The sequence below is a fragment of the Nonomuraea sp. NPDC052116 genome (assembly GCF_040680035.1).
GTDB classification, from domain to species: domain Bacteria; phylum Actinomycetota; class Actinomycetes; order Streptosporangiales; family Streptosporangiaceae; genus Nonomuraea; species Nonomuraea angiospora_A.
Map to the genome: position 1 here is coordinate 1 of NZ_JBFAWA010000058.1, position 57,671 is coordinate 57,671.

Genomic DNA, 57,671 nt, shown 5'->3' on the forward strand with positions numbered 1-57,671 from the left:
GGCATGGCGGGTTCTTGTATGACGCGGCGGAGTTCGATTCGGGATTTTTCGGGATTTCGCCGCGTGAGGCGTTGGCGATGGATCCGCAGCAGCGGTTGCTGCTCGAAACGTCGTGGGAGGCGGTTGAGCGGGCGGGGATCGATCCGACGGGGTTGCGGGGCAGTCGGACGGGTGTGTTCGCGGGTGTGATGTATCACGACTACGGGCTGGGGACTCCGGCGAACACCAGTGGCGGGAGTCTGGTGTCGGGCAGGGTCTCCTACACGTTGGGGCTGGAGGGCCCGGCGGTGACTGTGGACACCGCCTGCTCGTCGTCGTTGGTGGCGTTGCATTGGGCTGCTCAGGCGTTGCGGTCCGGTGAGTGTGATCTGGCGCTGGCCGGTGGTGTGACGGTGATGTCGACGCCGGGGATGTTCATCGAGTTTTCGCGGCAGCGGGGGCTGGCGGCGGATGGGCGGTGCAAGGCGTTCTCGGCCTCGGCGGACGGCACGGGCTGGGGTGAGGGTGTCGGTGTGCTGCTGGTGGAGCGCCTGTCGGACGCTCAGCGCAACGGTCACCAGGTGCTGGCGGTCCTCAAGGGCTCGGCGATCAATCAAGACGGTGCGAGCAACGGGATCACAGCGCCGAACGGTCCTTCCCAGCAGCGGGTGATCCGCCAGGCGCTGGCGAACGCCGGGTTGTCGGCCGCTGATGTGGATGTGGTCGAGGCGCACGGGACTGGTACGACGCTGGGGGACCCGATCGAAGCGCAGGCTTTGATCGCGACGTATGGCCAGGAGCGGGACCAGCCGCTCTGGCTGGGATCGCTGAAGTCCAACTTCGGTCACACGCAGGCCGCCTCCGGTGTGGGTGGCGTGATCAAGATGGTCATGGCCATGCAGAACGGCTTCATGCCCCGGACCTTGCACGTGGACGAGCCGTCGCCGCACGTGGACTGGTCGGCCGGTGCCGTTGAGCTGCTGACCAACGCGCAGCCGTGGGAGCAGAACGGGCATGCCCGTCGTGCGGCGGTCTCCTCGTTCGGGATCAGCGGCACCAATGCTCATGTGATCATCGAGCAGGGGCCGGGCGTGGAGGAGCAGCCGGAGCCTGTTGACGAGCCGCGGGTGGTTCCGTGGCTGGTGTCGGCCAAGGACCCGCAGGCGCTTCAAGCTCAGGCGTCTCGACTGGCGTCGTGGCTGGAGGAGCGGCCGGAGCTGAAGACGGCCGATGCGGCTTGGTCGTTGGCCACGGGGCGGGCGGTTCTGGAGCAGCGTGCGGTGGTGGTGGGCGCTGACCGTGACGAGCTGCTGGCGGGGTTGCGGGCGGTGGCTGAGGGTTCCTCGGAGGTGGCGGCTGGCGGTCGGCTGGCGTTGCTGTTCGCCGGTCAGGGCAGTCAGCGGGTCGGGATGGGCCGCGAGCTCGCAGAGGCGTTCCCGGTGTTCGCTGAGACGCTGGAGGAGATCAACCAACTGCTGCCAGTCCGCGAGGTCATGTTCAACGACCCAGACGGGGTGTTGAACGAGACCGGCATGACCCAGCCCGCGTTGTTCGCCTTCGAGGTCGCGCTGTATCGGCTGCTGGAGTCCTTCGGTATCCGCGCCGATGTATTGGTCGGGCACTCGATCGGGGAGATCGCCGCCGCTCACGTGGCCGGGGTGTTCTCGCTGGCCGATGCATGCGCCCTGGTGGCGGCCCGGGCCCGGCTGATGCAGGCCCTGCCGACCGGCGGGGCGATGCTCGCGATCGCGGCGCCCGAGGCGGAGGTTCTGCCCCTGCTGGAGGGCCAGGTCGGGATCGCGGCGGTCAATGGCCCGGCAGCGGTGGTGATCTCCGGCGACACCGAGGCGATCGCGGAGATCGAGGGCCGGGTGAGCGTTCGGACGCGCAGGTTGCGGGTCTCGCACGCTTTCCACTCGCCATTGATGGAGCCGATGCTGGCCGACTTCGAGCAGGCCATCGCCGGTCTGACCTACCACGAACCCACTCTTGCGATCGTTTCCAACCTCACCGGCCGCCTGGCCGAGCCGGGGCAGCTGACCACCCCGACCTATTGGGTGGAGCACGTGCGCCAGGCCGTGCGGTTCGCCGACGGAGTAGCGGCTGCGGAGGCCGGTTGTTTCCTGGAGGTCGGCCCGGACGGGGTGTTGACCGGGCTGGCTCAGCAGAGTATCGCCGATGGGGTGTTCATCCCCGCCACGCGGAAGGACCGCGACGAGGCCCGCGCGCTGGTGGAGGCGCTTGGCCGGTTGCACACCCACGGCATCGCCGTGGACTGGACGGCGGTGCTGACCCCGGCCAGGCACGTAGACCTGCCCACCTACGCCTTCCAGCGGGAGCGGTACTGGGTCAACGCGCAGGTCGAGGCCCGTGAGATGAGTTCCGTCGGGCTGGCGGACGTGGACCATCCGCTGCTGGGCGCCATGACCGAGGTAGCCGCCGGAGAGTCCGTGGTCTTCAGCGGCCGGTTGTCGGTGGACACCCAGCCCTGGCTGGCCGATCACATGGTCAACGACACGATCCTGCTCCCCGGCACGGCGTTCCTGGAGCTGGCGCTGCACGCCGGGAACGAAGTGGGCTGCTCGCGCCTGCAGGAGCTCACTCTTCAGGCGCCGCTGCTGCTGCCTGCGGACGCCAGTTGTCAGCTGCAGGTCGTGGTGGGCGCGAGCGACGAGTCCGGGACGAGGCCGGTCTCGATCCACTCCCGTGCCGAGACCGACGCCGCGGGCGCGTGGACGGGGCATGCCGAAGGCGCGCTGGCCGCGGCTCCGCCGGTGTCGGTGTCGGCGTCCAGGCTGGAGCAGTGGCCGCCGTCCGATGCCGTCGGGATCGACGTGGCAGACGCCTACGACATGCTGCTGGACCGCGGTTACGAGTACGGGCCGGTCTTCCAGGGGCTGCAGGCGGCCTGGCGGCGCGGCGAAGAGATATTCGCCGAGGTCGCGCTGCCGGAGCAGGCGTTCGCCGATGCGGGACGCTTCGGGATCCACCCGGCTCTGCTGGACGCCACGCTGCACGCGCAACTGGTCGCCGGGGACGGGCCGACGGTCCTCCCGTTCTCCTGGGCCGGAGTCGATCTGCACGCGGCCGGCGCGACCAGCGTACGGGTGCGGATCTCCCCCTTGCGCGACAACGCCATCGCTCTGACCATCGCCGATCCCACCGGGGCTCCGGTCCTGTCGGTGGAGTCGCTCGCCGTACGCCCGATCTCGGCTGACCAGCTCGCCGCGGCCAAGAGGAACAGCCTCGAGTCGCTGCACCACCTCGAGTGGAGCACGGTTCCGGCCGATCCCGCGGCGCAGGCGCCCATGTGGGCATTGCGTGAGGGACTCGCCGAAACCGGGACGGTTCCGGAGTGCGTGCTGGTGGCGGCCCCGGCCGGACGGGGAGCAGTACATGAGGTGCTGGGCCTGCTGCAGGAGTGGCTGGCCGACGAGCGGTTCACGTCGTCGCGGCTGGTGGTCGTCACGCGTGGCGCGGTGGCGGCGGGTCCGGCGGATGTGCCGGATCCGGCGCAGGCGGCGGTGTGGGGTCTGGTACGGGCCGCGCAGGCCGAGCAGCCGGGCCGGTTCGTGCTGCTCGATCTGGACGACGACACACCTGAGGACGTGATCGGCCGGGCGCTGGCCTGTGGTGAGGCCCAGGTGGCGGTGCGGGCCGGTGAGGTGCGGGCGCCGCGCCTGGCCCGGGCGGCGGTGCCCGAGGGCCTGAGGCCGGTGTTCGAGCCGGAGTCGACGGTGCTGGTCACCGGCGGTACGAGTGGTCTGGGCGCGCTGGTGGCCCGGCATCTGGTGACGGCGTACCAGGTGGGGCATCTGGCGCTGGTCAGCAGGCGGGGCGCGGACGCTCCGGGGGCCGCAGAGCTGGTGGCGGAGCTGTCCGCGCTGGGCGCCGAGGTGAGTGTGGCCGCCTGCGACGTGAGCGACCGTGACGCCGTTGCCGAGCTGATCGCCTCCATGCAGCGTCCGCTGGCCGGTGTCGTGCACGCGGCCGGTGTCCTGGACGACGGCGTGATCACTTCCCTGACGTCCGAACGGCTCGACACGGTCATGCGGCCCAAGTCCGACGCCGCCTGGCACCTGCACGAGCTGACCCGGGATCTGGATCTGTCGGCGTTCGTCCTGTTCTCCTCGATCGCCGGGGTGCTGGGTGGCCCTGGCCAGGGCAACTACGCGGCGGCGAACGCATACCTGGACGCCCTGGCGGAGCACCGCAGAGCCCAGGGGCTGCCCGCGATCTCGCTGGCCTGGGGCCTGTGGAACACGGGCGGCATGACCGAGGAGCTGACCGAGGCCGACCTGCGCCGCATGGAGCGCGTGGGACTGAAGCCGCTGTCGGAGGCAGAGGGCCTGACGCTCTTCGACGCCGCGCTGTGCTCCGACCGGCCGGTGCTGGTCGCGGCGCGGTTCGCGCAGGCCAGGAGCGCTCGCACCCAGCCGCGGCGGGCCGCCGCGGTCAACGGGCTCACCGACCGGCTGGCCGCCATGGAGCCGGCCGAACGCCACTCGGCACTGTCGAACCTGGTGCGCCAGGAGGTGGCGACCGTCCTGGGCCACGCCTCGGCCGACGCGGTACAGCCCGATCGGACGTTCCAGGATCTCGGCTTCGACTCCCTCACCGCGGTCGAGTTCCGCAACCGGCTCACCACGGTCACCGGGCTGCGCCTGCCGGCCACGCTGATCTTCGACTACCCGACCGCCGCCGCGGTCGCCGATTACGTGGACTCGCAGCTGACGGGGGACGCGTCCGCGGCGTCCGTCGCCGTGGCTCGGACGGTGATCGACGACGAGCCGATCGCGATCGTGGGAATGGCCTGCCGCTACCCGGGTGGCGTGGTGTCTCCGGAAGGTCTGTGGGAGCTCGTCTCCTCCGGCACGGACGCGATCGGGGAGTTCCCCACCGACCGTGGCTGGGACCTCGGCAGGGTGTACGACCCCGACCCGGAGAGCAAGGGCACCTCCTACGTACGCCACGGCGGGTTCTTGTACGAGGCCGCCGAGTTCGACCCCGGGTTCTTCGGGATCTCGCCGCGCGAGGCGTTGACCATGGATCCGCAGCAGCGGCTGCTGCTGGAGACCTCGTGGGAGGCGCTTGAGCGCGCCGGTGTCAGCCCTGTCGGGCTGCGCGGCAGCCGGACCGGGGTGTTCGCCGGTGTGATGTATCACGACTACGGGTTGGGCACTCCGGCGTCGACCAGTGGCGGCAGCCTGGTGTCCGGGCGGGTGTCGTACACGTTCGGGTTCGAGGGCCCGGCCGTGACCGTGGACACCGCCTGCTCGTCGTCGCTGGTGGCGCTGCACCTGGCGGCGCAGGCGCTGCGGTCCGGTGAGTGCGACCTCGCGCTGGCCGGTGGTGTGACGGTGATGTCGACGCCGGGCACGTTCATCGAGTTCTCCCGCCAGCGTGGCCTGGCCACGGACGGCCGGTGCAAGTCCTTCGCCGCCGCGGCGGACGGTACCGGTTGGGGCGAGGGCGCCGGCGTGCTGCTGGTGGAGCGCTTGTCGGACGCCCGCCGCAACGGTCACCAGGTGCTGGCCGTCCTCAAGGGCTCGGCGATCAACCAGGACGGTGCGAGCAACGGGATCACGGCTCCGAACGGTCCTTCCCAGCAGCGGGTGATCCGTCAGGCGCTGGCGAACGCTGGTCTGTCGGCCGGGGACGTGGACGTGGTCGAGGCGCACGGCACGGGCACCAAGCTCGGCGACCCGATCGAGGCCCAGGCGCTCCTCGCCACCTACGGCCAGGAGCGGGACCAGCCGCTGTGGCTCGGTTCGCTGAAGTCGAACTTCGGTCACACGCAGGCCGCGGCCGGTGTCGCCGGGGTCATCAAGATGGTGATGGCCATGCGCCATGGCCTCATGCCCCGGACCTTGCACGTGGACGAGCCGTCGCCGCACGTGGACTGGTCGGCGGGCGCCGTTGAGCTGCTGACCGAGGCCCGCCCGTGGGAGCGGCAGGACCGGCCGCGGCGGGCGGCGGTCTCCTCGTTCGGGATCAGCGGCACGAACGCTCACGTGATCATCGAGCAGGTTGACGCCGAGGTCGCGAGTGATGACGCGGTTCTGCCCATGGTGCCGTGGCTGATCTCGGCCAGGACCACCGAAGCGCTGCAGGCCCAGGCCCGGCGTCTGGAGGCGTGGGTCTCGGAGGAGACCTCGATCGCCGGTACGGGCGCGGCGCTGGCGTTGAACCGGGCGGTGCTGGAGCAGCGTGCGGTCGTGGTGGGCGCTGACCGTGACGAGTTGCTGGCCGGGTTGCGGGCGCTGGCCTCGGATGGGATTTCTGAGAGTGGCTCGGGTGGCAGGCTGGCGTTGTTGTTCGCCGGTCAGGGCAGCCAGCGGGTCGGGATGGGCCGCGAGCTCGCAGAGGCGTTCCCGGTGTTCGCCGAGACGCTGGAGGAGATCGACCAACTGCTGCCGGTGCGTGAGGTGATGTTCGACGACCCGGATGGGGTGTTGAACGAGACCGGGATGACCCAGCCGGCGTTGTTCGCCTTCGAGGTCGCGCTGTATCGGCTGCTGGAGTCCTTCGGTATCCGCGCTGATGTGCTGGTTGGGCATTCGATCGGCGAGATCGCCGCCGCGCACGTGGCCGGAGTCTTCTCGCTGGCCGATGCGTGCGCCCTGGTGGCGGCCCGAGCCCGGTTGATGCAGGCCCTGCCGACCGGCGGCGCGATGCTCGCGATCGCCGCACCCGAGGCGGAGGTTCTGCCCCTGCTGGAAGGCCAGGTCGGGATCGCAGCGGTAAATGGCCCGGCAGCGGTGGTGATCTCCGGCGATGCCCAAGCGATCGCGCAGATCGAGGAGCGGGTCAGCGCTCGGACACGCAGGCTGCGGGTCTCCCATGCTTTCCACTCGCCATTGATGGAGCCGATGCTGGCGTCCTTCGAGGAGGCCATCTCCGGTCTGACCTACCACGAGCCGACGGTCGCGATCGTCTCCAACCTCACCGGCCAGATCGCTGAGCCGGGACAGCTGACCAACCCGAGCTACTGGGTGAAGCACGTGCGTCAGGCCGTGCGGTTCGCCGACGGAGTGACGGCCGCCGGGGCGAGCCACTTCCTGGAGGTCGGCCCGGACGGAGTGCTGACCGGGCTGGCCCAGCAGAGCATCGCCGACGGCGTGTTCATCCCCGCTTCCCGCAAGGACCGCGACGAGGTCCGTACCCTGGTCGAAGCCCTGGGACGGATGCACGCCTGTGGTCTGACCGTCGATTGGGAGGCGTTCTTCGCCCCCGTGGGGACGCAGCGGGCGGACCTGCCCACCTACGCCTTCCAGCGGGAGCGGTACTGGGTGCCCGCCGCTCAGGGCACCGGCGATGTGGACGCCGCCGGGCTGGGCGCCGTCGATCATCCGTTGCTGAGCGCGGTGACCGAGGTGGCCGGCGGCGAGTCGGTGGTCTTCAGCGGCCGGTTGTCGCTGGCCACGCAGCCCTGGCTGGCCGATCACCTGGTCAACGGCATGGTTCTGCTTCCCGGCGCGGGCCTGGTGGAGCTGGCGGTTCGCGTCGGTGACGAGGTGGGCTGCTCGTGCTTGCAGGAGCTGACCCTGCAGGCCCCGCTGGTGGTGTCCGCCGAGGGCGGCGTGCAGCTACAGGTGGTGGTCGGCGCGGCGGAGGAGTCCGGTCAGCGGTCGGTGAGCATTCATTCCCGGTCCGGTGACGGGGACGAGTGGGTCAGGCACGCCGACGGCGTGCTGGCGGCCACGGCGGCGGACCCGGGCTTCGACGTGGCGCAGTGGCCGCCGGCGGACGCGGTGCCGGTCGATGTCGAGGACCTGTATGAGAACCTGGCCGGGATCGGCCTGGAGTACGGCCCGCTCTTCCAGGGCCTGACGAGCGCGTGGACCCGGCCGGGCGAGGTGTTCGCCGAGATCACGCTGCCGGACCAGGCGCACGCCGAGGCGGCGCGGTTCGGGATGCACCCGGCCCTGCTGGACGCCGCGCTGCACGCCAGCGCACTGGGCGATCTGCTGCCGACGCCCGAGCCGGGTCAGCCGTTCCTGCCCTTCGCCTGGTCGGGAGTGTCGCTGCACGCGACCGGAGCGACCGGCCTGCGCGTAAAGGCCACCAAGAACACCGCCGCCGGCGGCACCTCCGTCTCGCTGACCATCGCGGACGGCACCGGCGCTCCGGTGGCCGACATCGACGCGCTCACCGTCCGGCCGCTGTCCACCGGCCAGCTGCAAACGGGTCAGAACCCCCTCTACCAGGTGACCTGGACGAAGCCGGCCGAGGTTCCGGCGGCGCCCGTCGAAGTGGGTGAATACCCGGACCTGGCGGCTCTGGGGGACGCGGTGCCTGAGTGGGCGTTCCTGGAGTGTCCGGCCACCGACCCCGCGACGGACGTCCCCACCGCCGTACGGCAGGCCATCCGTCCTGTCCTGGAGTCGGTGCGGGAGTGGCTGGCGGACGAGCGGTTCGCGTCGTCGCGGCTGGTCATCGTCACGCGTGGCGCGGTGGCGGTGCGGCCCGACGAGTCCGTGGACGTCGGCGTGGCCCCGGTATGGGGGTTGGTGCGGGCGGCCGAGGCCGAGAACCCGGGCCGGTTCGTCCTGGTGGACGTGGACGGCGGCGAGGAGTCCTGGCGCGCTCTGGGCGCGGTGGTCGCCTCCGGGGAGCCCGAGGCCGCTGTGCGCGAGGGCGAGGTGTGGGTGCCGCGGCTCGCGCGGGCCGCGAGCGCGGAAGGCGGGTCACCGGCGTTCGGGCCGGACGGCACGGTGCTGGTGACCGGTGGCACTGGCGGGCTCGGCGCGCTGGTCGCCCGGCACCTGGTGGTCACCCACGGAGTGCGGCACCTGCTTCTGGCCAGCCGCAGCGGGCCGTCGGCCGCGGGCGCGGCCGATCTGGTGGCCGAGCTGGGCGAGCTCGGGGCCGAGGTGTCGGTGGCGGCCTGCGATGTCGCCGACCGGGAGGCGCTGGCCGAGACGATCGCCTCCGTCCCTCAGCAGCATCCGCTGGTCGGCGTGGTGCACGCGGCGGGCGTGGCCGACAACGGGCTGGTGGGTTCGCTGTCGGCCGAGCGGATCGACGGAGTGCTGGGGGCGAAGGCCGACGGAGCCTGGCACCTGCACGAGCTGACCCGCGAACTGGACCTGTCGGCGTTCGTGCTGTTCTCGTCGGCCGGCGGATTGGTGCTGGCGGCCGGGCAGGCGGCGTACGCGTCGGCCAACGTGTTCCTGGACGCGCTGGCGGTGCACCGCCGCTCGCTGGGGCTGCCGGCGACGTCCCTGGCGTACGGGCTCTGGGACGCCGAGACCGGGCTGAGCGCCTGGCTGAGCGAGGCCGACCTGGAGCGGATGCGGCGTCAGGGTCTGCCGGCGCTGTCGGTGGACGAGGGCTTGGCGTCGTTCGACGCGGGCGTGGCCGCGGAGGCGGCGGTGCTGGTGCCGTTGCGGGTCGACGCGCAGGCGCTGCGTTCGCGCGGTGACGGCCTTCCGGCGTTGCTGCGCGGGCTGGTACGCGGCTCGGCCCGGCGGGTGGCACGCTCGGACGCGTCGGCGCTGGGGCGGCGGCTGGCCGGTCTGGAGCCGGCGGAGCGCCGGCAGGTGCTGCTGGAGCTGGTACGCCAGGAAGTGGCGACCGTGCTGGGCCACGCCTCAGGGGACGCGGTGCAGCCCGATCGCGCCTTCCAGGAGCTGGGCTTCGACTCGCTGACCGCGGTGGAGCTGCGTAACCGGCTGAACGCCGTTTCCGGGCTGCGCCTGCCGGCCACCCTCGTCTTCGACTACCCGACCACCGCCGCGGTCGCCGATTACCTGGACTCGGAGCTGACGGGAGCCGCGTCCGCGGCGTCCGTCGCCGTGGCCCGGACGGTGATCGACGACGAGCCGATCGCGATCGTGGGGATGGCCTGCCGGTATCCCGGTGGCGTGGAGTCTCCCGAAGGGCTGTGGGAGCTCGTACTCTCCGGCACGGACGCGATCGGGGAGTTCCCCACCGACCGCGGCTGGGACCTGGACAAACTGTACGATCCCGACCCCGACACCAGGGGCACCTCCTACGTACGCCACGGCGGGTTCCTGTACGACGCGGGGGAGTTCGACCCCGGGTTCTTCGGGATCTCGCCGCGTGAGGCGCTGGCCATGGACCCGCAGCAGCGGCTGCTCCTCGAAACCTCGTGGGAGGCCCTGGAGCGGGCCGGAATGGACCCGCACGGGCTGCGCGGCAGCAGGACCGGCGTGTTCTCCGGCGTCATGTACCACGACTACGCCTCTCAGCTCACTTCGGTGCCGGAAGAGCTGGAAGGCCTGATCGGCACCGGCAACTCGGGCAGCGTCGCCTCCGGCCGGGTGTCGTACACCTTCGGCTTCGAGGGCCCCGCGGTGACGGTGGACACGGCCTGCTCGTCGTCGCTGGTGGCGCTGCACCTGGCGGTGCAGGCGCTGCGGTCCGGTGAGTGCGACCTGGCCCTCGCCGGCGGCGTGACCGTGATGGCGACGCCGGGCACGTTCATCGAGTTCTGCCGGCAGCGCGGCCTGTCCACCGACGGCCGCTGCAAGGCGTTCTCGGCCGAGGCGGACGGCGCCGGCTGGAGCGAAGGCATCGGGGTGCTGCTGGTGGAGCGCCTGTCGGACGCGCAGCGCAACGGCCACCAGGTGCTGGCGGTCGTTCGCGGTACGGCGGTCAACCAGGACGGCGCCAGCAACGGCCTGACCGCGCCGAACGGTCCCTCGCAGCAGCGCGTGATCCGCCAGGCCCTGGCCAACGCCGGGCTGTCGGCCACCGACGTGGACGTGGTCGAGGCACACGGCACGGGGACCCCGCTGGGGGACCCGATCGAGGCCCAGGCGCTCCTCGCGACCTATGGCCAGGAGAGGGACCAGCCGGTGTGGCTCGGCTCGATCAAGTCGAACATCGGCCACACGCAGGCCGCCGCCGGCGCGGCGGGCGTCATCAAGATGGTCATGGCGATGCGCAACGGCGTACTTCCCAGGACCTTGCACGCGGACGAGCCCAGCCCGCACGTCGACTGGTCGGCGGGCGCGCTGGAACTGCTGAACGAGCGCCAGCCGTGGGACCGGCAGGACCGCCCGCGCCGGGCAGCGGTCTCCTCCTTCGGCGTCAGCGGCACGAACGCGCACGTGGTGCTGGAGGAGCCGCCGATCGAGGCCCCGGTGGAGCCCGAGCCCGTTGACGAGCCGCCGGTGGTGCCGTGGGTGCTGTCGGGCCGTAGCGCGGAGGCGTTGCGGGCGCAGGCGGGCCGGTTGGCCGATGCGGTGACCGGGATCCGACCGGCAGATGTCGGCTGGTCGTTGCTCGGCCGCTCCGCGTTCGACCACCGCGCGGTGGTGATCGGCGCCGACCGGGAGGAACTGCTGGCCCGGCTGGAAAGGCTGGACGAAGGCGCGGTGCGAGGCGTGGCCGGGCCGGGTGGCAAGACGGCGTTCGTCTTCCCCGGTCAGGGGTCGCAGTGGCTCGGCATGGGCGTCGAGCTGTTGGACGACTCGCCGGTGTTCGCCGCGCGGATGGCGGAGTGCGAGGCGGCGCTGTCGGAGTTCGTGGACTGGTCCCTCACCGATGTGCTGCGCGGCGTGGAAGGCCTGGACCGGGTCGACGTGGTGCAGCCGGTCCTGTGGGCTGTGATGGTGTCGCTGGCCGAGGTGTGGCGCTCGCTCGGAGTGGTCCCGGCCGCCGTGGTCGGCCACTCCCAGGGTGAGATCGCCGCCGCAGTCGTGGCGGGTGCGTTGTCGCTTCAGGACGGCGCCCGGGTGGTCGCGCTGCGGAGCCAGGCCATCGTGGCACTGGCGGGACAGGGCGGCATGGCGTCGATCCCGCTACCGGCCGCAGAAGTGACCGCAGACGACCGGATCTCCATCGCGGCCGTGAACGGACCTTCCTCGACGGTGGTGTCAGGAGACGCGGACGCCATTGACGAATTGATCGCCGACTATGAGGCCCGGGGAGTGCGGGCGCGGCGGATCGAGGTGGACTACGCCTCGCATTCGGCCCATGTCGCGGCGATCGAGGACGAACTGGCGAGGCTGCTGGCCCCGGTGACCCCGCGAACGAGCGAAGTGCCGTGGTACTCGACCGTCCGGCAGTGCTGGCTGACCGGGACCGAGGTGGATGCCGCGTACTGGTACGAGAACCTGCGCCAGACGGTGTGGTTCGCCCCCGCGGTGAGTGAGCTGGCGGGTTCGGGCTTCCGGTTCTTCGTGGAGGTCAGCGCGCATCCGGTGGTGCAGATCGGGATGCGCGAGGCGGTCGAGGAGGCCGGCGCCGAGGCGGTCGTCGTGGGTACGCTGCGCCGCGACGACGGCGGCCTGCGCAGGCTGTGGACCAGCGCCGCCGAGCTGTGGGTACGCGGCGCGGAGATCGACTGGGCCGGTGTGTACGAGCCCGCCCGCCCGAACCAGGTCGAACTGCCCACCTACGCCTTCCAGCACCAGCGCTTCTGGCTGCTGGAGTCGGCCGGTGCCGGCGACGCGGAGAGCCTCGGCCTGTGGGCCACGGGACACCCGCTGCTCGGCGCGGTCACGGGCCTCGCCGACGGCGGAGCGGTGGTCCTCACCGGCCGCGTGTCGATCGCCACCCACCCGTGGCTGGCCGACCACGCCGTCAACGGGCAGGTGTTCCTCCCCGGGACGGGCTTCGTGGAGCTGGCCATCAGGGCCGGCGACGAGGCCGGCTGCGACCTGCTCGAAGAGCTCACCCTGCAGGCCCCGCTCGTCGTGCCCGAGCGCGGCGCGGTCCAGCTCCAGGTCGCCGTCAGCGCCCCGGACGAGGACGGCCGCCGGCGACTGGGGATCTACTCCCGCCTCCACGGCGCGCAGGACGAGCCCTGGACCCAGCACGCCGCCGGAACGCTGACGCGGGCCGGCGTGACGGCGCCGGAACCCGAGAGCGTCTGGCCGCCGGAACGAGCAGAGGCGGTGGCGCTGGATGGCCTGTACGACCAGTTCGCCGCCATGGGCCTCGGCTACGGCCCCGCCTTCCGCGGGCTCCGGGCCGCATGGCGCAAGGGCGACGAGGTCTTCGCCGAGCTGGCGTTGCCGGAGGAGATGGCGCGCGACGCGGCCCGGTTCGGGCTGCACCCGGCGCTGTTCGACGTGGCGCTGCACGCCACCGCGCTCGGCGGGTTCGCGCCGGACGCGGAGCCCGGCCGCCCGTCCCTGCCGTTCGCCTGGAGCGGTGTGGCGCTGCACGCCTCCGGCGCCACGAAGCTCCGCGTACGGATCTCCTTGCGGGCGCAGGGCGCGGTTTCCGTGACGTTGACGGACACGGGTGGCCTGCCCGTGGCCACGGTCGCCTCGCTGGCGGTACGTCCGGTGTCCACCGGTCAACTGGAGACCACCCCGGCGGCCAGGAGCAGGAACAAGCTGTTCCAGGTCGACTGGGTGCCGGTGGAGTTGAGCGCGACGGGCGACGCGCAAGAGATCCTGGCAGGGCTCGCCGAGGTCGGGACGGTTCCGGAATGCGTGCCGGTGGCGGCTCCGGCCGGTGTGCACGAGACGCTGGACCTGCTGCAGGAGTGGCTGGCGGACGAGCGGTTCACGTCGTCGCGGCTGGCGGTCGTCACGCGTGGCGCGGTGGCGGCCGGTCCGGCGGACGTGCCGGATCCGGCGCAGGCGGCGATCTGGGGCCTGGTACGGGCCGCGCAGGCCGAGCAGCCCGGCCGGTTCGTCCTGCTCGACCTGGACGACGACACGCCCGAGGACGTGATCGGCCGGGCACTGGCCGGCGACGAGGCCCAGGTGGCCGTGCGGGCCGGTGAGGCGCGGGTCCCGCGCCTGGCGCGGGCGGCGGTGCCCGAGGGCCTGAGGCCGGTGTTCGAGCCGGAGTCGACGGTGCTGGTCACCGGCGGTACGAGTGGTCTGGGCGCCTTGGTGGCCCGGCACCTGGTCACGGTGCACCAGGTGGGTCGTCTGGTGCTGGTCAGCAGGCGCGGGCCGGATGCTCCGGGGGCCGCGGACCTGGTGGCCGAGCTGTCCGCGCTGGGCGCGGAGGTGAGCGTCGCCGCCTGCGACGTGGCCGACCGTGAGGCGCTGGCGGCGTTGGTGTCCTCGGTGGCGGACTCGCTGACCGGCGTCGTGCACGCGGCCGGCGTCCTGGACGACGGCGTGATCACTTCCCTGACGTCCGAACGGCTCGACACGGTCATGCGGCCCAAGGCCGACGCCGCCTGGCACCTGCACGAGCTCACCCGCGATCTGAACCTGTCCGCGTTCGTCCTGTTCTCCTCCCTGGCAGGCGTCATGGGAGGCGCAGGCCAGGGCAACTACGCGGCGGCGAACGCGTACCTGGACGCCCTGGCGGAGCACCGCACGGCACAGGGGCTGCCCGCGATCTCGCTGGCCTGGGGCCTGTGGAGGGAAGGCGGGCTCGCGGAGCTCGACGACGCCGCCCTGCGGCGGCTCGCGCGCTCCGGCGTCGACCCGTTGTCGGCCGAGGACGGGCTGGCCCTGCTCGACGCCGCGCTCGGCACCGACCGGGCCACGCTGGTCCCCGCCCAGCTGAACCTCAAGGTCCTCGGCGCCCACGCGGACATGCTGCCCCCGCTGCTGCGCGGGCTCGTGTCCGGTCCCGCCAGGCGCGTGGTGACGGCCGCGTCGGAGGCCGCCGCCACGCTGAAGCAGCAGCTGGCGAGCCTGCCGGCGGCCGGACAGCAGTCCGTGCTGGAAGACCTCGTACGCGATCAGCTGGCCGTGGTGCTCGGCTTCGCCGACCGGTCAGCCCTCGACGAAGGCATGTCGTTCCAGGAGCTGGGCTTCGACTCGCTGATGGCGGTGGAGTTCCGCAACCGGCTCAGCGAGGTCACGGGCATCCGGCTGCCGGCGACGCTGGTCTTCGACTATCCCACCCAGGCGGCGCTCGTCAGGTTCCTGTCCGGCGAGCTGCTGGGCACGCGTGAGGTCGCGGTCACGGCACGGACGTCGGCGGCCGACGACGAGCCCATCGCGATCGTCGGCATGGCCTGCCGCTTCCCCGGCGGGGTCGCCTCGCCCGAGGACCTGTGGCGGCTGGTGGCGCAGGCCGGGGACGCCGTGGGCGAGTTCCCGGCGGACCGCGGCTGGGATCTGGACAGACTGTACGACCCGGACCCCGGCAACCGGGGCACCTCGTACGCCCGGCACGGCGGCTTCCTGTACGACGCCGCCGAGTTCGACCCCGGCTTCTTCGGGATCTCGCCGCGTGAGGCGCTGGCCATGGACCCGCAGCAGCGGCTGCTGCTCGAAACCTCGTGGGAAGCGCTCGAACGCGCCGGAATCGACCCCCACGGGCTGCGGGGCAGCCGGACGGGTGTGTTCGCCGGTGTGATGTACCACGACTACGCGTCCCAGCTGTCCTCGGTGCCGGAAGAGCTGGAAGGCCTGATCGGCACCGGCAACTCGGGCAGCGTCGCCTCCGGCCGGGTGTCGTACACCTTCGGCTTCGAGGGCCCCGCCATGACCGTGGACACCGCCTGCTCGTCGTCCCTGGTCGCGCTGCACCTGGCGGTGCAGGCGCTGCGGTCGGGCGACTGCGACCTGGCCCTCGCCGGCGGCGTGACCGTGATGGCCACCCCGTGGACGTTCATCGAGTTCGCCCGGCAGCGCAACCTCTCCGTGGACGGCCGGTGCAGGGCGTTCGGCGAGGCCGAGGGCGGCGTCGGGCTGTCGGAGGGCGCGGGCATGCTGCTGGTGGAGCGGCTGTCGGACGCGCGGCGCAACGGCCACCAGGTGCTGGCGGTCGTCCGCGGATCCGCGGTCAACCAGGACGGTGCCAGCAACGGCCTGACCGCCCCGAACGGCCCCTCGCAGCAGCGGGTGATCCGCCAGGCCCTGGCCAACGCCGGGCTGTCGGCCGCGGACGTGGACGCGGTCGAGGCACACGGCACGGGCACGGTCCTCGGCGACCCGATCGAGGCCCAAGCGCTGATCGCGACCTACGGCCAGGAGCGGGACCAGCCCCTGTGGCTTGGCTCGATCAAGTCGAACATCGGCCACTCCCAGGCCGCCGCGGGCGTCGCGGGCGTGATCAAGATGGTGATGGCGCTGCGGAACGAGACGCTGCCGCAGACCCTGCACGCGGACGAGCCGTCCACGCACGTGGACTGGACGGCGGGCGCGGTGCGGCTGCTCACCGACGCGCAGCCGTGGCAGCGGAACGGGCACGCGCGCCGCGCCGGCATCTCCTCCTTCGGGATCAGCGGCACGAACGCCCACGTCGTCCTGGAGGAGTCCCCGGTCGCGCCCGAGCCGGAGCCCGCCGGCGAGTTGCCGATGGTTCCGTGGGTGCTGTCGGGACGCAGCGAGCAGGCCCTGTCTGCGCAGGCCGGGCGGCTCCGCTCCTGGATCGAGTCGCGGCCGGAGCTGGACGTGGCCGACGTCGGCTGGTCGCTGGCGGCGGGCCGGTCGGTGCTGGAGCACCGCACGGTGGTCACCGGCGCGGACCGCGCCGAACTGCTCGAAGCGCTGGCGGCGCTGGCCGACGGCAGCCCGGACGAGCCGAGGATCCAGACAGGGCTGGTGCGCTCGCGGGCCAAACTGGCACTGCTGTTCGCCGGTCAAGGCAGCCAGCGGGTCGGGATGGGCCGACAGTTGGCCGAGGCGTTCCCGGTCTTCGCCGAGACCCTGGAGGAGATCAACCAACTGCTGCCGATCCGCGAGGTCATGTTCAACGACCCCGACGGGGTGTTGAACGAGACCGGGATGACTCAGCCGGCGCTGTTCGCCTTCGAGGTCGCGCTGTATCGCCTGCTGGAGTCCTTCGGCATCCGCGCGGATGTGCTGGTCGGGCACTCGATCGGGGAGATCGCCGCCGCTCACGTGGCGGGGGTGTTCTCGCTGGCCGATGCGTGTGCGCTGGTGGCGGCCCGAGCCCGATTGATGCAGGCTCTCCCGACCGGCGGGGCGATGCTCGCGATCGCGGCACCCGAGGCGGAGGTTCTGCCCCTGCTGGAAGGCCAGGTCGGGGTCGCAGCGGTCAACGGTCCGGCTGCGGTGGTGATCTCCGGCGACGCCCAAAAGATCGCTGAGATCGAGAAGCGGGTCAGCGTTCGGACGCGCAGGTTGCGGGTCTCGCACGCCTTCCACTCGCCATTGATGGAGCCGATGCTGGCCGACTTCGAGGAGGCCATCACGGGTCTGACCTACCACGAGCCGACGGTCGCGATCGTCTCCAACCTCACCGGCCAGTTGGCCGAGCCGGGTCAGCTGACCAACCCCGGTTACTGGGTGGAGCACGTGCGCCAGGCCGTGCGGTTCGCCGACGGGGTCGCCGCCGCTCGTGCCGCCGGGGCGAAGGTGTGGGTGGAGGTCGGTCCGGACACCACTCTGACCGCGCTGGCCCAGCAGAGCCTGGAGGACGGCGCCTTCGTACCCGCCGCGCGCAAGGATCGTGACGAGACCCGTACGTTCGTCGAGGCCCTGGGCCGGATGCACGCGAACGGCGTCGCCGTCGACTGGGAAGCGTTCTTCGCGCCGGCCCGCCCGTCCCGGGTGGACCTGCCCACGTACGCCTTCCAGCACGAGCGCTACTGGCTCCTGCCCGGCCCGGACACCGGCGACGTCACCACCGCGGGCCTGGGCGCCGTCGAGCACCCGCTGCTCAGCGCGGCGACCGAGGTGGCCGGCGGCGAGACGGTGATCTTCAGCGGGCGGCTGTCGGTCGCCACGCACCCCTGGCTGGCCGACCACGTCGTGGGCGGCAGCGTGATCGTGCCGGGCACCGCGCTCGTCGAGCTGGCCGTCCGGGCCGGGGACGAGAGCGGCTGCCCCCATCTGCAGGAGCTCACCCTGCAGGCCCCCCTGGTCCTGCCCGAGGGCGGCGGCGTCCAGCTCCAGCTGGTGTCCACCGCTACCGAGGAGCCGGGCCGCAGGTCGCTGGCGATCCACTCCCGTACGCAGGACGCGACCGAGTGGACCCAGCACGCCCAGGCCACGCTCACCGAGACCGTGCCCGAGCCGGGCATCGACCTGCGGCAGTGGCCGCCCGCCGGCGCGGAGCCGGTCCCGGTCCAGGACCTCTACGACGACATGCTCGCGATCGGACTGGACTACGGGCCGACGTTCCAGGGGCTGACAAGCGCCTGGGAGCGGGGCGGCGAGGTGTTCGCCGAGATCGTCCTGCCCGAGGAGGCGCACGCGGACGCCAGCCGGTTCGTGCTGCACCCCGCCCTGCTGGACGCCGCGCTGCACGCCACCGCCCTGGGTGGTCTGCTGCCGCGGCCCGAGCCGGGGCGGCCGTACCTGCCGTTCGCGTGGTCGGGGGTGTCCCTGCTCGCGGCGGGAGCGACCAGCCTGCGCGTCAAGATCGCCAACGTCGGCGGCGCGGCCATCACGCTGAGCATCGCCGACGAGCTCGGCGCGCCGGTCGCCGCCGTCGAGACCCTCACCCTGCGCCCGATGGCCGGCGGCCGGCAAGGCGGCGGGAACCAGGGCACCCTGCACCAGATCGAGTGGACCCGGCTCCCCGACGCGCCCGCGTCCGAGACGCCGCGCTGGGCGCTGCTCGGTGCCGACGACCTCGGCACCGGCCGCGTCACCTATCCGGACCTGGCCACTCTGGTCTCGCTGCACGACCCGGCCGATCTCCCGGAGGCGGTCCTGACCGGCCCCTCCGCCGGGCAGGACCATCACGCGGCGACGCACGGCATTCTCGAACTGCTGCAGAGCTGGCTGGCGGAGGAGCACCTCGCGTCGTCCCGGCTCGTCATCCTCACGCGCGGCGCCCTCGCCACCACCGCCGGCGAGAGCCCGGACCTCGCCCAGGCGGCGGTCGGCGGCCTCGTGCGGGCCGCTCAGGCCGAGCAGCCCGGCAGGTTCGTGCTGCTGGACCTGGACGGCGACACGTCCGAGGACGTGATCGGCCGGGCGCTGGCGTCGGGTGAGTCGCAGCTCGCGGTGCGGGCGGGCGAGCTGTGGGTGCCGCGCCTGGGCCGGGCCACGGATCTGGAGGATCAGGGTCCGGTGTTCGGGCCGGAGGGCACGGTGCTGGTCACCGGTGGCACGGGTGGCCTGGGTGCGCTGGTGGCCCGGCACCTGGTCACCGAGCACGAGGTCAGGCGGTTGGTGCTGGTGAGCCGTCGCGGCCTGGGGGCGCCGGGCGCGGCCGAGCTGGTGGCCGAGCTCTCGGAGCTGGGCGCCGAGGTGGAGGTGGCGGCCTGCGACGTGGCCGACCGTGAGTCGCTGGCGGCGACGGTCGCCTGGGTGGCGGACTCGCTCACCGGTGTCGTGCACACGGCCGGCGTGCTGGACGACGGGATGATCACGTCCCTGACGTCCGAGCGTCTTGACACGGTCCTGCGGCCCAAGGCCGACGCCGCCTGGCACCTGCACGAGCTGACGCGAGGGCTCGACCTGCGGGCGTTCGTGCTGTTCTCCTCGATGTCGGGAGCGCTGGGAGGAGCGGGTCAGGGCAACTACGCCGCGGCGAACGCGTTCCTCGACGCGCTGGCCCAGCTGCGGGCCGCCGAAGGGCTGGCGGGCACGTCCCTGGCCTGGGGGCTGTGGGAACAGGGCGGCATGTCCGGCGAGCTGACCGAGGCCGACCTGCGCCGTCTGGCTCGCATGGGCGTGGCGCCGCTGTCCGCGGCCGACGGGCTGGAGCTGTTCGACACCGCGGTCACGTCCGGCCGGTCACTGCTCATCCCGGCCCGATTCGTCCAGGCCCGCGCCAGCGCGCGGACCTCCATGCGGCGGGCCGGCGCCACCGACGGGCTCGCCGAGCGGCTGTCCGCGATGGAGCCGGCCGAGCGTCGGTCGGCGCTGTCGGACACCGTCCGCGGCCAGGTGGCGGCGGTCCTCGGGTTCTCCGACGGATCCGCCATCGACCCGCAGCGCCCGTTCCAGGACCTCGGGTTCGACTCCCTGACCGCGGTCGAGTTCCGCAACCAGCTCGGCAGGGCCACGGGCCTGCGGCTGCCCGCCACCCTCGTCTTCGACTACCCCACCCCGGTGGCCCTGACCGACCACCTCATGGGGTACTTCGGCGAAGCCGGGGCGGAGAACGAGGAGGCCGGCATCCTGCGGATCTTCGCGGAGCTGGACCAGATCCAGGATTCACTGACCACACTCGCCGAGGACAGCACGGTGCGCGCCAGGCTCACCGCACGCCTCAAAGAGCTCCTGTCGGGCCTGAACGGCACGGGCGAGTCGGACGTCGCGGACCAGCTCGAGTCCGCCAGCGACGACGAGATGTTCGCCTTCATCGACAACGAGCTCGAGATCTCTTGACAGTTGCAGCGGCTCAGAAGGGCTACGTTCGATGGCAAACGAAGACAAGCTCCGGGGCTACCTGAAGCGGGTCACGGCCGACCTGCACCAGACCAGGCAGCAACTGCGGGAGATCCAGGGCCGGGAGCACGAGCCGATCGCGATCGTCGGCATGGCCTGCCGCTACCCGGGCGGGGTCACCTCGCCCGAGGAGCTGTGGCGGCTCGTCGCCGACGGCGTCGACGCGATCTCCGAGTTCCCCACCGACCGCGGCTGGGGCGAGAACCTCTACCACCCCGACCCGGACAACCCGGGCACGACCACGGCCCGGACGGGCGGCTTCGTCTACGACGCGGCCGACTTCGACGCCGGCTTCTTCGCGATCTCGCCGCGTGAGGCGTTCGGGACCGACCCGCAGCAGCGGATGTTCCTGGAGTCGTGCTGGGAGGCGTTCGAGCGCGCCGGCATCGACGCGAACTCCGTGCGCGGCAGCCGGACCGGCGTCTACGCCGGCGTCATGTACCACGACTACTTCCGCGCCGAGGCGCTCGGCAGCGTGGTCTCCGGCCGCGTGGCGTACGCGCTCGGCCTCGAGGGCCCGGCGATCTCGGTCGACACGGCCTGCTCGTCGTCGCTGGTGGCGCTGCACCTGGCGGCGCAGGCGCTGCGGCGCGGCGAGTGCTCGCTGGCGCTGGCCGGCGGCGTGACGGTGATGGCGACCCCGAACACCTTCATCGAGTTCTCCCAGCAACGGGGCCTGTCGGCCGACGGCCGCTGCAAGTCCTTCGCCGACGCGGCGAACGGCACCGGCTGGAGCGAGGGTGTGGGGGTGCTGCTCCTCGAACGCCTGTCGGACGCCCGGGAGAACGGGCACCACGTCCTCGCGGTCATCCGCGGCAGCGCGGTCAACCAGGACGGCGCCAGCAACGGGCTGTCCGCGCCGAACGGCCCCTCCCAGATCCGCGTGATCAGGGAGGCGCTGGCCGACGCGGGCCTGTCGCCCTCGCAGGTGGACGCGGTGGAGGGGCACGGCACCGGCACCACCCTGGGCGACCCGATCGAGGCCCAGGCGCTCATCACCGCGTACGGACAGGACCGGGACCAGCCTCTGTGGCTGGGCTCGCTGAAGTCGAACATCGGCCACGCCCAGGCCGCCGCCGGCGTCGGCGGCGTGATCAAGATGGTGATGGCGCTGCGCAACGAGACGCTGCCGCGCACCCTGCACGTGGACGAGCCGTCCACGCACGTGGACTGGTCGGCCGGCGCCGTCGAGCTGCTCACCGAGCCCCGGCCGTGGGAGTCCGGCGAGGCGCCCCGCCGCGCCGCCGTCTCGGCCTTCGGCTTCAGCGGCACCAACGCCCACCTGATCCTCGAAGAGACGCCGGCCGAGCAGGACGACACCGCCGAGCAGGCCGGGCTGAACCTGCCGCTGGTGCCCTGGACGGTCTCCGCCAGGGACGCGCAGGCGCTGGCCGCGCAGGCCGACCGGCTCGGTACGTGGGCGGCCACGCGGCCGGACCTGCGCGTCGAGGACGTCGGCTGGTCGCTCGCCACCGGCCGGGCGGCGCTCGACCAGCGCGCCGTGATCGTGGGGGAGACCCGGGACGAGCTCCTGGCCGGTCTCCGGTCGCTCGCCGACGGCGCCACCGCCGTCACGGGTTCCGGGGCGGGAGGCAGGATCGCCTTCCTGTTCGCCGGCCAGGGCAGCCAGCGGGTGGGCATGGGCGCCGCGCTCGCCCAGGCGTTCCCGGTGTTCGCCGCCGCACTCGAAGACGTCTGCAAGGTCCTGGACCCGCTGCTGCAGCACCCCATCAGGGACGTCATGTTCACCGACCCCGACGGGGTGCTGGACGAGACGGGCATGACCCAGCCCGCCCTGTTCGCCTTCGAGGTCGCCCTGTACCGGCTGCTGACCTCGCTGGGCATCGAGGCCGACGTGCTCGCCGGGCACTCGGTCGGCGAGCTCGCCGCGGCCCACGTCGCCGGGGTGCTCTCGCTCGGCGACGCCTGCGCGCTGGTCGCCGCGCGGGCCCGGCTGATGCAGGCGCTGCCCGCGGGCGGCGCCATGCTGGCCGTCGCCGCCCCGGAGGAGCAGGTCCTCCCGCTGCTGGCCGGCCGCGCGGACCGGGCCGGGATCGCCGCGGTCAACGCGCCGGGCGCGGTCGTCGTCTCCGGCGCCGCCGGCGACATCGACGAGATCGCGCAGGCACTCGAGGCACGGAAGGTACGCACCCGCCGGCTGCGCGTCTCCCACGCCTTCCACTCGCCGCTCGTCGAGCCGATGCTGGAGGAGTTCCGGCAGGTCGCGGAGTCCTTGACGTACGGCGAGCCCACCATTCCGATCATCTCCGACGTGACCGGGCAGAAGGCACAGCCCGGCCAGCTCACCGACCCCGGCTACTGGGTGGACCACGTCCGCCGGGCGGTGCGCTTCGGCGACGCCGTCACCACCGCCAGGGCCGGCGGCGCCACCGTGTTCGTGGAGATCGGCCCCGACGGGGTGCTGACCAGCCTGGCCAGGCAGACGCTCGACGGCGACGACGCCGCGTTCTTCGTCAGCGCCACGCGCAAGGACCGCGACGAGGCCCGCGCCTTCGTCGAGGCCGTCGGCCGGCTGCACTGCCGGGGCGTCGCCGTCGACTGGGACGCCTACTTCGCCGACGCCGTCCCCCAGCGCGTCGAGCTGCCCACGTACGCCTTCCAGCGCAAGCGCTTCTGGTTCATGCCCGGCGCGACCCCGGCCGAGCAGGCGCCCGACGGCTCCGTCGACCCCGAGTTCTGGGCCGCGGTCGAACGCGAGGACGTGGCCGCGCTCGCCGCCACCCTCGGCATCGAGGACGGCTCCCCGCTGGCCGCCATCCTGCCGGCGCTGTCGTCCTGGCGGCGCCGGCGGCGCGACCAGGACGTTCTCGACTCCTGGCGGTACCGCGTCACCTGGACGCCCGTCGGCGCACCCGGCGGGAAGCCGCCCGCGCTGTCGGGCACCTGGCGCGTCGTCGTCCCGGCGGACCGGGCCGGCGGCGACGCGGCGGCCTCCGTCGCCGGGGCGCTCGAACGGCACGGAGCCCGGTGCGAGCTCCTGGAGGTCACCGGCGACTCCGGAAGGGACGACCTCGCCGCGCTGCTGGGCGGGGACGAGGCGCCGGCCGGCGTGCTCGCCCTCCACTGCGACCTGGCCCGGACGGTCACGCTGATCCAGGCCATGGACGACGCCGGCGTGGCGGCGCCGCTCTGGATCGCCACCGACGGCGCCGAGAGCGTCAGCCGGGCCGACCCGGTCCGCGACCCGGAGCAGGCCGCGGTCTCCGGGCTCGGCCGGGTCTTCGGCCTGGAGCACCCCGCCCGCTGGGGCGGCCTCGTGGACCTGCCGGAGACGCTCGACCAGCGCGTACTGACCCGCCTGGTCGCCGTGCTCGCCGGGATCGGGGAAGAGGACCAGCTCGCCGTCCGCGCCTCGGGGATCTTCGCCCGCCGCCTGTCCAGGGCGCCCAGGGCGCGGACCGACTCGGCCGAGCGCCGGCCGGCCCGCGGCACCGTACTGATCACCGGCGGCACCGGCGGCCTGGGCGCGAACGTCGCGCGATGGCTGGCCCGCGACGGCGCCGAGCACCTCGTGCTCACCAGCCGGCGCGGCGCCGACGCCCCCGGCGCCGCCGCGCTCGTGGCCGAACTCCAGGAGCTCGGCGCGCGGGTGACGGTGTCCAAGTGCGACGTGGCCGACCGCGACGCGCTCGCGGCCCTGGTCCGCGAGATCGAGGCCGACGCCCCCGTCCGATCGGTCTTCCACACCGCGGGCGTGCCCCACATGCAGCCCCTCACCCGGCTCGGACGGGACGAACTGGCCGAGGCCACCCAAGCCAAGATCGTCGGAGCCGCCAACCTGGACGCGGCCTTCGACGGGCCGCTCGACGCGTTCGTGCTGTTCTCGTCCGGCGCCGGGGTCTGGGGCGGCGCCCTGAACGGCGCGTACGCCGCCGGCAACGCCTACCTCGACGCGCTGGCCGCGCACCGCCGCGCCCGCGGCCTCGCCGCCACGGCCGTCGCCTGGGGCTTCTGGGACGCCGCGGGCGGCGGCATGACCACGCTCCTCGACGAGGAGGACGCCCGCAGGACCGGAGTCCGCTACATGGACGCCGGCCTGGCCATCGACGCCCTGCGGCAGGCCCTGGACGACGGCGAGACCAACCTGGTCGTCGCCGACGTCGACTGGGAACGGTTCTTCCCCATCTTCACCGCCGCCCGGCGGCGGCCCCTTCTCGACGGCGTCCCCGAGGCTGTGGCGGTGTTCCAGAAGGAGGCGGTAGCCGACTCCGAGTCCTCCGAGCTGCGCGCGAAGCTCCTCCCGCTGAGCGAGGACGAGCAGGACCGGCTGCTGGTCGCGCAGGTGCGCGAGCAGGTGGCCGCCGTGCTCGGGTACGCCCCCGGCGAGGTGGAGGTGGACCGGGCCTTCAGAGACCTCGGCTTCGACTCGGTCACCGCGGTCGAACTGCGCGGCAGGCTCAACGCCGCGCTGGGCGTGCGGCTCCCGGCGACCGTGGTCTTCGACTACCCGAACGTCAAGGCGCTCGCGGGCCTGGTCCGCGGCGAGATCCTGGGCACCCGGACGGAGGCCGGGCCCACCGGCGAGAGCCGCGGGCCGGTCTCCGACGACCCGATCGTGATCGTCGGGATGAGCTGCCGGATGCCCGGCGGCGTGACGAACGCCGACGACCTCTGGCGGCTGGTCGCCGAGGGCGGGGACGCGATCTCGGCCCTCCCGGACGATCGTGGCTGGGACGTCGAGGGGATCTACGACCCGGACCCCGAGGCCCAGCTCGCCTCGTACGTACGGGACGGCGGCTTCCTGCGTGACGCGGCCGAGTTCGACCCCGAGTTCTTCGGCATCAGCCCGCGCGAGGCCCTGGCCATGGACCCGCAGCAGCGGGTCCTGCTCGAAGCCTCGTGGGAGGCGATCGAGCACGGCCGGATCGAGCCCGGCTCGCTGCGCGGCACCCGTACCGGCGTCTTCGTCGGCGCGGCCTACGAGGAGTACGGCCGCCACTCCGACCAGGTCCCGCTGGAATCCGTGGGGCACCTGGTCACCGGCACGCTGAGCAGCATCGCGTCCGGCCGGGTCGCGTACGCGCTGGGGCTCGAAGGGCCCGCGGTGACGGTGGACACGGCGTGCTCGTCGTCGCTGGTGGCGCTGCACCTGGCGGCGCAGGCGCTGCGGAACGGCGACTGTGACCTGGCGCTGGCCGGCGGCGTCACGGTGATGTGCACCCCGCTCGGCTTCATCGGCTTCAGCCTCCAGGGCGCGCTCGCCCGGGACGGCAGGTGCAAGCCCTTCGCCGGCGCGGCGGACGGGTTCGCCCTGTCGGAGGGGGTCGGCATGCTGCTGGTGGAGCGGCTGTCGGACGCCCGCCGTAACGGCCACCCGGTGCTGGCGGTCGTCAAGGGTTCGGCCATCAACCAGGACGGGGCCAGCAACGGCCTGACCGCGCCGAACGGCCCTTCCCAGCAGCGGGTGATCCGCCAGGCGCTGGCCAACGCCGGGCTGTCGGGCGCCGAAGTGGACGTGGTCGAGGCGCACGGCACGGGCACGACTCTGGGCGACCCGATCGAGGCCCAGGCACTGATCGCGACCTATGGCCAGGAGCGGGACCAGCCGCTGTGGCTCGGCTCGGTCAAGTCGAACATCGGCCACACCCAGGCCGCCGCCGGTGTCGCCGGGGTCATCAAGATGGTCATGGCGATGCGGCACGGGATGTTGCCGCGGACGCTGCACGTGGACGAGCCGTCGCCGCACGTGGACTGGTCGGCCGGGGCCGTCGAGCTGCTGACCGAGGCCCGGCCGTGGGACGTTCAGGATCATCCGCGCCGCGCCGCCGTCTCCTCCTTCGGCATCAGCGGCACCAACGCCCACGTGATCATCGAGCAGGTGACGGGCACGGACGAGGAGCCCGAGCCCGTTGACGAGCCGCCGGTGGTGCCGTGGGTGCTGTCGGGTCGCAGCGCGGAGGCGTTGCGGGCGCAGGCGGGCCGGCTGGCCGATGCGGTGGCCGGGGTCCGGCCGGTGGATGTGGCGCATTCGCTGGTGGCTTCGCGGTCGGCGTTCGACCACCGTGCGGTGGTGATCGGTGCGGACCGGGAGGAACTGCTGGCCGGTCTGGACGAGGGCGCGGTGCGGGGTGTGGCCGGGCCGGGTGGCAAGACGGTGTTCGTCTTCCCCGGTCAGGGGTCGCAGTGGCTCGGCATGGGGGTGGAGTTGCTGGATGACTCGCCGGTGTTCGCGGCGCGGATGGCGGAGTGTGAGGCGGCGCTGTCGGAGTTCGTGGACTGGTCCCTCACCGAGGTGCTGCGCGGCGGGGAAGGCCTGGACCGGGTTGATGTGGTGCAGCCGGTGCTGTGGGCCGTGATGGTGTCGCTGGCTGAGGTGTGGCGCTCGCTCGGAGTGGTCCCGGCCGCGGTGGTCGGTCATTCCCAGGGGGAGATCGCCGCCGCCGTGGTGGCGGGTGCGTTGTCGCTTGAGGACGGCGCGCGGGTGGTGGCGTTGCGGAGTCAGGCGATCGTGGCGCTGGCCGGTCGGGGCGGTATGGCGTCGATCCCGCTGCCCGCTTCGGAGGTGGCGGTGGACGACCGGATCTCTATCGCGGCGGTGAACGGGCCTGCCTCGACGGTGGTGTCAGGCGATGCGGACGCCATTGAGGAATTCCTGGCTCGGCACGACGCGGTGCGGGCGCGGCGGATCGAGGTGGACTACGCCTCGCATTCGGCGCATGTCGAGGCGATCGAGGACGAATTGGCGGGCCTGCTGGCCCCGGTGACCCCGCGAACGAGCGAGGTGCCGTGGTACTCGACGGTGCGGCAGTGCTGGTTGACCGGGACCGAGGTGGATGCCGCGTACTGGTACGAGAATCTGCGGCGGACGGTGTGGTTGGAGCCGTCGGTGCGGGCGCTGGCCGAGCAGGGCCATGGGGTGTTCGTTGAGGTCAGTGCTCACCCGGTGCTGATGATGGCGGTGCAGGAGACGGTCGAGGACGTGGTGGCCTGCGGCACGCTCCGCCGCGACGACGGCGGTCTGCGCAGGCTGTGGACCAGCGCCGCCGAGCTGTGGGTACGCGGCGTGAACGTCGATTGGGCCCAAGCGCTGGAGCCGGCCGCCCCCCGGATGGTCGATCTGCCCACCTACGCCTTCCAGCACCAGCACTTCTGGCTGGAGGAGCGCACCGCGAGCGCGGGTGACGTCGGAGCCGCCGGGCTCGGAGCGGCCGGGCATCCCCTCCTCGCCGCCGCTGTCTCGCTGGCCGACTCCGACGGCGTGCTGCTGACCGGCAGGCTCTCGCTGAAGACCCACCCGTGGCTGGCCGACCACCAGGTCAACGGCCAGATCCTGCTGCCCGGCACGGCGTTCGTGGAGCTGGCCGTCAGGGCAGGTGACGAGGTCGGCTGCGACCTGCTCGAAGAGCTCACCCTGCAGGCCCCGCTCATCGTGCCGGAACGCGGCGCGGTCCAGCTCCAGCTGGCCGTCGGCGCCCCCTACGAGGACGGGCGGCGGCAGCTCACCGTCCACACCCGGCCCGACGGCGGAGCCGCCGACGAACCGTGGACCTGCCACGCCACCGGCGTGCTCGCGCCGGAGGCCGCCGCGCCGCCCGTCCAGGAGACGGCCGCCTGGCCGCCCGAGGGCGCGCAGCCGCTCCCGATGACCGGCCTGTACGACTGGCTCGGCGCGGTCGGCCTGGGCTACGGACCCACGTTCCAGGGCCTGAAGGCGGCCTGGCGGCGCGACCAGGAGCTGTTCGCCGAGGTGGCGCTCCCGGAAGGGACCGAGACCGGCGGATTCGGGCTGCACCCGGCGCTGCTCGACGCCGCGCTGCACAGCGTCGCGCTCAACGCGGCCACCGCCGAGGAGGGGCCGCGGATGCCGTTCGCCTGGACCGGCGTACGGCTGCACGCGACCGGCGCGACCTCGATCCGCGTCCGGCTCACCCCCCGCGGCACCGACGACGTGACGCTCGCCGTCACCGACACGACCGGCGTGCCCGTCGCGCACGTGGACTCGCTGATCCTGCGCCCGCTGCCCGCCGACCTCGGCGCCGAGCAGCGCGCCACCGGAGAGGACTCGCTCTACACGCTCGAATGGGCGCCGGTGCCCGCCGGCGAACCCGCGGGCGAGCAGCGATGGGCGGTCATCGGCGACCCGTCAGAACTGGCCGCCGCCGGGATCGACGCGGCCGCACACGCCGGCCTGGCCGAACTAGTGGCCACCGGATCGGTGCCCGAATGGGTGGTCGTCCCGCTGGACGGCGAACCGGAGCCCGATCTGGCCGCGGCGGTCGCCGACCGGACCTGCCAGGTGCTGGAGCTGCTGCAGACCTGGCTGGCCGAGGAGGGCTTCCCCGCCTCCAGGCTCGTCCTCCTCACCCGGGGCGCGGTCGCGACCACGGCGGAAGAGGAGGTGCCGGACCTGGTCGACGCGGGGGTCTGGGGGCTCGTCAGGTCCGCGCAGTCGGAGAGCCCCGAACGGGTCGTCGTCCTCGACCTCGATCGCGACGCGGACTCCTGGCGGGCGCTGCCCGCAGCACTAGCGACAGGCGAGGCGCAGCTCGCGATCAGGAACGGGACGGCGTACGCGCCCCGCCTGGCCCGGCCCGGAGCCGACGGCGCGCTGACCCCGCCGGCCGCTGCCGCGAACTGGCGGCTGGACGTCACCGCCCGTGGCACGCTCGACGACCTCGCGCTGCTCCCCACCCCGTCGGCGCCGCTCGCGTCCGGCGAGGTCCGCATCGGCACCAAGGCCATGGGCCTGAACTTCCGCGACGTGCTGATCGCCCTGGACATGTACCCGGGCGACGCGCCGATGGGCGGAGAGGGCGCCGGCGTCGTCATCGAGGTGGCCGACGACGTCACCACGCTCGCGCCCGGCGACCGGGTGATGGGCATCGTCGACGGCTTCGCCCGGGAGGCGGTCACCGACCACCGGCTGCTCGCCCGCATCCCGGACGACTGGACGTTCGCCCAGGCGGCGTCCGTGCCGATCGCCTTCGTCACCGCCTACCACGCACTGGTGGACCTCGCCGGGCTCCAGGCGGGCGAGGCGCTGCTCGTGCACGCCGCCGCGGGTGGCGTGGGCACGGCCGCCGTGCAGCTCGCGCACCACCTGGGCGCCGAGGTCTACGGCACCGCGAGCGAGAGCAAATGGGACGCGGTACGCGAGCTGGGCGTCCCCGCCGAGCGCATCGCCTCGTCCCGGACGCTGGAGTTCGCGCGGACCTTCGCCCCGGGCGTGGACGTCGTGCTCAACTCCCTCGCGGGCGAGTTCGTGGACGCCTCGCTGGGCCTGCTGCGGCCGGGTGGGCGCTTCATCGAGATGGGGAAGACGGACGTACGGGACCCGGCCGAGCTGCCCTCGGTCCGCTACCAGAACTTCGACCTCACCCTGCTCGGCCCGGCGCGCACCGGCGAGATCCTGGCCGAGATCGCCGCCCTGTTCGCGCGCGGCGCGCTCCGGCTCCCGCCGATCAGCACGTGGGACGTCCGCCGCGCCCCCGACGCGTTCCGGTACGTCGCCCAGGCCCGCCACATCGGGAAGGTCGTCCTGACCGCGCCGCCCGCCCTCGACCCCGAGGGCACCGTGCTCGTCACCGGCGGCACCGGCGCGCTCGGCGCGCTCGCCGCCAGGCGCCTGGTCACCGAGCACGGCGTGCGGCACCTGGTCCTGGCCAGTCGCCGCGGCCCCGCCGCCGACGGCGCGGCGGCGCTGGAGGAGGAGCTGACCGGGCTCGGCGCCACCGTGACGGTCGCCGCCTGCGACGCCGCCGACCGCGACGCCCTTGCCGCGCTGCTCGCGAGCATCCCCGCCGCGCACCCGCTGACCGGGGTCGTCAGCACGGCGGGCGTGCTCGACGACGGGATGATCTCCTCGCTCACCCCGGAGCGCGTCGAGGCCGTCATGCGCCCGAAGGTGACCGTTGCCGCCAACCTGCACGAGCTGACCGCCGATCTCGACCTGGCGCAGTTCATCCTGTATTCGGGCGCCGCGGGCATCCTCGGCAGCCCGGGCCAGGGCAACTACGCCGCGGCGAACACGTTCCTGGACGCGCTCGCCCAGCACCGCCGCGCCCGCGGGCTGGCGGCGACCTCCCTGGCCTGGGGCCTGTGGTCACCGCAGAGCGGCAGCGACATGACCGGCCACCTGGACGAGGCCGACCTGAGCAGGCTGAGCCGGTCCGGCATGGGCGCGCTCGACCTGGAGGAGGGCCTCGGCCTGTTCGACCGGGCGCTGAGCGTGGACGAGGCGGCGCTCGTGCCGATCCACCTGGATCTCGCCACGCTGCGCGCGGGCGCGGCCAAGGGGTTCGGCCACCCGCTCTTCCGCGGCCTGGTACGCATCTCCACGCGCCGCGTGCTCGCGGCGGAAACGCCCATGGGCGAGTCGCTCACCGACCGGCTGGCCGCCCTGCCGGAGGCGGAGCGGGCTCCGATGCTCCTCGACCTGGTACGCGGCCACGTGGCCGCCGTGCTCGGCTTCGCCGGGCCGGAGTCCGTCGAACCGGGACGGGCGTTCAAGGACCTCGGCTTCGACTCGCTGACCGCCGTGGAGCTGCGCAACCGGCTCAAGGCGGTCACGGGACTGCGGCTGCCCGTCTCCCTGATCTTCGACTACCCCAACGCCGCCGCGCTGGCCGGGCACCTGCTGGAGGAGCTGGCGCCACCCGCGCACAGCGCCGAACAGCAGGTCCTGGCCGAGCTCGACCGGATCGAGGCCAGGCTGGCCGTCATGGCGGCCGAATGCGCCACCGCCGGGGAGATCACCGCCCGGCTCGAACAGCTGGTCTTCTCCTGGAAGGAACGGCACCAAGAATCCGGAGCCACCGTCGAGGACGTGGCCGGCCAGCTCAGCTCGGCCACGGCCGACGAGATCATCAGTTTCATCGACAGCGAGTTCGGACTCTCCTGAGCAGGCGTCACCGAAGGCTAGGAAGGCAGCACACATGGCGACAGAAGAGCAGCTCGTCGAATACCTCAAGCGCGTGACGACCGAGCTCCACGACAGCAAGAAGCGGCTGCAGGCGGCCGAGGACAAGGACCACGAGCCCATCGCCATCATCGGCATCGGCTGCCGCTACCCCGGCGACATCGCGAGCCCCGAGGACCTGTGGCGGGTCGTGTCCGGCCGTACCGACGCCATCTCCGGGATGCCGGACGACCGCGGCTGGGACCTGGAGTCGATGTACAACCCCGATCCCGACGCGGTCGGCACCTCGTACGTCCGGGACGGCGGCTTCATGCGGGACGCCACCGCCTTCGACGCCGCGTTCTTCGGCGTCTCGCCGCGCGAGGCCGTGGCCATGGACCCGCAGCAGCGGCTGCTGCTCGAAACCTCGTGGGAGGCGATCGAGCGGGCCGGCATCGACCCGGACGCGCTGCGCGGCAGCCGGACCGGCGTGTTCGTGGGCGCCAACAGCCCCGAATTCCTCACGATGATGATGCAGGCGCCGCCGGAGCTGCAGGGCTACCTGATGACCGGCGTCGCCCCGAGCGTGGTGTCGGGCCGCGTCTCCTACACCCTGGGCCTGGAGGGACCGGCCGTCACGATCGACACGGCCTGCTCCTCATCCCTGGTGGCGCTGCACCTGGCGGTACGGGCGCTGCGCAACGGGGACTGCTCGCTGGCGCTGGCCGGGGCCGTGACCGTCCTGTCCACGCCGGGCACCTTCATCGGCTTCAGCCGGGTACGCGGGCTGGCCAGGGACGGTCGCTCCAAGGCGTTCTCCGCCGAGGCGGACGGCATGGGGCTCGCCGAGGGAGTCGGCATCCTCCTGGTCGAGCGGCTGTCGGACGCCCGCCGCAACGGCCACCCGGTGCTGGCGGTCGTCCGCGGCTCGGCGGTCAACCAGGACGGCGCCAGCAATGGCCTGACCGCGCCGAACGGCCCTTCCCAGCAGCGGGTGATCCGCCAGGCGCTCGCCGACGCCAGGCTCGCGCCCGTCCAGGTCGACGCGGTCGAGGCGCACGGCACGGGGACCCCGCTGGGTGACCCGATCGAGGCCCAGGCGCTGCTCGCCACCTATGGCCAGGACCGGGACCAGCCGGTGTGGCTCGGCTCGGTCAAGTCGAACATCGGCCACACGCAGGCCGCCGCCGGCGCGGCGGGCGTCATCAAGATGGTCATGGCGATGCGCAACGGCGTACTTCCCGCGACGCTGCACGCCGAGGAGCGCTCGCCGCACATCGACTGGTCGGCGGGCGCGGTCGAGCTGCTCACCGAGGCCCGCCCCTGGCCCGCGGGCGGCGAGCCGCGCCGGGCCGGCGTGTCGTCGTTCGGCATGAGCGGCACGAACGCGCACGTGGTGCTGGAGGAGGCGCCCGCCGAGACCCCGGCGGAGCCCGGCGGGGAGCTGCCCGTCGTGCCGTGGACGCTCTCGGCCAGGACCGGTGAGGCGTTGGAGCGGCAGGCCGGACGGCTGGCCTCGTGGACCCGGTCGCATCCCGAGCAGGGTGTGGTGGACGTCGGCTGGTCGTTGCTCGGCCGCTCGGCGTTCGACCACCGTGCGGTGGTGATCGGTGCGGACCGGGAGGAACTGCTGGCCGGTCTGGACGAGGACGCGGTGCGGGGTGTGGCCGGGCCGTGCGGCAAGACGGTGTTCGTCTTCCCCGGTCAGGGGTCGCAGTGGCTCGGCATGGGCGTCGAGCTGTTGGACGACTCGCCGGTGTTCGCCGCGCGGATGGCGGAGTGTGAGGCGGCGCTGTCGGAGTTCGTGGACTGGTCCCTCACCGAGGTGCTGCGTGGCGGGGAAGGTCTGGACCGGGTCGATGTGGTGCAGCCGGTCCTGTGGGCCGTGATGGTGTCGCTGGCCGAGGTGTGGCGCTCGCTCGGCGTGACACCGGCCGCCGTGGTCGGTCATTCCCAGGGGGAGATCGCCGCCGCCGTGGTGGCGGGTGCGTTGTCGCTTGAGGACGGCGCGCGGGTGGTGGCGTTGCGGAGCCAGGCGATCGTGGCGCTGGCCGGTCGGGGCGGTATGGCGTCGATCCCGCTACCGGCTGCAGAAGTGATCTCAGGTGACCGGATCTCGATCGCGGCGGTGAACGGGCCTGCCTCGACGGTGGTGTCAGGCGATGCGGACGCCATTGACGAATTGATTGCCGGCTATGAGGCGCAGGGGGTGCGGGCGCGGCGGATCGAGGTGGACTACGCCTCGCATTCGGCGCATGTCGAGGCGATCGAGGAGGAGCTGGCGAGGCTGCTGGCTCCGGTGACGCCGCGAGCGGGCGAGGTGCCGTGGTATTCGACGGTGCGGCAGTGCTGGTTGACCGGGGCCGAGGTGGATGATGCGTACTGGTACGAGAACCTGCGGCGGACGGTGTGGTTGGAGCCGTCGGTGCGGGCGCTGGCCGAGCAGGGCCATGGGGTGTTCGTTGAGGTCAGTGCTCACCCGGTGCTGATGATGGCGGTGCAGGAGACGGTCGAGGACGTGGTGGCCTGCGGCACGCTGCGCCGCGACGACGGCGGTCTGCGCAGGTTGTGGACGAGCGCCGCCGAGCTGTGGGTACGCGGCGTGGAGATCGACTGGGCCGGTGTGTACGAGCCCGCCCGGCCGAACCAGGTCGAACTACCCACCTACGCCTTCGAGCGCGAGCCGTACTGGCCCAAGACCGTCCAGTCCAACGGCGACCTCACCCAGGTCGGCCTGGGCCCCGCCGGGCACCCGCTGCTGGCGGCGGCGGTGTCGCTCGCGGACGGCGAGGGTGTGCTGCTGACCGGCAGGCTCTCGTTGAAGACCCACCCGTGGCTGGCCGACCACCAGGTCAACGGCCAGGTGCTGCTGCCCGGCACGGCGTTCGTGGAGCTGGCCGTCAGGGCCGGTGACGAGGCCGCCTGCGACCTGCTCGAAGAGCTGACCTTGCAGGCCCCGCTGATCCTGCCCGAGCGTGGCGGCGTCCAGGTGCAGGTGGCCGTGGGGGCGCCCGACGAGGACGGGCGGCGGGCGCTGACCATTCACGCCCGGCTCGACGACGAGCCCTGGACCAGGCACGCCACCGGTTTCCTCGCCAAGGACACCGGCGCCGTGGCGTTCGGCGAGCCGTCGTGGCCGCCCGCGGGCGCGACCGCCGTCGGCGCCGACGACGTCTACGAGCTGCTCGCGGGCATCGGCGTCGGCTACGGCGCGGCCTTCCGCGGCCTGCGGGCCGTCTGGCGGCGCGACCGGGAGCTGTTCGCCGAGGTCGCCCTGCCCGAGGAGGCCGCCGCGGACCTGGCCGGATTCGGGCTGCACCCGGCGCTGCTCGACGCGGCCATCCAGCCGCTCGCCGTGGGCGACTTCTTCCCCGCTCAGGACGGCGCCGGGCCCGTCCTGCCCTTCGCCTGGACCGGCGTGCGGCTGGCCGCCACCGGCGCGGCCACGTTACGGGTCCGGCTGGCGCCCGCGGGAGCGAACGCGGTCCGCATCGAGGTGGCCGACGCCACCGGCGCACCTGTCGCCTCCGTGGACTCGCTGGTCGTGCGGGCGATGGCCGCCGCCGACCTCAAGGTCGCCGCGGACCCGCTGCGGGACGCGCTGTTCGCCCTCGAATGGGTGCCCGCGCAGCCCGCCCCCGCCCGGGACGGCATCCGATACGCGCTCGCGGGCGGTGATCCCTCCCGGCTCGGCCTGCCGGTGGACGCCCTCGACCCGGACGGCCCCGTGCCGGACCTGGCGATCCTGGTCTGCACCCCGTACGCGGGCGACGACCCGGCCGCCGGCGCCCGCGCCGCGACCGGTGAGGTGCTGGCAGCCGCCCAGTCCTGGCTCGAACAGGAGCGGTACGCCGACGTGCCCCTGGTCGTCCTCACCCGGGGAGCCATCGGCGACGACCTGCCGGGCGCCGCCGTATGGGGGCTGATCCGCTCGGCCCAGTCGGAGAACCCCGGCCGGTTCGTCCTCCTCGACGTGGACGGCACGGACGCGTCCTGGCAGGCGGTCCCCGCCGCCCTCGCCTCGGGCGAACCCCAGCTCGCGCTGGTCGAAGGCGAGGCCCTGGTCCCGCGGCTGGCCCGGCACCGCGCCGCGGAGCCCGCCGGCCACGGCACGTGGTCCCCCGACGGGACCGTGCTGATCACCGGCGGCACCGGGACCCTGGGCGGGATCGTCGCCCGTCACCTGGTGACCGAGCACGGGGTCCGGCGGCTGGTGCTGATCAGCCGGCGCGGCCCCAACGCCGACGGCGCGGCCGACCTGATGACCGAGCTGACCGGGCTGGGCGCGGACGTGACCGTCACCGCCTGCGACGCCGCCGACCGGCAGGCGCTGGCGGACGTGCTGGCCGCCATCCCGGACGAGCACCCGCTCACCGGCGTCGTCCACACGGCCGGCGCGCTGGACGACGGCGTCCTGGCCGCGCTGACGCCCGAGCGGATCGACAACGTGCTGCGGGCCAAGGCCGACGCCGTCCTGAACCTGCACGAGCTGACCAAGGACCTGCCGCTGACCGCGTTCGTGCTGTTCTCGTCGGCCGCCGGCGTCTTCGGCGGCCCCGGCCAGGGCAACTACGCGGCCGCCAACGCGTTCGTGGACGCCCTCGCGCAGTGGCGCGGGCGGCTCGGCCTGCCCGCCCTGTCCCTGGCCTGGGGACTGTGGGAGCAGGACAGCGGGCTGACCGGCACCCTCAGCGAGACCGACCGGGCGCGACTGGCGCGCACCGGGGTCGCGCCGCTGTCCACCGCCGACGGGCTCGCGCTGCTGGATGCGGCCTGCGCCGCCGACCGGGCGGCGCTGGTGCCGATCCGGCTGGAGTTCGCCGCGCTGCGGATGGCGGCCCAGTTCGGGGCGCTACCCACGATCCTGCGGGAGCTCGTCCCCACCTCCAAGCGGCGGGTGGTGGGCAACGACCCGGCCGCCGCGTCGGAGCTGCGCGAGCGCCTGGCCCGCATGCCCGAGGCCGAGCACGCGAGGGTGCTGCTCGACCTGGTGCTCGGCCAGGTGGCGACCGTGCTCGGCTACCGCGACGCCGGCGCCGTGGAGCAGGACCGCCCGTTCAACGAGGCTGGGTTCGACTCCCTGACCGCCGTCGAGTTCCGCAACAGGATGAACGCGGCCACCGGGCTGCGGCTGCCCGCCACGCTGATCTTCGACTACCCGACGCCCGTCCAGCTGGTCCAGTACCTGCGGGGCCGCCTGCTCGACGGGCCCCAGACGGCCGTCTCCGCCACGACCTGGGCCGGTGAGGAGGAGCCGATCGTCATCGTCGGCATGAGCTGCCGCCTCCCCGGCGGCGTCACCAACCCCGACGAGCTGTGGAACCTGGTGGCCGAGGGCGGCGACGCGATGTCGATGTTCCCCTCCGACCGCAACTGGAACCTGGACGAGCTCTACCACCCGGACCCCGAGCACCCCGGCACCACGTACGCCCGCGAGGGCGGCTTCGTCTACGACGCCACCGCGTTCGACCCGGCGTTCTTCAGCATCTCGCCCAGGGAGGCCGTGGCCATGGACCCCCAGCAGCGCCTGCTGCTGGAGAGCTCGTGGGAGGCGCTGGAGCACGCCGGCATCGACCCGGCCGGGCTGCGCGGCAGCAAGACCGGCGTGTACGTCGGCCTGATGTACCACGACTACGGGATGCACCTGCAGCAACCGGCGAGCGACCTCGAGGGCCTGGTCGGCACCGGCATCTCGGCCGGCGTCGCCTCCGGGCGGGTGTCGTACACCTTCGGGTTCGAGGGCCCGTCGGTCACCCTCGACACCGCCTGCTCCTCCTCGCTGGTGGCGCTGCACATGGCGATCCAGGCGCTGCGGCGCGGCGAGTGCTCGCTGGCCCTGGCCGGCGGGGTCACCGTGCTGTCCACCCCCTCCGTGTTCGTCGACTTCAGCCGCCAGCGCGGGCTGGCCTCCAACGGCCGCTGCAAGTCGTTCGCCGCGGCCGCCGACGGCACCGGCTGGGCGGAAGGCGTGGGCATGCTGCTCGTCGAGCGGCTCTCCGACGCGCGCCGCAACGGCCACCCCATCCTGGCCGTCGTACGCGGCAGCGCGATCAACCAGGACGGCGCCAGCTACGGGCTCACCGCGCCCAACGGCCCCTCCCAGCAGCGGCTCATCGAGCAGACGCTGGCCGACGCGGGGCTGGGCACCGCCGACGTCGACGCCGTCGAGGGCCACGGCACCGGCACCACCCTCGGCGACCCGATCGAGGCGCAGGCCATCGTCGCCACCTACGGCCAGGACCGGCCGCAGGACCGGCCGCTCTACCTGGGCTCGGTGAAGTCGAACCTCGGCCACACCCAGGCCGCGGCCGGAGTGGCGGGCGTCATCAAGATGGTGATGGCCATGCGGCACGGCGTGCTGCCGAAGACCCTGCACGTGGACGAGCCGACGACGCACGTCGCGTGGGACGCCGGCGCCGTCAGGCTGCTCACCGAGGCCACCCCGTGGCCGGAGACCGGCAGGCCGCGCCGCGCGGGCGTCTCCTCCTTCGGCATCAGCGGCACCAACGCGCACGTCATCGTGGAGCAGATCCAGGAGGAGCCCGCCGCGCCGCCGGCGGAGACCGGGCGGCCGGTGATCCCCTGGGTGCTGTCGGCCAAGACGCAGGACGCACTGAAGGCCCAGGCCCGCCGGCTGCGCGAGCACCTGGCGGCCCGGCCCGCCCGCCCGGCCGCGGACCTGGCCTGGTCGCTCGCCACCACGCGGTCCTCGTTCAAGCGGCGGCTGGTCGTCCTGGGCGCCACCCGTGACGAGCTCGCCGCCGGGCTGGAGGCGGCGATCGAGGGGACGGCGGCGGACAACGTGATCACCGGATCGGCGGCCCGCGGCAGGACGGCATACCTCTTCACCGGCCAGGGCAGCCAGCGCCCGGCCATGGGGGAGGAGCTGTACGCGGCCTACCCCGAGTACGCCGAGGCCTTCGACGCGGTCTGCGCCAGGTTCGACCGGCACCTCGACCGGCCGCTGCGCGAGGTCATCGCCGGCGACGCCGACCTGCTCAAGCAGACGCGGTACACGCAGGCGGCGCTGTTCGCCGTCGAGGTCGCCCTGTTCCGGGTCCTGGAGGCGTGGGGCGTGCGGCCCGACTACCTGGCCGGCCACTCCATCGGCGAGATCGCCGCCGCGCACGTCGCCGGCGTGCTGTCGCTGGACGACGCGGTGACGCTCGTCGCCGCCAGGGGCAGGCTGATGCAGGCGCTGCCGCCCGGCGGCGCGATGGTCTCGGTGCGCGGCGCCACCGAGGAGGAGGTGCTGACGCTGCTCGCCGGGTACGAGGAGCGCGTCGGCATCGCCTCGCTCAACGGGCCGGCGTCCCTGGTCCTGTCCGGTGACGAGACGAGCGTGCTGGAGCTGGCCGAACGGCTGGCCCGGCGCGGCTGCAAGACCAAGCGGCTGACCGTCAGCCACGCGTTCCACTCGCCGCTGATGGAGCCCGCGCTGGAGGAGTTCGTGAGCGTGGCGCGGGGGCTGGCCTTCCAGCCGCCCGCCATCCCCATCGTCTCCAACGTCACCGGCGAGCTCGCCACCGCCGACGAGCTGACCTCGCCCGAATACTGGGCCCGCCACCTGCGGCAGGCCGTGCGCTTCTGCGACGGCGTGCGAACCCTGCGGGACCAGGGCGTGTCCACGTTCCTGGAGCTCGGCCCGGACGCCGTGCTGTCGGCCATGGTCGAGGACTGCCTGGACGGCTGGAACGGCGTCGCCGCGCCGGTGCTGCGCCGCGACCGGGCCGAGGCGACCACCCTGGTCGAGGCCCTGGCCCGGGCGCACGCGAACGGCGTCGGCATCGACTGGGGCGCGGTGATCGGCACGGGCACGCCCGTACCGCTGCCGACCTATCCCTTCCAGCGGCAGCGCTACTGGCCGGACGCGCCCCGGCACGAGGAGGCCGCGGGGCCCGACCAGGAGTTGTGGGACGCCGTCGCCCGGGGCGACCGCGACGGCCTGCTCGCAGTGCTCGGTCTGCGCGGCGCGGCGACGCTCGACGAGCTGCTGCCCGCGCTGGCCAGATTGCGCGGCCAGGACGGCGCCGACCACGCGGACGTGCGCTACCAGCTCGGCTGGCAGCCCCTGACGGACCTGCCCGCACCCGCGCTCCGCGGCACCTGGCTGGTGGTCGCCCCCGACGGCGCCGGCCCGGACGGGACGCCGGTCGGCACCGCATCGGGCCAGGCGCTGGTGGCCGGGCTCGCGGCGCACGGCGCGGACACCGTACGGCTGTCCGCGATGCCGGACACCGACGGTGGCGTGGCGGGCGTCGTGTGCCTGCTGCCGGAAGGCGCGACCGCTCCGGCGCTCCCGGCGGGATCGGCGCCGGTCTGGTTCCTCACGCGGGGGGCGATCCAGGTGGCGCCGTCCGACCCGCCGGCCGGGCCGCAGGCCGCCCGCGACTGGGGCGATCTGCGGGCCACGGCCGGTCAGGGGCGCGGCGGGCTGATCGACCTGCCGGACCGGCTGGACGAGCAGGTCATGCGCCGGTTGTGCGGGGTGCTGTCCGGGCTGACCGGCGAGAACGAGGTGGCGGTGCGCTCCGGCGGGGCCTTCGCCCGCAGGCTGCGCCCGGCACCGCCGCGCGGCGCCCCGACCGGCCGCGAATGGCGTCCCGGCGGCACGGTCCTGGTGGCCGGTCCGCTCGACGAAACCGCCGCCGAGCTGGCCAGATGGGCCGCGCGCAACGGCGCGGACGAGGTCGTCCTGACCCAGCCGCACGCCGAGCTCGAAAGCGAGCCTGGCGTGGTCGTCCGGGCCGTCGGCGGGCGGCTGCCCGCGGGCCGGGTGACCGCCGTCGTCTGCACGACCGCCGAGGCGGCGTACGCGCTCGACAAGCCCGCCCGCGCCGGGGACGTGCCCGTCTTCCTCATGCTGGCCCCGGCGCACGCCGCCTGGGGCGGGGACGGCGCCGGCACGTACGAGTACTTCACCGCGCTCGCCGACGAGCGGCTCGCGTCCGGGCAGCCCGCGCTGGCCGTCGCGGCGGGCCTCAAGGAGCCCGCGGACGCGGTCTCCGCCGTCCGCCAGGCCATTCGCCAGGGGGACAGGGCGCTCGTCGTCGCCGACCCGGACTGGGCCGCGCTCGCCGCGGCCGGGCCCGCCCGGCTGCTGGGGGAGATCCCGCAGGCGGCGGCCCGGCAGGACGGGCCGGACGACGTGGTGGACGGCATCGCCGCCTTCCGCCGCCTGCTGTCCGACAGCCCGGCCGACGAGCACCACGGCATCGTGCTCGACGTGGTACGCGGCCAGGCCGCCGCGATCCTGCAGCTGCCGCTGCCCGACGCGGTGGAGCGGGACGCGGAGTTCTTCGAGCTGGGCTTCTCCTCGATGGCCGCGGTGGAGCTGCGCAACCGGCTCGTCGAGCTGACCGGCATCGAGGTGGCGGCCGACGCGATCTACGACTACCCGACCCCCGCCGAGCTGGCCGAGCACCTGCTCGCGGAGGCCGTGAGCTGAGCTCACGGACCCACCCTCGCGGGCCCACCCTCGCGGCCCTCACCCCTCGCGGACCCCACCTCTCGCGGACCCCACCTGAGAAAGGACGCACCCATGCAGGATGGCTGCACGCCCTGGCCGGAGGAGTTCGCCGAGCGCTACCGCTCGGCCGGTCACTGGCGCGACGAGACGTTGGGCGAGATCCTCGGCGCGCGGGCGCGCTCCCACCCGGACAAGCTCGCCCTCGTGGCAGGCGACCACCGGTGGAGCTACGCCGAGCTGGACAGCCGGGCCGACCGCATGGCGGCGCGGCTGCGCGAGATCGGCATCGGCCCGGGGGACCGGGTCGTCGTGCAGCTCCCCAACGTCCCGGAGCTCGTCGCGCTGCTGTTCGCCCTGTTCAGGATCGGTGCGCTGCCGGTCATGGCGCTGCCGGCCCACCGCGGCAGCGAGATCACGTACTTCTGCGAGTTCACGGAGGCGGCCGCGTACGTCATCCCGGACGTGCACGCCGGGTTCGACTACCGGGACCTGGCCGCCGACGTGGCCGCGCGGGTGCCCACGCTCAAGCACGTGCTCGTCGCGGGCGACCCGGGCGGCTTCACCCGGCTGGACTACGCGGACACCGGGGCGGCCGGCCTGCCCCGGCCCGACCCCGCCGGCGTGGCGCTCTTCCTGCTGTCGGGCGGTACGACCGGCGTGCCCAAGCTCGTGCCCCGCGCGCACCAGGAGTGGGCCTACAGCGGGCGCGCGGTCGCCGAGGCGTGCGACTACGGCGAGGAGACCGTCCATCTGGTGAGCCTGCCGCTGTGTCACAACTGGCCGCTGACCCACGGGCTGCTGGCCACCTTCCACGCCGCCGGCACGCTCGTGCTGGCGCCCGTCCCCAGCCCGGACGAGACCTTCCCGCTCATCGAGCGGGAAGGGGTGACCGAGACCGGCCTGATCCCCGGCGCGGCCCTGCTGTGGATGGAGGCCGCCGAGTGGGACGAATACGACCTGTCCAGCCTGCGCCGCGTCACGATCGGCGGGTCGAAGCTCCAGAACGAGCTGGCCCGCCGGGTCCAGCCCGCGCTCGGCTGCCGGCTCCAGCAGGCCTTCGGCATGGCCGAGGGATTGTGCGGGTTCCACCGGTGGGACGACCCGGAGGACGTGGTCCTGGTCAGCCAGGGGCTGCCCGTCTCCCCGGACGACGAGGTGCGGGTCGTCGACGAGGACGACCGCGACGTCGCGCCGGGCGAGGTGGGGCAGCTCCTGGCGCGCGGCCCGTACACGGTGCGCGGCTACTACCGGGCGCCCGAGCACAACGCCAGGACGTTCACCGCCGACGGCTACTACCGGACCGGCGACCTCGTACGGCTGCTGCCGGCCGGGCACATCGTCTTCGAGGGCAGGGTCAAGGACCAGATCAACCGGGGCGCCGAGAAGATCGCGGCCGAGGAGGTGGAGAACCACCTGCTCGCGCACCCGGGCGTCAGGGAGGTCGCCCTGGTGGGCCTGCCCGACGAGGTGCTCGGCGAGCGGGCGTGCGCGTGCGTCGTGCCCCGCGGCACGCCGCCGGCGCTCGGCGACCTGACCGCGTTCCTGCGAGAGCGCGGGGTGGCGGCCTTCAAGTTCCCCGACCGCCTGGAGATCGTCCAGGAGCTCCCGGTCACCCCGCTCGGCAAGGTCAGCAAGAAGGCGCTCGCCGGGATGTTCAGCTAACCCACGCTCGCAGAGGATGTACCCGATGCACGTCGCAGACATCGACTTGCCCGGCTTCCTGGAAGTGCACGCCAAGGCCACCATCGAGGCGCGCAACAACGCCTGCCCGGCGCTGGCGACCTGGCGCCAGGAGATCCCGCCCGTGGACCCGGTCGGGCTGCTGAGACCGCTGTTCGAGCGGTCCACGCGGACCTTCGTCTGGATGTCGCCGCACGCCAGCGTCATAGCGATGGGCAGCGCGACGGACTTCACGCACACCGGCCACGACAGGTTCGCCGGCATCCGGCGAGGCTGGGAGCGGGCGGCCGGGACCGCGGTCGTCGGCGGGCCGGGGCCGCGCGCCATGCCGTCGCTGGTCGGCGGGTTCGCCTTCGCACCGCGCCCCGGGCCGCTGCCCGAGGCGCTGATGTGGGTGCCCAGGGTGCTGATCTCGCGGGACCCTGACGGCACGACGTCGCTCGCGCTCAGCGTCAGCGTCGACCCCCGGCCCACCACGACGGACGGGCCCGCGCGCACGGTCGCGGACGCCTTCGCCCTGATCTCGTCCGGCGGGATCCGTCCCTGCCCAAGCCCGCTGCTCCCGGGCACGACCATGATCGAGGTCCCCTCCGCGTCGGAGTGGAAGGCGCTGGTCGCGCACACCACCGAGCAGATCGCCCGCGGCAGGTTCGACAAGGCCGTGCTGGCCCGCCAGCTGCGGATCACCTCCCCGTGGGGGTACGACCTGGCCTCCGTGCTGGGGTCCCTGCGCGACACGCAACCGGGGAGCACCGTCTTCGCCGTGGCCGCGTACGGGCACGCCTTCGTCGGCGCCACCCCGGAGCGGCTGGTCGGCCTGCGCGGCGGCCGGGCCGAGTCGATGAGCCTGGCGGCGTCCATGCCGCGCGGCGCGACGCCCGCCGAGGACGCGTGCCTGCGCGCCGCCCTGCTGCAGGACGACAAGAGCCGGCGCGAGCAGCGGATCGTCACCGCGACGCTGCGGCACGCGTTCGACCAGGTGTGCCGCACGGTCACGGTGCCGGACGAGCCGCACGTGCTCGACCTGCCGAACCTGCGGCACCTGCACACCCGCATCGTCGGCGAGATCGCCGACCCGGAGACCGCCAGCGTCCTCGACCTGGTGGAACGATTGCACCCGTCACCCGCCGTCGGCGGTCATCCGCGCCACGCCGCGCTCGAGTGGGTGCGCGACGCCGAGCCCTTCGACCGCGGCTGGTACGCGGGCCCCGTCGGGTGGATGAACGACGAGCAGGAGGGCGAGTTCGCGGTGGCGATCCGCTCGGCGCACGTGCAGGACGAGACCGCGACCCTGTACGCCGGGTGCGGCATCGTGGCGGGCTCCGACCCGGAGGCCGAGCTGGAGGAGACCCGGCTCAAGTTCCGGCCCATGCTAAATGCGCTGGCGATTCCGTTGTCGGAAAGGGCACCATATAGACAGTCCCGATGAGAAGATCTTGGAAACGACCGGTCTCTGGAGGGGCTGGAAATGATTGAAATAACCGGCTTGACGAAACGCTACGGCAATAAAACCGCGGTCGACGGATTGACGTTCGGCGTCCACCCCGGGCGGGTCACCGGATTTCTCGGCCCCAACGGCGCGGGCAAATCCACCACGATGAGGGCCATTCTCGGCCTCGACCGCCTCGACGGGGGAAGCGTGACGGTCAACGGGCGCGCCTACGCGGGCCTGCCCCGGCCGATGCGCGAGGTGGGCGCCCTGCTGGACGCCCGCGCCGTGCACCCCAGGCGCACGGCCCGCAACCACCTGCTCTGCATCGCCCAGACCAACGCCATCCCCGCCCGTCGGGTGGACGAGGTCCTGCGCCTGGTCGGGCTGGAGTCGGTGGCGGGCAAGCGCGCCGGCGGCTTCTCGCTGGGCATGGGGCAGCGGCTCGGCATCGCGGTGGCGCTGCTCGGCGACCCGAAGGTGCTGTTATTCGACGAGCCCGTCAACGGCCTCGACCCCGAGGGCATCAAGTGGATCCGCGAGCTGATGCGGGGGCTGGCCGCGGAAGGCCGTACCGTGCTGGTCTCCAGCCACCTGATGAGCGAGATGGCGCAGACCGCCGACCATCTCATCGTGATCGGCAGGGGAAAGCTGATCGCGGACATCGGCATCAGCGAGTTCGTCCGGCAGGGCTCCAACGTGCTGGTGCGGGCCGAGGAGCACGAGCTGCTCGTCCCGCTCCTGACCGAGGCCGGCGCCACCGTCCACCCGGGCGCCGACGGCGCCCTCATCGTCACCGGGCTGGAGCCCAGGGAGATCGGCAAGGCGGCGCTGGCCGCCGGGGTGGTGCTGACGGAGCTGACGCCGCAGCGCTCCCTGGAGCAGGCCTACATGGATCTGACCCGTGACAGCATCGAGTTCCAGGCGAGTGTGGCATGAGCGTGGCCATCGCGGACACGATCCGCTCCGAGTGGACCAAGTTCCGCACGATACCGTCCAACATCCCCACGATCCTCACCGCCGTGGCGCTCATGGTCGGCCTGGGCGCGGCCACCGCCAACGGCGCGGCCGAGGGCTACCTGGCGGCCTCCGCGACCGGCCGGGCGATGTTCGACCCCACCTACATCAGCATGTACGGCGGGTTCCTGTTCGCCCAGATCACCGTGGGCGCGCTGGGCGTGCTCGTGGTGACCCACGAGTACGCCACCGGCCTGATCCGCACCAGCGTGACCGTGGTCCCGCGGCGCGGCCGGCTGCTGGCCGCCAAAGTTGCCACGTTCGGGCTGATCGCCCTGCTGACGGGCCTGGTGGCGGGCTTCGGCGCGTACTTCCTCGGGCAGCGGGTGATCGGGGCGGCCGGCGCGCCCACCGCCTCGCTCGGCCAGCCGGGCGTGCTGCGCGCCATCGTCGGCATGGGCCTGATCTGGGCGCTGGTCGGCCTGGTCGGCGTGGCGGTCGGCGGCCTGCTGCGGGCCACGATGAGCGCCACGACCGTGGTGGTGGCGATCAACTTCATCATCCCCGTCATCACGCCCAGGCTGCTGCCCGACGCGGTCGGCGACTGGGTGACGACGTACTGGCCGATCTCGGCGGGCCTCCAGATCACCACCACCGTGCAGCTGCCGGATCGGATGCTCCCGTGGTCCGGGCTCGGCGTGATGGCCGCGTTCACCGCGGTCCTGCTGTTCGTGGCGTTCGCGCTGTTCCGCTCGCGCGACACCTGAGAGATTCCCCAGCTCCCGGCGCGCGTCACGCGCGCCGGGAATTCGGCGTGCCGTACGGCCCCGAAGTGGGGCTTGAGCGGCCTCTTTAATGGGCGCTAGGGGTTACCCGCCTTATCCCGGCTCGCGAATACTGATGACGCTTGACCGGGAAATTCTGGCGGGGAGGGGCGTTCAACAATGGCGTCGAGTTTCGCGAACGGCCAGTGCCGTTCCTTCCGCGGCGACGGGCGGCCGGACCTGTTGGTGCGCAACACGGAAACCGGCGAATTGTTCGTCCATCCGCACAGCGGCGAGTTCAACGGGACCGAAACCTACGGCGACCCGGTGAAGATCGGTGACGGCTTCGGCTGGTGGCGGTTCTTCTTCGTCCGCGCCGTCGACGCGACCGGCGACGGGCACGCCGACATCTGCGCGTTCAGCGCCAGCGAGTACGGCATCAATCCCGGCGAGAACGGCGAGCACGGCTTCTTCCTGCTGCGCAACCTGGGCGGCCCCGGCGAGATCGGCCCGTTCGCCGATCCGATCCGCGTGTCCGGCAAGCGCGACGACGGCCGGGAGTGGGAGACGATCGGGTTCGCCGACGTGACCGGCACCGGCCCCGACGACACGTTCGGCAAGGGCAAGGATGCCGGCAACGTGGACGTCTTCCCCCACCGCGACCAGGGGGTCGTGCGGAACGACACCTACGACAAGGACCCGGTGCGGCTCACCGAGGTCGGCGTCGACGACCTTCCCGTCGCCATGGCCGACTTCACCGGCAACGGCAACCTGGACCTGCTGGTCCGCCGCGCGAACGGCGACCTCGACCTGTACGAGTTCGCGGCCCCGCCCGGCACCCCGGCCGCCGCGGACACCGAGGGCACCTGGTACACCGTCGCCCACGGCTGGCAGGACATGCGCCTGGTGACGCTCACCGACATCGACCTGGACGGCCGGCCCGACCTGCTGGGCCTGCGCCCCGACGGAACGCTCGAGGCGTATCAGCACTCCGGGAAATTCAGGCCCGAGGACCCGCTCGACCTCTTCCGCGAGCCGGTCACCGTCGGCACCGGATTCGGCAAGTACGACGTCATCAGCTGATGGCCCAAGAGCGTTTCCCTGCCCTCTGCTCGCTCCGTCGGAAACTGGATTGGTTCAATGTCCTACGAACGCTCCTCTCGTAGTTTCTCCGACGACGCGGTGGCGATCGTCGGCATATCCTGCCGCCTTCCCCAGGCCCCGGACCCGGACTCCTTCTGGCGGCTGTTGCGCGACGGGGGCGACGCCGTCACCGACGTTCCCAGCGGCCGGTGGAACTCCCCGGAGACCGAATCGCTCCGCGGCGGCTTCCTCACCGGCATAGCCGAGTTCGACGCCGAGTTCTTCGGGATCTCGCCGAACGAGGCCGCGATGATGGACCCCCAGCAGCGGCTGCTCATGGAGCTGAGCTGGGAGGCGCTCGAAGACGCCGGCATCGTCCCGGACAGCCTGCGGGGCAGCGGCACGAGCGTCTTCATCGGCGCCATGGCCGGCGACTACGCCCAGCTGCTGCAGGGCACCGGCCGCGCGGCGCTGACCCGGCACAGCCTCACGGGCATCAGCCGGGCCCTGCTCGCCAACCGGATCTCGTACACGCTCGGGCTGAACGGCCCCAGCATGACCGTGGACTCCGCCCAGTCGGCCTCGCTCACCGCCGTGCACCTGGCCTGCGAGAGCCTGCGCAGCGGCGAGTCGGGCCTGGCCATCGTCGGCGGCGTGAACCTCAACCTGACCCCCGACAGCACGCTCGCCGCGCTCCGGTTCGGCGCACTGTCGCCCGACGGCAGATGCTTCACCTTCGACGCCCGCGCCAACGGCTACGTCCGCGGCGAGGGCGGCGGCATCGTCGTGCTCAAGCCGCTGGCCCGCGCGCTCGCCGACGGCGACCACGTCCACTGCGTCGTCGCGGGCAGCGCCGTGAACAACGACGGAGGCGGCGACGGGCTCACCGTCCCCGACCAGGACGCCCAGGAAGAGGTCATCCGGCTGGCCTGCGAGCGGGCCGGCGTGCCGGCGGCCGACGTCCAGTACGTCGAGCTGCACGGCACCGGAACCCGGGTCGGCGACCCCGTCGAGGCACGCGCCCTCGGCGCCGCCATCGGCGCCGCCAAGGACGCGGGCACGCCGCTGCTCGTCGGCTCGGCGAAGACCAACATCGGCCACCTGGAAGGCGCCGCCGGAATCGTCGGCCTGCTCAAGACCGTGCTGGCCATCCGGCACCGCGAGCTGCCGGCGTCACTCAACTTCGAGACGCCCAGCCCGCTGATCCCGTTCGACGAGCTGAACCTGCGCGTCAACACCGCGCTGTCCGCCTGGCCGCGCGCCGGCGAACCGCTGGTCGCCGGGGTCAGCTCGTTCGGCATGGGGGGCGCCAACTGCCACGTGGTGCTCGCCGAGCACCCGCAGGAGACGCCGCGACCGGCGCCCGGTCCCGCCGGGCCGGTGATCCTGCCGCTGGCCGGGCAGAGCGAGGCCGCGCTCCGCGCCCAGGCGGGCCGGCTGCGCGACCACCTGCTCGCCGAGCCCGCCGTCGAGCCCGCCGCCGCCGCCGAGCCCGCCGCCGCCGCCGAGCCCGCCGCCGACGCCGTGTCCGACGCCGTGTCCGACGCCGTGTCCGACGCCGTGGACACGGCCTACTCGCTGGCCACGACGCGTACGGCCTTCGACCGCCGCGCCGCGATCGTCGTCGACGAGCCGTCCGGGCTGGCCGCCGCGCTCGACCGGCTCGCCAGGGGAGAGGCCGCCGCCGAGATCGTGACCGGTCGGCCGAGCGACGGCGACGTCGCCTTCCTCTACTCGGGCCAGGGCAGCCAGCGCCTGGGCATGGGCCGCGAGCTCTACGCCGCGTACCCCGCCTTCGCGCGGGCCCTCGACGAGATCGCCGCCTGCTTCGACGGCGAGCTCGCCAGGCCGCTGCTCGAGGTGATGTTCGACGATCCCGATGGGGCGTTGGACGAGACCGGCATGACCCAGCCCGCGCTCTTCGCCTTCGAGGTCGCGCTCACCCGCCTGTACGAGCACTGGGGCATCCGCCCCGACCGGCTCATCGGCCACTCCGTCGGCGAGATCTCGGCCGCGCACGTCGCCGGAGTGCTGTCCCTGGCCGACGCCTGCACCCTGGTCGCCGCGCGCGGCAGGCTGATGCAGGCCCTGCCCGCCGGCGGCGCGATGATCGCCGTCCAGGCCACCGAGGCGGAGCTCCGCCCCCATCTCGACGACTCGGTCAGCATCGCCGCGATCAACGGCCCCGACTCCGTCGTGGTCTCCGGCGCGGAGGACCGCGTCACGGAGATCGCCGAGGCGTTCCGCGCCCGTGGCCGCAAGACCCGCCGGCTGCGCGTGAGCCACGCCTTCCACTCGCCGCTGATGGACCCGATGCTGGCGGAGTTCCGGCAGGTGGCCGAGTCGCTCACCTACCGCGAGCCGGCCGTGCCGATCGTCTCCAACCTCACCGGGGCCGTCGCGTCCGGCGAGGACCTGTGCTCGCCCGGCCACTGGGTGTGGCACGTCCGCGAGGCCGTGCGCTTCAGCGACGGCATCCGCGCGCTGGCCGACACGGGCGTGACCACGTTCGTCGAGGTCGGCCCCGGCTCGGTGCTGGCCGCCATGGGCCAGCACTGCCTGCCCGCCGACCCCGGCACCCGGTTCGTCGCCACGCTGCGGGACAACCGGGACGAATGCCACAGCGCCGCCCTTGCCCTGGCCGAGCTGCAGGTACGCGGCACCGCGCCCGCCTGGGACGCCCTCTACCCGGGCGCGCGGCGCGTCCCGCTGCCCACGTACGCCTTCCAGCGCACGTACCACTGGCTTCCCGAGGTGGACGGCGCGGCGCCGCCCCCACCCGCGCCCCCGGAGCCGGCGACCACCGGCAACGGGACCCAGCCGCTCGCCGACCGGCTGCACGGCCTGCCGGGGCCGGAGCAGGAGCAACTGCTCCTGGAGCTCGTACGGACCTGCATCGCGCTCGTCCTCGGCCACGCCAACGCCGCGACCGTGGACACCGCCACTGCCTTCAAGGCGCTCGGCTTCGACTCCTTCAGCGCCGTCGAGCTCAGGAACCGGCTCAACGCCGCCACCGGGCTCCAGCTGCCCAGCTCGCTGCTGTTCGACTACCCCTCGCCGCAGGCGCTGGCCGCGTTCCTGCGCGCGGAGCTGACGGGCGGGCAGGCCGCCCAGGCCGTGGTGACCGCCGCCTCGGTGGCGGACGAGGCGATCGCGATCGTGGGCATGGCCTGCCGCTTCCCCGGCGGGGTGCGCTCCCCGGACGACCTGTGGAACCTGGTGATCTCCGGTACGGACGCCATCGGGGAGTTCCCCGTGGACCGCGGCTGGGATCTGGCGGCCCTGTACGACCCGGACCCCGACAGCCGTGGGACGTCTTACTCGCGGCACGGCGGCTTCTTGTATGACGCGGGGGAGTTCGATCCGGGATTTTTCGGGATTTCGCCGCGTGAGGCGTTGGCGATGGATCCGCAGCAACGGTTGCTGTTGGAGGCGTCGTGGGAGGCGATCGAGCGGGCCGGCGTCGATCCGGCCGGGTTACGCGGCAGCCGTACCGGCGTGTTCGCGGGCGCGATGGCCCAGGACTACGGCCCGCGCCTGCACGAGGCGACCGGGGCCGCGGAAGGCTACGTGCTGACCGGCACCTCCGCCAGCGTGATCTCCGGCCGGGTCGCGTTCTCGTTCGGGTTCGAGGGCCCGGCGGTGACCGTGGACACGGCCTGCTCGTCGTCGCTGGTGGCGCTGCACCTGGCCGCGCAGTCGCTGCGGTCGGGGGAGTGCGACCTGGCGCTGGCCGGTGGCGCGACCGTGATGGCGTCCCCCGGCATGTTCGTGGAGTTCTCCCGGCAGCGCGGGCTGTCGCCGGACGGGCGCTGCAAGGCGTTCTCGGCCTCCGCCGACGGCACCGGCTGGGCCGAGGGTGTCGGCATGCTGCTGGTGGAGCGCCTGTCGGACGCGCGGCGCAACGGCCACCGGGTGCTGGCCGTCATCAAGGGCTCGGCGATCAACCAGGACGGCGCCAGCAACGGCCTGACCGCCCCGAACGGCCCCTCCCAGCAGCGCGTGATCCGCCAGGCACTGGCCAACGCCGGGCTCGCGGCCGGAGACGTGGACGCGGTCGAGGCACACGGCACGGGCACCGTGCTCGGCGACCCGATCGAGGCGCAGGCGCTGATCGCGACCTACGGCCAGGGGCGGGACCAGCCGCTGTGGCTGGGGTCGCTGAAGTCCAACATCGGCCACTCCCAGGCCGCCGCCGGCGTGGGCGGCGTGATCAAGATGGTCATGGCGATGCGGCACGAGGTGCTGCCGCAGACGTTGCACGCGGACGAGCCGTCCCCGCACGTGGACTGGTCCGCGGGTGCCGTCGAGCTGCTCACCGAGGCCCGGCCGTGGGAGCTCCGGGACCGCCCGCGCCGCGCCGCCGTCTCCTCCTTCGGCATCAGCGGCACCAACGCCCACGTCATCATCGAGCAGGGCGACCCGGCCGTCCCGGCCCCCCGCGACGACGCGAACCTCCCCGCCATCCCCTGGCTCATCTCGGCGAGGACACCCGAGGCGCTGGCCGGGCAGGCCGAGCGGCTCGCGTCCTGGGCGACGCCGGAGATCCCCGTCGCCGCCGCCGGCGCCGCGCTGGCCGCCGAGCGGTCCGTGCTCGAACACCGCGCGGTGATCGTCGGCCGCGAGCGTGACGACCTGCTGGCCGGCCTGCGGGCACTGGCGGGCGGCCCCGCCGCACCCGGCGTGCTGACCGGCAGCGGCCCGGCGGGCCGGCTCGCCCTGCTGTTCACCGGGCAGGGCAGCCAGCGGCTCGGCATGGGCCGCGAGCTGGCCGCCGCCTTCCCCGTTTTCGACGAGGCGCTGGAGCAGATCTGCGCGCTGCTGGACCCCCACCTGCCGCACCCGCTGCGCGAGGTGATGTTCAGCGACCCCGACGGGGTGCTCAACGAGACCGGAATGACCCAGCCGGCGCTGTTCGCCTTCGAGGTCGCCCTGTACCGGCTGCTCGAATCCCTCGGCGTACGGGCGGACGTGGTGGTCGGGCACTCCGTCGGCGAGATCGCCGCCGCCCACGTGGCCGGGGTGTTCTCCCTCGCCGACGCCTGCACCCTGATCGCCGTGCGGGCCCGGCTCATGCACATGCTGCCCCCGGGCGGCGCGATGCTCGCCATCGCCGCGTCCGAGGCCGACGTCCTGCCGCTGCTCGACGGGTACGAGGACCGGGTCGCCATCGCGGCCGTCAACACGCCGACCTCGGTGGTCATCTCCGGCGCGGAGGCCGCCATCGAGGAGATCGCGGGGAACGTCACGGCACGCAAGCGGCGGCTGCGGATCTCCCAGGCCGCGCACTCACCGCTGACGGAGCCGATGCTGGCGCCCTTCGAGGAGGCCATCGCGGGGCTGACCTACCACGAGCCCACGATCCCGGTGATCTCCAACGTCACCGGCAGGCTCGCCGAGCCCGGCCTGCTCACCAGCCCCCGCTACTGGGTCGACCACGTACGACGGCCCGTCCGTTTCGCGGACGGCATCGCCGCCGCGGACGCCGCGCTCTTCCTGGAGGTGGGGCCCGACGGCGTCCTCACCGGGCTGGCCCAGCAGATGCTCTCGGACGGCGTCTTCGTCCCCGCCGTACGCAAGGACCGCGACGAGATCGACACCTTCGTCCAGGCCCTCGGACAGCTCCACGCCTGCGGCGTCACCGTCGACTGGAACGCCTACTTCGGGCCCGCCCCCGCGCTCCCCGTCGACCTGCCCACCTACGCCTTCCAACGGCAGCGGTACTGGCTGGAGGCACGCGGTCCCGTGGACCTGCCCACCGAGCACGTCGGGCTGTTCGAGGTGGACTGGATGCCCGTACCCGCCGCGGGCGGCGCCACCATGGCGCCCGGCGACGTGCTCCTGCCCTGGCACGAAGAGGACGAAGGGGACGGGCCGGACCGGGCGCGCGCGGCCGTGCTCCGCGTGCTCTCCGCCGTCCAGGACTGGCTCGACGGCGAGCAGCCCGCGTCGGCTCGGCTGGTGATCGTCACCAGGGGAGCGACCGACGAGGTGCCCGACATGGCCGGCGCCGCCGTGTGGGGCCTGGTCCGGTCGGCGCAGACGGAGTACCCGGACCGGTTCGTGCTGCTCGACGACGACGGCAGCGCCGAGGACGCCGTCGCCGCCGCCCTCGCCTACGACGAGCCCCAGCTGGCGATCAGGTCCGGCAAGATCTACGTCCCGAGGCTGGCGCGGCGAGCCCGGCCGGCGGCGGACCGGCCCTGGGATCCCGAGGGGACCGTGCTGGTCACCGGCGGCACCGGCGCGCTGGGACGCACGGTCACCCGGCACCTCGCCGCCCGGCACGGCGTACGGAACCTCGTCCTCGTCACCCGCGACCCGCACGCGGCCGGGGCCGTCGCGCTCGCGGCCGAGCTGGCCGACCTCGGCACGCACGCCGAACTGGTCGCCTGCGACGTCACCGACCGCGCGGCGCTGGCCGGGCTCATCGACTCCTGCCGCGACCTGACCGGCGTCGTGCACATCGCCGGCGTGCTCGACGACGGCGTCGTTCCGGCGCTCACCCCCGAACGGCTCGACACCGTGTGGCGGACCAAGGCCGAGACCGCCTGGCTCCTGCACGAGCTGACCCGCGAGCGCGAGCTGTCGGCGTTCGTGCTGTTCTCGTCGTGCGCGGCCACGCTCGGCAGCGCCGGCCAGGCCAACTACGCCGCCGCCAACGCCTTCCTCGACGCCCTCGCCCGCCACCGCCACTCGCTCGGCCTGCCCGCCACGGCCCTGGACTGGGGTCTGTGGGACAACTCCGCCGAATTCGGCGGCATGGCGGGCACGCTCGCCACGGCCGACCTGGCGCGCTGGGCCCGGCTCGGCGTCGCCCCGCTGCCGCGCGACGAGGCGCTGGAGCTCTTCGACTCCGCGCTCGCGGGTGGCACCGTGACGACGCTGCCCGCCCGGCTGAGCCTGGCCAAGGTCGCGGACCCCGTACCGGCGATGCTGCGCGGGATGCTGCGCAAGCCCGTCGAGCGCCGCGCGGCCGGCGGCTCCGGCTCCGCTTCCGGCGAGGCATCGCTGGCGCAGTCCCTGCGTGGGCTGAGCCCGGACGAGCAGGAACGCACCCTGCTCGACCTGGTACGCGGCCAGGCCGCCCTCGTGCTCGGGCACGTGACGCCGAACGTCATCAGCGCCACCGGAGCGTTCAAGGACGCCGGGTTCGACTCGCTCACCGCGGTAGAGCTCAGGAACCGGCTCAACGTCGCCACCGGGCTGCAACTGCCCAGCTCGCTGCTGTTCGACTACCCGTCGCCCAAGGCGCTGACCGACCACCTGCGCACCGAACTGCTCGGCGGCTCCGCCACGCCCGCCACCGCGGTGCGGTCGGCCGGCCACGACGAGCCGATCGCGATCGTGGGCATGGCCTGCCGCTTCCCCGGCGGCGTGCTGTCGCCGGACGACCTGTGGGAGCTGGTCGCGCAGGGCCGGGACGCGGTGGGCGAGTTCCCCACCGACCGCGGCTGGGACCTGGACCGGCTGTTCGACCCCGACCCCGGCAACCGGGGCACCTCCTACACCCGGCAGGGCGGCTTCCTGTACGACGCCGCCGACTTCGACGCGGCCTTCTTCGGCATCTCGCCGCGCGAGGCCCTGGGCATGGACCCGCAGCAGCGGCTGCTCCTGGAGGCCTCGTGGGAGGTCTTCGAACACGCCAACATCGATCCGGCCACGCTGCACGGCAGCCAGACCGGGGTCTTCACCGGCATCGCGCCGATGGAGTACGGGCCACGGCGCTCCGAGGGCTCCGACGCGGTCGAGGGATACCTCCTCACCGGCCAGCTGGCCAGCGTGGCGTCCGGGCGGGTGTCGTACACGTTCGGGTTCGAGGGCCCGGCGGTGACCGTGGACACGGCCTGCTCGTCCTCGCTGGTGGCGCTGCACCTGGCCGCGCAGGCCCTCCGGACGGGCGAGTGCGACATGGCCCTGGCGGGCGGCGCGATGGTGATGGCGTCGCCCGGCACGTTCGTGGAGTTCTCCCGGCAGCGGGGGTTGTCGGCCGACGGGCGGTGCAAGGCGTTCTCGGCCTCTGCCGACGGCACGGGGTGGAGCGAGGGTGTCGGCGTGCTGCTGGTGGAGCGGCTGTCGGACGCCCGCCGCAACGGGCACCAGGTGCTGGGGGTCATCAAGGGGTCGGCGATCAACCAGGACGGGGCGAGCAACGGTCTGGCGGCGCCGAACGGTCCTTCCCAGCAGCGGGTGATCCGGCAGGCGCTGGCCAATGCCGGGCTCGCGGCCGGGGATGTGGACGTGGTCGAGGCGCACGGGACCGGGACCAGCCTGGGCGACCCGATCGAGGCGCAGGCACTTCTCGCGACCTACGGCCAGGAGCGGGACCGGCCGTTGTGGCTGGGGTCGCTGAAGTCCAACATCGGTCACACGCAGGCCGCCGCCGGGGTGGCCGGGGTCATCAAGATGGTGATGGCCATGCGGCACGGGCTCATGCCCCTGACCTTGCATGTGGACGAGCCGTCGCCGCACGTGGACTGGTCGGCCGGGGCGGTTGAGCTGTTGACCGAGGCTCGGTCGTGGGACGTTCAGGATCATCCGCGTCGCGCTGCCGTCTCGTCCTTCGGGGTCAGCGGCACCAACGCTCACGTGATCCTTGAGCAGGGGGATCTGGTCGAACCGGCTTCTGACGAGGTCGTGGGCTCGCCAGTGGTGCCATGGGTGCTCTCGGCGAAGAGCCGCGAGGCGCTGGTGGAGCAGGCCGGGCGGTTGGCGTCGTGGGTGTCGGCGCGGCCGTCGCTCTCAGTGGCGGACGCCGCTTGGTCGTTGGCGACGGGGCGTTCTGCGCTGGAGCAGCGTGCGGTCGTGGTGGGCGCTGATCGTGATGAGCTGTTGGCTGGGTTGCGGGCGCTGGTCTCGGATGGGGTTTCCGGAAGTGGCTCGGGTGGCAGGCTGGCGTTGTTGTTCGCCGGTCAAGGAAGCCAGCGGGTCGGGATGGGCCGGCAGTTGGCTGAGACGTTCCCGGTCTTCGCCGAGACCTTGGAGGAGATCAACCAGCTGCTGCCGATCCGTGAGGTCATGTTCAACGACCCGGATGGGGTGTTGAACGAGACCGGGATGACGCAGCCGGCGTTGTTCGCCTTCGAGGTGGCTTTGTATCGGCTGCTGGAGTCCTTCGGTATCCGCGCGGATGTGCTGGTCGGTCATTCGATCGGGGAGATCGCCGCCGCGCATGTGGCGGGGGTGTTCTCGCTGGCGGATGCGTGTGCGCTGGTGGCGGCCCGAGCGCGGTTGATGCAGGCCCTGCCGACCGGTGGCGCGATGCTCGCAATTGCGGCACCCGAGGCGGAGGTTCTGCCCCTGCTGGAGGGCCAGGTCGGGATCGCGGCGGTCAATGGTCCGGCTGCGGTGGTGATCTCCGGTGACGCGGAGGCGATCGCGGAGATCGAGGGGCGGGTGAGCGTTCGGACGCGCAGGTTGCGGGTCTCGCATGCCTTCCACTCGCCGTTGATGGAGCCGATGCTGGTTTCCTTCGAGGAGGCCATCTCCGGGTTGACCTACCACGAGCCCACTCTTGCGATCGTTTCCAACCTCACCGGCCGGCTGGCTGAGCCGGGCCAGCTCACCCGTCCCGGCTACTGGGTGGAGCACGTGCGGCAGGCCGTGCGGTTCGCCGACGGGGTGACAGCTGCGGAGGCTGGTTGCTTCCTGGAAGTCGGCCCGGACGGGGTTCTGACCGGTCTGGCTCAGCAGAGCATCGCCGATGGGGTGTTCGTTCCTGCCACTCGTAAGGACCGGGATGAAGTCCGCGCCTTGATGGAGGCGCTTGGCGGGTTGCACACCCAGGGGATCGCCGTGGACTGGACGGCGGTGCTTGCCCCGGCCAGGCATGTCGATCTGCCCACCTACGCCTTCCAGCACCAGCGTTACTGGCTGGAGTCGGGCAGAGCGGTCAGCGACGTGACCGCCGCCGGGCTGAGCGCCGTCGAGCACCCGATGCTCAGCGCGGCCGTGCCCGCCCCCGACTCCGACACCCTCACGCTCACCGGGCGGCTGTCCCTGGCCACGCTGCCCTGGCTCGCCGACCACGCGGTCAACGGCACCGTGATCCTTCCCGGCACGGGCTTCCTCGAGATCGCGCTGCGGGCCGCGGCAGAGACCGAGGACTGCGAGGCGGTCTCCGAACTGGCCATCCAAGCTCCTCTCGTGATCACGCACGAGCACCCCGTACAGCTCCAGGTGGTCATCGACGGACCGGACGACGGCGGCCGGCGTGGCATCGCCGTGTACTCCCGCCCCGAAGGCGGCGACTCCTGGCAGCGGCACGCCCAGGGCACGCTCGGCCCCGCCGCCGCCGAACCCGGCTTCGACCTCGCGCAATGGCCGCCGCCCGGGGCGCAGCCCATCGACATCGACCACCTGTACGACGACCTGGCCGTCTCGGGCCTGGAGTACGGCGAAGCCTTCCAGGGTCTGGTGAACGCCTGGCAGCGCGACGGCGCGGTCTACGCGGAGATCGTGCTGCCCGACCAGGCGTTGACGGGCGCGGAGCGGTTCGGGTTCCACCCCGCCCTCCTGGACGCGGTGCTGCACTCCATCACGCTCGGCGACCTCCTGCCGCGTACCGAGCCGGGGCAGCCGTTCCTGCCCTTCGCCTGGTCCGGCATCTCGCCGCACGCGGTGGGCGGGACCATGGCGCGGGTCCGTACGACGGCGAAGGGCCAGGGTGAGCTGTCGCTGAGCGTCGCGGACGACACCGGCGCGCCGATCCTCACCGTGGACTCCCTGGTGGTCAGGCCCGTGACGGCCGAGCTGTCGCCCGGGAGCACGCCGTACGCGCTGGACTGGGTGATTGCGCCCGCCACCGCCGGGCCGGAGCCCGAGCGCGTGGTGGAGCTCGATGGCCTGGACTCGCTGGGTGACGTGGAGGCGGTCCCGGACCTGGTGCTTGCCCGGGTCCCGGCCGGTGAGGGACGTACCAGGACGTACGAGGTGCTGGCGCTCGTCCAGCAGTGGCTCGCGGACGAGCGGTTCGCGCAGGCCAGGCTGGCGCTGGTGACTGGTGGGGCGGTCAGCGCCGTCGAGGGCGAGGTGCCGGATCTGTCCACCGCGCCCGTCTGGGGCCTGATGCGGTCCGCCCAGTCCGAGCACGCCGGGCGGTTCGTCATCGTCGACACCGACGACCATCCCGACTCCGCGGCCGCGCTGCTGCGCGCCTGCGCGTCCGGCGAGCCGCAGGTCGCCCTGCGGCAAGGTGAGCTCCGCGTGCCGCGCATCGTCCCCGTGGCCCAGCCCG

The 57,671-nt window shown here is 73.3% G+C and carries 9 protein-coding genes (1 of these 9 running past the window's edge); all 9 read left to right on the plus strand.

Translation table 11 applies throughout. From position 1 onward, the window contains the following. Positions 1-14: 14 nt before the first annotated feature. Positions 15-20,135 carry a type I polyketide synthase gene (locus AB0L65_RS58705; protein ID WP_364265642.1) on the plus strand — a complete coding sequence of 6,707 codons (20,121 nt, stop codon included), beginning with the start codon at positions 15-17 and terminating at the stop codon, positions 20,133-20,135. A 31-nt stretch (positions 20,136-20,166) separates the two neighbouring features. Then, positions 20,167-31,056, plus strand: a complete 10,890-nt coding sequence (locus tag AB0L65_RS58710; protein ID WP_364265644.1) for a type I polyketide synthase — start codon at positions 20,167-20,169, stop codon at positions 31,054-31,056. 34 nt (positions 31,057-31,090) lie between these two features. Then, on the plus strand, positions 31,091-40,501 hold the full coding sequence (locus AB0L65_RS58715; protein WP_364265646.1) for an SDR family NAD(P)-dependent oxidoreductase: 9,411 nt from the start codon (positions 31,091-31,093) through the stop codon (positions 40,499-40,501). A 93-nt stretch (positions 40,502-40,594) separates the two neighbouring features. After that, positions 40,595-42,184, plus strand: coding sequence for an AMP-binding protein (locus AB0L65_RS58720; RefSeq protein WP_364265648.1), 1,590 nt, complete (start codon positions 40,595-40,597; stop codon positions 42,182-42,184). A 25-nt stretch (positions 42,185-42,209) separates the two neighbouring features. Then, a complete protein-coding gene (locus AB0L65_RS58725; protein ID WP_364265650.1) occupies positions 42,210-43,631 on the plus strand; it encodes an isochorismate synthase in 1,422 nt (473 codons plus the stop codon). A gap of 39 nt (positions 43,632-43,670) precedes the next feature. Continuing rightward, the gene (locus AB0L65_RS58730; protein WP_363979381.1) at positions 43,671-44,570 is read left to right on the plus strand and encodes an ATP-binding cassette domain-containing protein; all 900 of its coding nucleotides are present in this window, start codon (positions 43,671-43,673) and stop codon (positions 44,568-44,570) included. Further along, positions 44,567-45,355, plus strand: a complete 789-nt coding sequence (locus tag AB0L65_RS58735; protein WP_364265652.1) for a hypothetical protein — start codon at positions 44,567-44,569, stop codon at positions 45,353-45,355. Before AB0L65_RS58730 ends, AB0L65_RS58735 begins: the two co-directional genes overlap by 4 nt. 177 nt (positions 45,356-45,532) lie before the next feature. Continuing rightward, a complete protein-coding gene (locus AB0L65_RS58740) occupies positions 45,533-46,435 on the plus strand; it encodes a VCBS repeat-containing protein (protein ID WP_364265654.1) in 903 nt (300 codons plus the stop codon). A 57-nt stretch (positions 46,436-46,492) separates the two neighbouring features. Beyond that, on the plus strand, positions 46,493-57,671 hold part of the coding region annotated (locus AB0L65_RS58745) for an SDR family NAD(P)-dependent oxidoreductase (protein WP_364265656.1) (this coding region is incomplete at its 3' end). Its footprint extends 6,208 nt past the window's final position; 11,179 of 17,387 annotated nt are visible.

What these genes read in the sequence shown, in the direction of transcription:
- AB0L65_RS58710 (WP_364265644.1), top strand. Translation starts at nt 20,167, where the DNA reads ATGGCAAACGAAGACAAGCTCCGGGGCTACCTGAAGCGGGTCACGGCC.
- AB0L65_RS58715 (WP_364265646.1), top strand. Translation starts at nt 31,091, where the DNA reads ATGGCGACAGAAGAGCAGCTCGTCGAATACCTCAAGCGCGTGACGACC.
- AB0L65_RS58720 (WP_364265648.1), top strand. Translation starts at nt 40,595, where the DNA reads ATGCAGGATGGCTGCACGCCCTGGCCGGAGGAGTTCGCCGAGCGCTAC.
- AB0L65_RS58725 (WP_364265650.1), top strand. Translation starts at nt 42,210, where the DNA reads ATGCACGTCGCAGACATCGACTTGCCCGGCTTCCTGGAAGTGCACGCC.
- AB0L65_RS58730 (WP_363979381.1), top strand. Translation starts at nt 43,671, where the DNA reads ATGATTGAAATAACCGGCTTGACGAAACGCTACGGCAATAAAACCGCG.
- AB0L65_RS58735 (WP_364265652.1), top strand. Translation starts at nt 44,567, where the DNA reads ATGAGCGTGGCCATCGCGGACACGATCCGCTCCGAGTGGACCAAGTTC.
- AB0L65_RS58740 (WP_364265654.1), top strand. Translation starts at nt 45,533, where the DNA reads ATGGCGTCGAGTTTCGCGAACGGCCAGTGCCGTTCCTTCCGCGGCGAC.